At 61.1% G+C, this 56,064-nt stretch carries 49 protein-coding genes; 14 read left to right on the top strand and 35 right to left on the bottom strand.

Translation table 11 applies throughout. The features are described 5' to 3' along the window. From VNN77_03880 to VNN77_03845, 8 genes are all read left to right on the top strand, one after another. A partial coding sequence (locus VNN77_03880; GenBank protein ID HXG50531.1) for a hypothetical protein occupies nt 1-292 on the top strand: 292 nt, incomplete at its 5' end. A gap of 63 nt (nt 293-355) precedes the next feature. Continuing rightward, nucleotides 356-1,582: a sigma-54 dependent transcriptional regulator gene (locus VNN77_03875; protein ID HXG50530.1), complete on the top strand. Its 1,227-nt coding sequence runs from the start codon at nt 356-358 to the stop codon at nt 1,580-1,582. A gap of 304 nt (nt 1,583-1,886) precedes the next feature. After that, nucleotides 1,887-2,927, top strand: coding sequence for a hypothetical protein (locus tag VNN77_03870; GenBank protein HXG50529.1), 1,041 nt, complete (start codon nt 1,887-1,889; stop codon nt 2,925-2,927). 27 nt (nt 2,928-2,954) lie between these two features. Further along, a complete protein-coding gene (locus VNN77_03865; protein ID HXG50528.1) occupies nt 2,955-3,281 on the top strand; it encodes a hypothetical protein in 327 nt (108 codons plus the stop codon). Nucleotides 3,282-3,308: 27 nt separating this feature from the next. After that, a complete protein-coding gene (locus VNN77_03860) occupies nt 3,309-4,103 on the top strand; it encodes a DUF4388 domain-containing protein (GenBank protein ID HXG50527.1) in 795 nt (264 codons plus the stop codon). Nucleotides 4,104-4,154: 51 nt separating this feature from the next. Next, nucleotides 4,155-4,916, top strand: a complete 762-nt coding sequence (locus VNN77_03855; GenBank protein HXG50526.1) for a HAMP domain-containing protein — start codon at nt 4,155-4,157, stop codon at nt 4,914-4,916. A 49-nt stretch (nt 4,917-4,965) separates the two neighbouring features. Further along, the gene (locus VNN77_03850; protein HXG50525.1) at nt 4,966-6,372 is read left to right on the top strand and encodes an ABC transporter substrate-binding protein; all 1,407 of its coding nucleotides are present in this window, start codon (nt 4,966-4,968) and stop codon (nt 6,370-6,372) included. A 210-nt stretch (nt 6,373-6,582) separates the two neighbouring features. Next, nucleotides 6,583-7,821, top strand: coding sequence for a glycosyltransferase family 87 protein (locus VNN77_03845; protein ID HXG50524.1), 1,239 nt, complete (start codon nt 6,583-6,585; stop codon nt 7,819-7,821). A 126-nt stretch (nt 7,822-7,947) separates the two neighbouring features. Here VNN77_03845 and VNN77_03840 read toward each other — a convergent pair whose 3' ends face one another. From VNN77_03840 to VNN77_03775, 14 genes are all read right to left on the bottom strand, one after another. Beyond that, nucleotides 7,948-8,967 carry a thioredoxin domain-containing protein gene (locus VNN77_03840; GenBank protein ID HXG50523.1) on the bottom strand — a complete coding sequence of 340 codons (1,020 nt, stop codon included), beginning with the start codon at nt 8,965-8,967 and terminating at the stop codon, nt 7,948-7,950. A gap of 92 nt (nt 8,968-9,059) precedes the next feature. Further along, nucleotides 9,060-10,082, bottom strand: a complete 1,023-nt coding sequence (locus VNN77_03835) for a pilus assembly protein TadG-related protein (GenBank protein HXG50522.1) — start codon at nt 10,080-10,082, stop codon at nt 9,060-9,062. Between the two features lie 28 nt (nt 10,083-10,110). Then, a complete protein-coding gene (locus VNN77_03830) occupies nt 10,111-10,617 on the bottom strand; it encodes a TadE/TadG family type IV pilus assembly protein (protein ID HXG50521.1) in 507 nt (168 codons plus the stop codon). Between the two features lie 21 nt (nt 10,618-10,638). After that, nucleotides 10,639-11,154 (bottom strand): TadE/TadG family type IV pilus assembly protein, encoded by a 516-nt coding sequence (locus VNN77_03825; GenBank protein HXG50520.1) that lies wholly within the window; start codon nt 11,152-11,154, stop codon nt 10,639-10,641. 71 nt (nt 11,155-11,225) lie between these two features. Then, nucleotides 11,226-11,624, bottom strand: coding sequence for a DUF192 domain-containing protein (locus VNN77_03820; protein HXG50519.1), 399 nt, complete (start codon nt 11,622-11,624; stop codon nt 11,226-11,228). Between the two features lie 14 nt (nt 11,625-11,638). Then, nucleotides 11,639-12,565, bottom strand: coding sequence for a type II secretion system F family protein (locus VNN77_03815; GenBank protein HXG50518.1), 927 nt, complete (start codon nt 12,563-12,565; stop codon nt 11,639-11,641). Nucleotides 12,566-12,580: 15 nt separating this feature from the next. Next, entirely contained in the window at nt 12,581-13,555 is a 975-nt protein-coding gene (locus VNN77_03810) for a type II secretion system F family protein (protein ID HXG50517.1), read from the bottom strand. Next, nucleotides 13,552-14,886 (bottom strand): CpaF family protein, encoded by a 1,335-nt coding sequence (locus VNN77_03805; protein HXG50516.1) that lies wholly within the window; start codon nt 14,884-14,886, stop codon nt 13,552-13,554. Before VNN77_03805 ends, VNN77_03810 begins: the two co-directional genes overlap by 4 nt. An 85-nt stretch (nt 14,887-14,971) precedes the next feature. Then, nucleotides 14,972-16,144 (bottom strand): AAA family ATPase, encoded by a 1,173-nt coding sequence (locus VNN77_03800; protein HXG50515.1) that lies wholly within the window; start codon nt 16,142-16,144, stop codon nt 14,972-14,974. 93 nt (nt 16,145-16,237) lie between these two features. Continuing rightward, nucleotides 16,238-17,761 (bottom strand): pilus assembly protein N-terminal domain-containing protein, encoded by a 1,524-nt coding sequence (locus tag VNN77_03795; GenBank protein ID HXG50514.1) that lies wholly within the window; start codon nt 17,759-17,761, stop codon nt 16,238-16,240. A gap of 16 nt (nt 17,762-17,777) precedes the next feature. Then, on the bottom strand, nt 17,778-18,599 hold the full coding sequence (gene cpaB, locus VNN77_03790) for a Flp pilus assembly protein CpaB (protein HXG50513.1): 822 nt from the start codon (nt 18,597-18,599) through the stop codon (nt 17,778-17,780). An 83-nt stretch (nt 18,600-18,682) separates the two neighbouring features. Next, a complete protein-coding gene (locus VNN77_03785) occupies nt 18,683-19,219 on the bottom strand; it encodes an A24 family peptidase (GenBank protein ID HXG50512.1) in 537 nt (178 codons plus the stop codon). A gap of 195 nt (nt 19,220-19,414) precedes the next feature. Further along, nucleotides 19,415-19,603 carry a Flp family type IVb pilin gene (locus VNN77_03780; protein HXG50511.1) on the bottom strand — a complete coding sequence of 63 codons (189 nt, stop codon included), beginning with the start codon at nt 19,601-19,603 and terminating at the stop codon, nt 19,415-19,417. Between the two features lie 66 nt (nt 19,604-19,669). After that, on the bottom strand, nt 19,670-19,930 hold the full coding sequence (locus VNN77_03775) for a hypothetical protein (protein ID HXG50510.1): 261 nt from the start codon (nt 19,928-19,930) through the stop codon (nt 19,670-19,672). Nucleotides 19,931-20,333: 403 nt separating this feature from the next. Here VNN77_03775 and VNN77_03770 point away from each other — a divergent pair, with 403 nt between their 5' ends. The 5 genes from VNN77_03770 to VNN77_03750 all read left to right on the top strand — a co-directional run bounded on the left by VNN77_03770 (nt 20,334) and on the right by VNN77_03750 (nt 26,226). Further along, entirely contained in the window at nt 20,334-21,290 is a 957-nt protein-coding gene (locus tag VNN77_03770) for a diguanylate cyclase (GenBank protein ID HXG50509.1), read from the top strand. Between the two features lie 3 nt (nt 21,291-21,293). Then, nucleotides 21,294-22,481 (top strand): HAMP domain-containing sensor histidine kinase, encoded by a 1,188-nt coding sequence (locus tag VNN77_03765; protein HXG50508.1) that lies wholly within the window; start codon nt 21,294-21,296, stop codon nt 22,479-22,481. Nucleotides 22,482-22,525: 44 nt separating this feature from the next. Continuing rightward, complete coding sequence (locus VNN77_03760) at nt 22,526-24,079, top strand: hypothetical protein (protein ID HXG50507.1); 1,554 nt, start codon at nt 22,526-22,528, stop codon at nt 24,077-24,079. Nucleotides 24,080-24,463: 384 nt separating this feature from the next. After that, nucleotides 24,464-25,837: a GGDEF domain-containing phosphodiesterase gene (locus VNN77_03755; GenBank protein ID HXG50506.1), complete on the top strand. Its 1,374-nt coding sequence runs from the start codon at nt 24,464-24,466 to the stop codon at nt 25,835-25,837. 47 nt (nt 25,838-25,884) lie between these two features. After that, on the top strand, nt 25,885-26,226 hold the full coding sequence (locus VNN77_03750; GenBank protein ID HXG50505.1) for a hypothetical protein: 342 nt from the start codon (nt 25,885-25,887) through the stop codon (nt 26,224-26,226). 102 nt (nt 26,227-26,328) lie between these two features. On the opposite strand, the gene VNN77_03745 is transcribed toward VNN77_03750, so the two are convergent. After that, entirely contained in the window at nt 26,329-27,846 is a 1,518-nt protein-coding gene (locus tag VNN77_03745) for a sigma-54 dependent transcriptional regulator (GenBank protein ID HXG50504.1), read from the bottom strand. Nucleotides 27,847-28,167: 321 nt separating this feature from the next. Here VNN77_03745 and VNN77_03740 point away from each other — a divergent pair, with 321 nt between their 5' ends. After that, a complete protein-coding gene (locus tag VNN77_03740; GenBank protein ID HXG50503.1) occupies nt 28,168-28,458 on the top strand; it encodes a hypothetical protein in 291 nt (96 codons plus the stop codon). Nucleotides 28,459-28,648: 190 nt separating this feature from the next. Here VNN77_03740 and VNN77_03735 read toward each other — a convergent pair whose 3' ends face one another. From VNN77_03735 to VNN77_03640, 20 genes are all read right to left on the bottom strand, one after another. Beyond that, nucleotides 28,649-29,896, bottom strand: coding sequence for a nucleotide sugar dehydrogenase (locus tag VNN77_03735; GenBank protein ID HXG50502.1), 1,248 nt, complete (start codon nt 29,894-29,896; stop codon nt 28,649-28,651). A gap of 152 nt (nt 29,897-30,048) precedes the next feature. Beyond that, nucleotides 30,049-30,981, bottom strand: coding sequence for an SDR family oxidoreductase (locus VNN77_03730; GenBank protein HXG50501.1), 933 nt, complete (start codon nt 30,979-30,981; stop codon nt 30,049-30,051). A gap of 130 nt (nt 30,982-31,111) precedes the next feature. Then, entirely contained in the window at nt 31,112-31,954 is an 843-nt protein-coding gene (locus tag VNN77_03725; protein HXG50500.1) for a 4'-phosphopantetheinyl transferase superfamily protein, read from the bottom strand. A 14-nt stretch (nt 31,955-31,968) separates the two neighbouring features. Then, nucleotides 31,969-32,190 (bottom strand): MbtH family NRPS accessory protein, encoded by a 222-nt coding sequence (locus VNN77_03720; protein HXG50499.1) that lies wholly within the window; start codon nt 32,188-32,190, stop codon nt 31,969-31,971. Between the two features lie 74 nt (nt 32,191-32,264). After that, the gene (locus VNN77_03715) at nt 32,265-39,545 is read right to left on the bottom strand and encodes an amino acid adenylation domain-containing protein (protein ID HXG50498.1); all 7,281 of its coding nucleotides are present in this window, start codon (nt 39,543-39,545) and stop codon (nt 32,265-32,267) included. Nucleotides 39,546-39,758: 213 nt separating this feature from the next. Continuing rightward, nucleotides 39,759-41,012: a nucleotidyltransferase family protein gene (locus VNN77_03710; protein HXG50497.1), complete on the bottom strand. Its 1,254-nt coding sequence runs from the start codon at nt 41,010-41,012 to the stop codon at nt 39,759-39,761. Between the two features lie 48 nt (nt 41,013-41,060). Then, entirely contained in the window at nt 41,061-42,860 is a 1,800-nt protein-coding gene (locus VNN77_03705) for an ABC transporter ATP-binding protein (protein ID HXG50496.1), read from the bottom strand. Nucleotides 42,861-43,538: 678 nt separating this feature from the next. Next, nucleotides 43,539-43,754: a hypothetical protein gene (locus tag VNN77_03700; protein HXG50495.1), complete on the bottom strand. Its 216-nt coding sequence runs from the start codon at nt 43,752-43,754 to the stop codon at nt 43,539-43,541. A gap of 185 nt (nt 43,755-43,939) precedes the next feature. Continuing rightward, nucleotides 43,940-45,994, bottom strand: a complete 2,055-nt coding sequence (locus tag VNN77_03695; GenBank protein ID HXG50494.1) for an asparagine synthase-related protein — start codon at nt 45,992-45,994, stop codon at nt 43,940-43,942. After that, nucleotides 45,991-46,422 carry a helix-turn-helix domain-containing protein gene (locus VNN77_03690; GenBank protein ID HXG50493.1) on the bottom strand — a complete coding sequence of 144 codons (432 nt, stop codon included), beginning with the start codon at nt 46,420-46,422 and terminating at the stop codon, nt 45,991-45,993. The genes VNN77_03695 and VNN77_03690 overlap by 4 nt, the downstream gene beginning before the upstream one ends. Nucleotides 46,423-46,454: 32 nt before the next feature. Continuing rightward, the gene (locus tag VNN77_03685) at nt 46,455-46,730 is read right to left on the bottom strand and encodes a PqqD family protein (protein ID HXG50492.1); all 276 of its coding nucleotides are present in this window, start codon (nt 46,728-46,730) and stop codon (nt 46,455-46,457) included. Next, nucleotides 46,727-47,725 carry a hypothetical protein gene (locus VNN77_03680; GenBank protein ID HXG50491.1) on the bottom strand — a complete coding sequence of 333 codons (999 nt, stop codon included), beginning with the start codon at nt 47,723-47,725 and terminating at the stop codon, nt 46,727-46,729. Before VNN77_03680 ends, VNN77_03685 begins: the two co-directional genes overlap by 4 nt. Before the next feature lie 387 nt (nt 47,726-48,112). Beyond that, nucleotides 48,113-48,520, bottom strand: a complete 408-nt coding sequence (locus tag VNN77_03675; protein HXG50490.1) for a response regulator — start codon at nt 48,518-48,520, stop codon at nt 48,113-48,115. Between the two features lie 25 nt (nt 48,521-48,545). Further along, nucleotides 48,546-50,507, bottom strand: a complete 1,962-nt coding sequence (locus VNN77_03670; protein HXG50489.1) for a nucleoside-diphosphate sugar epimerase/dehydratase — start codon at nt 50,505-50,507, stop codon at nt 48,546-48,548. A gap of 106 nt (nt 50,508-50,613) precedes the next feature. Continuing rightward, nucleotides 50,614-51,921 (bottom strand): Gfo/Idh/MocA family oxidoreductase, encoded by a 1,308-nt coding sequence (locus tag VNN77_03665; protein HXG50488.1) that lies wholly within the window; start codon nt 51,919-51,921, stop codon nt 50,614-50,616. Further along, nucleotides 51,918-52,475, bottom strand: a complete 558-nt coding sequence (gene rfbC, locus VNN77_03660; protein HXG50487.1) for a dTDP-4-dehydrorhamnose 3,5-epimerase — start codon at nt 52,473-52,475, stop codon at nt 51,918-51,920. Before rfbC ends, VNN77_03665 begins: the two co-directional genes overlap by 4 nt. 38 nt (nt 52,476-52,513) lie before the next feature. Then, nucleotides 52,514-53,575: an SDR family oxidoreductase gene (locus VNN77_03655; GenBank protein ID HXG50486.1), complete on the bottom strand. Its 1,062-nt coding sequence runs from the start codon at nt 53,573-53,575 to the stop codon at nt 52,514-52,516. Beyond that, nucleotides 53,572-54,381: a glucose-1-phosphate cytidylyltransferase gene (gene rfbF, locus VNN77_03650; protein ID HXG50485.1), complete on the bottom strand. Its 810-nt coding sequence runs from the start codon at nt 54,379-54,381 to the stop codon at nt 53,572-53,574. The genes VNN77_03655 and rfbF overlap by 4 nt, the downstream gene beginning before the upstream one ends. 366 nt (nt 54,382-54,747) lie before the next feature. Further along, nucleotides 54,748-55,560 carry an ABC transporter permease gene (locus VNN77_03645; GenBank protein HXG50484.1) on the bottom strand — a complete coding sequence of 271 codons (813 nt, stop codon included), beginning with the start codon at nt 55,558-55,560 and terminating at the stop codon, nt 54,748-54,750. 35 nt (nt 55,561-55,595) lie between these two features. Further along, the coding region (locus VNN77_03640) for a hypothetical protein (GenBank protein HXG50483.1) at nt 55,596-56,064 on the bottom strand (469 nt) is incomplete at its 5' end.

The following is a 56,064-nucleotide window of genomic DNA, read 5'->3' as shown; positions in this document are numbered from 1 at the left end:
CCATTACAAGCTCAAGATCAACCCGCCGAACCAGGAAGAGTTCAAGGAAATTTTCCGGCGAATATGCGAATCTTATGGTCTGGAGTTCTCGGACGACCTGATGGCGCATCTGCTCGAAACCTTCTATCAGAAGCACAAGATCCCCTTCGCCGGGTTTCACCCGAAATTCATCGTGGAGCACGTCATCGCCGCGTGCAACTATCTCGGGGCTCCGCCTGCCATCACGCCTGAGCTGCTGGCCGACTCGCTCGAGAACATGGTTATCCTGCCCACCCCCGTGTCCCAAGACTAGCCGGCCATGACAAGACCGCTCGCCTTACTCATTCAGTCGGCGGAATCTTCTCTACCGAGCCTCATGAAGATGCTCGAGGCGCGCGACTATTCGGTCCACGTCAGCCGTTCGCTGGAGGAGGTGGAGCGGATCTTCAATGTCTTCCCGGCAGATCAGATCAAGCTGGTCTTCGCCGACGTTTTCCTGTGCCGCGGTCCGTCCTGGGACGATCTCTTTGGGCGGCTCAAGCAATCCTCCACCGAGCTCGCCCTCGTCTGCTATCACCCCGACCATATCCAGGCCCTCTACAGCCTTCTCGGCCACCATCCTTCGCAGGCAAGCTCCCAAGCCGAGCCGGTCCAGACCGTAAAGACTCCGTTGATGATCGGCGAGACACCGCAGTTCCGGGAGGTTCTCAATCTTGCAAACCGCTACGCGATGCACGACATCACGGTGCTGGTGACGGGAGAGACCGGCACGGGCAAGGAGGTCATGGCGCAGTATATTCACTCGCTCGGCCCGCGCGCTGACAAGCCCTTCGTCGGCTGCAACATGACTGCGATTCCGGAAACCCTCGTCGAAAGCGAGCTGTTCGGCTACGTCAAAGGCGCGTTCACGGGGGCCGACCGGAACAAGAAAGGGCTGATCGAAGCGGCCGAGGGTGGAACTTTGTTTCTGGATGAGATCGGCGACCTCGCTCCGGCAATCCAGCTCAAGCTGCTCCGCTTTCTCGAGACGCGGCAGTATTACCGGGTAGGAGAGGCCACCCCGAAGACCAGCGACGTGCGCATCATTGCGGCAACGAACAAGGAGCTCGAGGAAGCGATTCAGGGGAGCGGATTCAGGAAGGACCTCTATTTTCGGTTGAACAGCGCCCGCATCATCCTTCCGCCCCTGCGCGAGCGCAAAGAGGACATTATCCTTCTGGTCGCCAATTTCGTCTACCAGGCCTGTAAGCAGTATCGCAAGCCACTGAAAAAGCTGAGCAGCTCGGCAAAGACGCTGTTCCTTGACTATCCGTGGCCTGGAAACATCCGGGAGCTCAAGAGCGTGATCGAAAGCGCCGTCATGGTTTCGGACGGCGACTACATCACGATTACAGACCTGCCCATGAATCTTCAGCACTGGGCGGCCGGGCACCGAGATGAAATCGGCACGAAAGCCATCCGCAACATCGAGGAGGGCGAAAAAAGCATCATTTTGGACGCTCTTCGTCAGACCAACGGCAACAAGGCCAAGGCCGCAGAAGCGCTCGGCATCTCCACCAGGACGCTTTACCGAAAGATCGAAAAGTTCGGGATTCCGGCCTGAAACGCTCTTGCTTGCCCACACGGGCCTTCTGTCAACCCGGATTTCGCTGCGAAGGGAGCTGCCCCGTGCGCCCGGCAACCGCGGAATCCGCGTTCAAAGCTGGGGGATTCTTACGTGTTTTCAGGGAGATATCGGCGTTGCGCCTGGTACAATTTTGTCCGATATGAACAGAATTGTGGTAACTATCTAGGATTTTCTGGCCAAGATCGACGTTAGGTTGCTGAAATTACGAAATTTTTCCTAGCAGCAGCGCTGGCAGTCCTTTTGCAACCATCCGGAGATGGCCTTCCTGCTGGGGTAAGCGATGCTGTCAGCACAAAAAGAGGAAAAGCACCTGCACCTGGTCGCGTCGAACCCGACTGTCCCCCAAGGTGGCTCGTTCGCCAAAATTGTGGGCTCGATTCAAGGATTGCAACAACGCCTCCACCATTTTTCCCTGGATGAGCTCACCCAAGCGGATGACTGCTGCAAGATCCTGAGCGCCCGCATCTCCGCGATCGCCGAGAAGCTCGACAAGGTGGTGCGTATTCATCGGGCCATGGCCGAGGCCGAGGCCGCCCTCCGGCAGCTAACGAACGAAGATCTGGATTTCCGGTTCAGCGGGAGCGAAAAGGAGGTTCAGTCGGGGGCACCGAACAAATTGATCCGCTTCCCGCGACCGACGGCGGCGGATATCTCTCGGACGGATCCGATACCGGAACCCGACCCCCCTCCTGCGGTCGAGAAGCCGGACGAGCCCGCGCCGGAAGTGCGACTGCCCGGCTCTGACGAGACGCCATCTTACTCCGGATTCATCGTCGCCGATACCGCCGAAAGACGCAGCCCGGGCGGGGCAGCGCGCGATTCCATGTCCCAGGCGGAGTTCGATCGCCGTTTATTGGACGAGGTTATCAAGGACTACGGCGAGTTTGTCGCGGTGTCGAGCGTCCCCCCTTCGGTCGAGGATCGCCCCAGGGCGCTTGCGCCCCGGTCACCGGAGGTTTTGGTGGAGACGCTCTCCCCTGCCTCCAGGCACCTTCCCAGTCTGCGAAGAGAGGGTGAGATCAACCGCCAGCTCAAGGAAATCATCAAGGACTACGGGGAATACGACCTTTACTCGCGCCAGAGCTCCTTCAGCCTGAAGATGGGTGTTCTCGGCGCGTTCCTGCTCATGGGAGCCGTATTTTGCGGCTTTTATTTTTTCTCGTCGCCCCCGCTTGCCGGCCCGGTGTCGACCTCTCCTCCGCCCGCCGTAGAGCGCACCGCGCCCAAGGCAGCGGAGCCGCCGGCCGCCCCCGCTCGCGAACCTCAGGAAGGCCGTCCAAACCAGCCGGGGCTTCCAGTCGAGATCCTCCCGTTCAAGTAAGGCGAAGACCAAAAGGGGCAAAAAACGATGAAGAACGAGCTGCAGAACCTGACCGATGACATCTCGCGCCTTTACGAGGAAATCACCCAGAAGGCCGAGTCCCTGGGACAGATCGACACGATCGCGCGGCTGTATGACGAGCTGCAGGCCCAGTTGCAAAACATCTCTCTGGAGGAAGTGGACCTGCTGCAGAGCCAGATCAAGTCGACGCTGGAGCAGATGGTCGGAATCAGCAGGAGCCTGGCGGTCATAAAGACGCTGAAGGTGACGCTGAACGGTCACGATGACGCCGCCGAGCAAGTCAAGCGGACCCACACGCCGACCGGCGGCCGACGCCCGCTGGAGGAGCGTTGATCGCCACGCCGGTCAACGGCTGACGCTATGCAGGGAAACCTATCGCAAATCAGTCTTAACGATATCCTCCTCCTGGCAACGGGAGGGAAGAAGACCGGGGTTCTCAGGCTCTCGCGCGGCAAGGAGACGGTCGAAGTCTACCTCAACGAAGGCAACATCGTTCACGCCACATGCCCGATCGGAGACGGAGAAAAGGCTCTCCTCTATCCGGTAACCTGGGGGGAGGGAACCTTCGCGCTGCTGCCCAATGGCTCGCCTCCGGCCGCGACCATCCAGAAATCCCCCGCCGAGATTCTCGGCGAGGTGCAGGCGATGACCCGCGAATGGGAAACGATTCTCGAGGTCATTCCCAACGGCAAGACGGTCTTCCGGATCGCCGATCTGGGCGAGGATCAGACCGGGCCGATCACCGTGCCTCACGTCGGCTGGCGGGTGCTCAGCAAGATCGACGGTTCGCGCACCGTCCAGGAAATTGCCGATTTGCTCCGGATCCCCTATGCCTATACCGCCAAGGTGATCTTCAATCTTTACAAATCGGGCCTCGTCGAGACCGTGACTCCCGCCGCCCGGTCTTCCGGCAACCTCGTGCCGCCGGCGGTCTTCCAGAAGATCGCGGCCGCGCTCACCGAGGTCATGGGGCCGATGGCGCCGCTCGTGCTACGCGATCAGATCGAAGCGCTGGGCGAGTCGGAAGAGAGCTTCCCCGACGCCAGGCTCGACGAGCTGATCGGGCTGCTTGGACGCGAGATTCCCGACGGAAAGCTTCGCCACGCCTTCGAGGAATCGATGCTCCAGGAGATGTCCAACTTCAAGCGCTTCTAAGACGAACTACTCATCGCACGGGAGGGACCAATGCCCCAGGAGTCTCTATCGTTGGACCACGCCAAACCCAGCAAGCCCGTCGTGATGCCGTGGCACGGCAGGGGTCTCAAATGGAAGATCAGCATGGCCTTCAGCGGTCTGATCCTTTTCCTCGGCGCGCTGGTGATCGCGATCGTCTACCATCTGACCGGTACGGCCCTGAAGAAGCAGGTCGACCTGCGGGCCAACGCGATCGCCACCAACTTGAGCGACGCCGCGGCCGGTTACGTTTCGCGAAGGAGCTTTCTTGAGCTCGACGCGCTGATCGCCAAGTATGGAAGGCTCGAAGGCGTCGCCTACGCCTTTATCGCCGATCCGCGCGGTGACGTCGTGGCTTCAAGCCTGCAACCCTTTCCCGCGGAGCTGAAAGAGCCCGAGGGAACCGAAAAGAGGCTCCCCCACTCGCGCGTCACCAGCGTTCGCGGCAAATCCGTATTCGAAACCCGCGTTCCTCTGCTCGACGGCCAGCTGGGGGCCGTCTACATCGGTCTGTGGGCGGACGCGGTGAACCAGGACGTTCAGGGCACGCTCTTCCCCATCGTCGGCTTGATCGCAGTATGCCTGATGGCGGGCATCGCCATCTCGATCGTCATCGCCAGCCGGACCATCAAGCCGATCCTGGAGCTGAAGGCCACCGCGGACGACATCAGCCGCGGCCATCTGGAATCTCCCGTGTCCGTCCAGTCGGACGACGAGGTAGGGGATCTGGCGCGTTCGCTCGAGCGCATGCGCGCGAGCCTGAAAGCCGCCATGATGCGCCTGAACAAAGCGTAGACCGTCCCGTAATCCCCTGGAGAAGGAGACGAGAATTATGGAGCTATTGATGAAAGCCGCAAGGTGGGCCTGGGTGTCGGCCGCGCTGCTTGCGATCGGCGCGACGGACGGCGGAAGGCCGACGAGCGCCTCGGCTGCCGGCGCCCCCACGCTGCAGAAAGTCAACGTCGCCTACAGCTCGATTTCCGGCAACAACACTCCCCTTTTCGTCACCCACGAAAAGGGATTCTTCCGAAAGCACGGGCTCGACGTCCAGGTCATCCTGATCGAATCGGGCAGCACGACGGCGCAATCCTTGATCTCCGGCGACATCGCCTTCGCACACATGGCCGGGGCCGCGGTTTTGCAGAGCAATCTTCGCGGCTCGGACGCGGTCATGATCGCCGGGGTCATCAATACGCTCAATTTCCAGCTTTTCACCGACAAGAGCATCAGCCGGCCGGACCAGTTCAAAGGCAAATCCGTGGGCGTTACGCGCTACGGCTCCTCGACCGATTTCGCCATGCGGTACGCCCTCGAGAAATACGGCCTCGACGCGGATAAGGACGTGGCGATTCTGCAGCTCGGAAATGTTCCCGCGCTGCTCTCCGCCATGGAAGCCGGCAAGATCCAGGGGGCGATGCTCTCGCCGCCGACAACGCTGCGGGCAAAAAGACTCGGTTTCCCCGTCCTGGCCGACCTGCAGATGCTCGGCCTCGAGTACCAGCACACCGGCATCGCCACGACGCGAGCGCTGATCCGCTCCAAGCCCGACCTGGTCCGCGCTTTCATGCGCGCTTATGTCGAGGGCATCCACTACGCCAAGACCCACCGCAAGGAGACCGTCGAGATCCTCGCCAGGTACATGCGCACCGATGACCGCGACGTGCTCGACGAAACCTACGAGACCACGATCGCCAGTCTGGTGCCCCGCAAGCCCTATCCCACGCTGAAGGGCATCCAGATCATGCTTCGCGAGCTCGCCGCCAAGGAACCCGCCGCCAGAACGGCAAAACCCGAGCAATTCGTGGATTTGACTTTCGTCCAGGAGCTGGACAGCTCCGGCTATATCGACCGCCTGTACAAGACGGCTGCGGTTGCCTCGGCGCCGCGGCCAGAGCCGCCCCAACCCTCCCCGGCGCCGGCGCGCATCGCAACATCCTCGAAATCCGAAAAGGCCAGAGCGGCGGCCGGCGAAGTGAAAGCCGTTCCGGTCGCGCGCCAGAACCAGGAGCACGAAAAACCAGCGACGCAGGTCGCCCGGGCCGTCAAGCCCGCTCCCGCTTCGGAGCGTACGGCCGGTGCCCAGACCTACATCGTCAAGCAAGGAGACACCCTCAGCAAGCTCGCGGAACGCTTCTACAACTCCATGAACAAATGGGAGAAGATCTACGAAGCGAACCGTGACGTCGTGAAGAATCCCAACTACATTTACATCGGCATGAAGCTCGTGATCCCGGCCGACGAGGCGAGTTAGACCGACAGTGCCCCGCAAACGCAAACGGGCCGGACGTTGTTCGACGTCCGGCCCGTCCTTTCGTGCCCTCCAGACTACGCCTTGCGAGCTGCTCGAGCTTCGTGCTAAGTGCGTCCCATGCCGCCCTATCTTCCTACTATTGCGCTAAAAAGCCCTGCCTCGAATCCTCTCGAAGACGGTGCCTCCACACAAGATCCAGGCTGATCTCACATGCAGCCGAATTTCAAATATTTCCGCTTGGTGATGACGGCTTTAGCTCTTCTCTCCCTCCTCTTCAATGCCGCCTTCCTGTGGAGCTCCAGAGACGCTCTTCGTCAAGGTTATGGAGATTTCCTAGCCTTTTATGCAGCTGCGCGGCTATTGAAGGCTCACGGCGGCGGTGACTTGTACAACCTAAAAACCCAAGAAGCCTTCCAGAAACCTTTCGAGGCCTACAAGCAGCGCGGCTGGCCGCTGCCGTATATTCATCCGCCGTTCGAGCTCCTGTGGCTTTTGCCCTTCACGGCCCTCGCTTATCCGCAAGCCCTGGCTGCCTGGCTCACGACGAATGTTATCCTTGTTGTTGCTACATTTGCCCTTCTAACGCGAGAAGTCGATGTCTCGTCACGTCTGATGTTTGCCTCAATGTTCGCGGGTTTTTTCCCCGTGACTTTCACGTTGTTCAATGGTCAGGACTCTATTATCCTGTTGTTCCTCATAGCTGCCGCGTGTGCCCAGCTCGAAAAAAACAAGGACAATATTGCCGGAATACTCCTTGGATTCGCTTTGATCAAGCCTCAACTGATCTTCGCAATCCTGCTTCTTCTGCTCTACAAAAGACGCTGGCGATTCTACCGCGCCTTCGCCGCCACCGCAATCGTGCTCGCCGTGGTTTCCATCGCGCTTGTAGGCCCCGAGGGCGTCCGGCGCTACATCGACTTGCTAATCACTCTCGATGCCACCCAATACACGATTGCGGCCGCAAGAATGTCCAATATCCGCGCCTTTGTCGAATTCGCCCTTTCCGTTCCCCCGCCAGCCGCCAAACTCGGAACTGGGCTACTCACGGTGGGGTTTTTAGCTTTCCTGCTGTACAAATCGAGAGGAAATGCAGATGCCGAAGCGGAAGTTCTTGACTTACAGATAGGCTTGGCCGTGGTAGTCGGTCTCGTGACCTCCTACCACGCGCATCTTCATGACTTGAGCTTACTTCTTGTTCCAATCACGGCGCTCACGCGACGCATACTGCTCGGCGAAAGGCCGCCGGGACCTTCGGATCGATGGTTTCTCTTCCTGACGCTCTGCTTCTGGGTTCCGTTTCCCGGGAGCTTTCTCCCATTAATCGACCGGGGACAGCTACCCTGGCTTTTCTTACCGCTTATTTCGTTCGCCGCTTTTATCACGCACCGTCTCGATCACGAGCGTTGCCGTTCCACTCCCCGTCGTCAGCGGAAACTGGGATCATGCTAGACGACCGAATACCTCGGAAGCACTCAAAAATACCGCTTTTCCCTAGCGGAACAGCAAAGACCTACCGATTGCACTGGCCCAGCGCTTTGCCTTTTTACTCTCGGAGTCAACGAGACCGGTCGATGGTCACTTCTTGCCCGCAAGCTCCTCGTCGATCACGGCCGCGATCGCCTCCACCGGCTGGGCTCCGGCCATTTCGCGGCCATTGATGAAATAAGTCGGGGTACCGGTGATGCCGAGAGCTGCGCCCTCGTTGACATCCTCCTGGACGGCGGCCTTGAACTTCCCGCCGCTGACGCAGCTCTCGAAGGCCTTCTGATCGAGACCCAGCTCCTTCGCATAGGCGTTTAAATCGGCAGAGCTCAGTTTCGCCGAGGTATAGAGCCTGTCGTGATATTCCCAGAATTTCCCCTGCGCGCCGGCGCAGCGCGCCGCTTCCGCCGCCTGACGCGCTTCCGGATGGATGCTGTCCAGGGGCAAATCCTTATGGATGAGCCTGAGCTTCCCATTGTAGCGCGCAAGCAGCTCCCTGTAGACCGGTTGAATCTTCCGGCAGAAAGGACACTGAAAGTCTTCGAATTTCACGATCGTGACGGCGGCCGTCTCGGGCCCCTTGGCGGGAGCGCCCTTGACCAAGACCTTGGCGCGATAGACCGGCGGTGGCTCGAGATAGCTCGTTATTTTGGCCTTCGCCCTCAGCGAGTCGACGTACTGAGCCTTCCGCGCGTTAATCTTTTGATTCTGGAGGTATTCCCGGACCTGCGGACGGATCTTGTCCAGCTCCACCGGCAGGCGGGCTTTGTTCTGCTCGTAGAAAGCCTTGATCTCGTCTTCCGTCGTCGGCAGGACCTTCGAGTTCACTTCCCGCTCGAGGAGAGTCGCCACGGAAATTCCGAGCCTCCTGGCCTCCTGCGTGAGAAGAGTAGCACCGATATACTCGTCGAGTTTTTGCTTCTCTAGCTGATAGAGCTGGCGTCTGAGATTCTGGAGCTGTTTTCCCCCCGCCCGATCCACGTCGGACCGCGTGATGACTGTCCCGTCGACTTCGGCGAGTTTTTCCGAGTCGCCGGCCCGGTCGCACCCCGATTCCAGCAATCCCAAGAAGACACTCAAAAAAACGAGACTGAGCGGGTGAATCAATCTCATTCTAAAACTAAAAAAAACCGGAGGGCCGCTCATCCCATCCGCGGCCTCTCCGGTTGTCTCTACTCCTTCGACACGACCCAGACGCGGTCGGATCAGTACCCTTTCTTCTCTTCCCGCACAAGCTTGTGGGAGAAGCACAGGCTAGTTTTAATGTCTTCACGGTTAAGCTTCTCGCCGCAGACTACATCCGCCCTTATCCATTTGGGGCTCCCTTGATCGTTGAACTCCTTCGGTCGGATTTTCGCCCAATTCACGATCTTCGTCGGGTTCTGTGGATCGCAATTGCCGCCCCCACCGATAACGGGAACGAGCCACCAACGGTTAGGAAAATCTGGTGCCTCCTTGGTAAAGAAGTCCGCGGCTTCCTTCAAAGAACTGTTGACCTGCCCTCTGTTCTGGCAAATGTAGGTACCGATGTCTATTTCACCGTCGATCGGATGCCCCGAACAAGTCCTGGATACTTGGAAGAGGGCCTTGATATCGGAAGCCCCAGAGGAGCAATCCAGAAACGTGGTCCAGCAGGAGTTTTCGCCTTGGCCGCTCTTGGTCGGATGCTGAAACTTTATTTGCCTTTCCTCTATCTTACCATCGGGATTCGGGCAAACGCTGGACCACAGCGCAATCGGAATCGCTGGCTTCGACTGGATGACCGCGACCGCGCTGACGTTGACGTCCGCTGTCCCCGCGGCAGAGATTCCAAAGAGATTCAGCAGTGGCGTGAGGAACACGGGAGTGGTAATCGACGTTCCCCCTTCCAGGGCGACTCTCACTCCATTGGCAGTGGCGATGTTGGAAGAATAGTTTACGATCTGATTGCTATCGAAATCGTACTCGATGTAACTGACATTAGCGCTCCCAATCTTGTTCGTGCCGCTCTCGACGTAGGTGTTGGTCGTATTGAACCCGGCCGCCCGTTTTTCAACCTGAGCCGCGTCCCACGACGGCAAAGCGGACACTGCAGCCAGCGCTGCCGCATCGACCGCCGCCTGGCCCTGGTTTCGAGTATACGTGAGTTGACCTGTGTCCAGACCTAACCCGACCATGATCAGGAGGAAGACGATGACCAGCGTAACGAATACGATCACCGTTCCCCTCTCGTTGCTTACGGTCTGCATAGAACCTCCCCGAAGTCCCGACCGGCGCCTATGTGGCCGGATACGTACCGGTTGCGCTCACTGACGTGCAGGCGGTCAGCGTGGATCCCGCTCCCCCGTTCGTCGTGGGTTGAAATTCGTAGCGCATCCGGGTCGCCCGGGCGATCGTGATTGCGTCGGGAGGCGTAAAGCCCAGCAGCGCAATCAACCGGTAAAGAAAGAAGTTATAAGTTCCTTCCGCGCTGACCTCCACGAATTTCGAGCAGTCCGGCGAACCGTTGCCGTACAAGGTCACCGTGACTTGCCTGTCGGCAGGGTCCAGCAATTCCGGCAGGTTGTCGTAAACCTGAGCCGCCAGAGTTCGTGCCTTGGTGTCGTCGAGCAGGTCAGTAGCGGACGCGACCCGCGCGCCGTCGCGCACGGCGTTCTGAGTAAGATGCCCGGTGAAGATCGCCACGCCGAAGTCGAACGGAACGTACAAGGCTACCAGGATCAGCGGCGTCATCAGCGCGATTTCGATAATGCTCTGCCCTTTGAGGTTAAAGAACCGGCGCATAGCAAACCTCGCCAAGCGGCTTCAGCACCCGTGTTCCCAGCGCATCGACGTCTCGCGCGTGAGCGTTTCGCTGTCAAAATTTCCCGATGCGCCGAAAAAGCGCAGCAACTCGTAAAAGAAGAAATTGTAGTTCCCCTGTACTCTGACGATCACCCTCTGATTGCAGGTACCGCCGCTACTATCCAGCGTCACGCTCACTCGGGCCCGGGAAACAGGCATGCAGCTCGTACCTCCGCTGCCCGGATCGCTCAGGAGCGCCGAAGGCAGCCTCTGACAGGTCACGTTCACGACCTCGCTGGCGTTGAAGGACGGCATGGCCGACCCGATCCTCGCTCCTTCCCGGGCGGCATTCGACATGAGCTGGCCTGTGAAGAACGCCAGGCCGAAGTCCGCCGGAATCCAAGCGATAACTAGCATCAGCATAAAAATGAGCGTGAACTCGACAAGGGCTTGTCCCTTGCTGGCTTTCCTGGCACCGCGGTCCGCATCTCCACGGTTGGAAAGAACAGCAGCGCAACAACACGGATTTCTAGACATGGAGCCAACCGGCAACAGGCGTGATTTCAGCCCTTTTCGCGAGAGTGACGCGATCTTCCTCATCAGAGTGGCTACCCGATATGGCTCAGCCTCGTATCCTTGAGATCGTCGATCGCGGAGGTCTCGACCAGTGATATTTCCAGCTTGTCGCCGACTTCGGTTCGCGATTTTTTCAATGTCCCGCTCGGCAGCTCGAGAACGCTGTAGCTCCTCAGGTACACGCCGCTGATGCGATAAGGCAGCAAGCCGGAGACGACGGCCAGCACCACGTTCGATTTATCCAGAAACACCACATCGATCGGGAACTTCATTCCGATCGTGTGAATCCCCTTGCTGGGCGTCAGCCAGAGAGCCTCTTCCGGCGCCAGATTCGATCGCTTCAGCAGCCCGATCAATCGGGTCAGAAAATTATCGGCTTTTCGCACCTTGGTTGCCAGCCAGGTCTTCTTGGTCAGATTGATTACCGGCACGACCTCCCTCGACTCTACCTCAACGGGTTGGCCAACGTTTTCATGATCTGCAGCCCCGCCGGCCCCAGCACGAGAATAAAAATCGCCGGAAGGATAAAGAACACCAGCGGAAAGATCAGCTTGATCACGGTTTTCCGGGCCGCTTCCTCGGCCGCCTGACTCCGTTTGTCGCGCATCGTTTCCGCGTAAACACGGAGCGAACGCGCGATGCTTCCGCCCAGCTCTTCGGTCTGCGTCAAGAACGTGATCAAGGCCCGAAATTCGTCCACCCCGCACCGTTCCGCCAAACGGGTGAGGGCTTCCTTACGCGGCGCCCCGGCCTGCATCTCCTGCGCGGCCAGCAGCAATTCTTCTCCGATCGCGAGGCCTTGCCCGGTTTGCTCCCGCGCGACGCGGTTGATCGCCGCGTCGACGCCCATACCGGCCTCCACGCAAACCACGAGCAGATCGAGTGTGTCGGGAAGGGTTTCCCGCATTTCTAGCACTCGGGCCTTGGCCTTGCGGCGCACCGTGATGAGCGGCAGGACGTAACCGATCAACGCGCCCATACCACCCAGCATCAGCACTTCCCCGAAAGCAGCGTTCGATAGGACCGCGACCAGTAGCGCGCCGAAACCGAACGCCAGGCAAAGAAATATGCGGAGGCCCCAGAAGATCCGCACGGCACGGCTCCCGCGGTACCCTGCCTGGTGAAGCATTCTCGCGACCGAAGACAGTCGCTCGGGAATTTCCCGGCTCCCGAAGAAAAAGGTCGTGACCCGTTCCCAGAAGGTTTCTTCCTCGCCCGCGTAAAGCTTTACGGGGGCAGGTCTGGCCTGACCCCGGATGTTTTCCAGCCGCTGTTGAATGATTTCATCCGCCACCGGCGCCCGCGATGCCAGGGTTAGATAAACGATCGCGGCGATGAACCCGAAAACGCCCAGGGCGATCAGTACTTCCATTGAAGACCCCGCTTCTTAGATGTGAACCTTGATGAGTTTTCGAAACACCAGGATTCCCAGAACCTCCAGGACCAACGCGGCCGCGAGCATGCCTCTTCCGACCGGGTGAGCCAGCATCTCGTTCATCATCACCGGCTCCCGGACGAACATGAAAACGGCCAGGAACGGCGGTATCGAGCACACCACCCAGGCGCTCATGCGATTTTGCGCGGTTATACTCTTGATCAACCGCTCGATCCGGAAGCGGTCCCGGATAATGTTCGACAGCTTGGTCAGAAGCTCGGCGAGGCTCCCGCCGACCTCTCGCTGTACCAGAAGCGCCGTGTTGAACAGCCGGACCTCGGGAAGGTTTATGCGCTCCTCGAATTTTCTCAGCGCGTCGTTCAAGGGCAGGCCCAGGTTGACCTCTTCGATGAAAACCGAGAATTCCGTGCCGATCGGATCGGGCATTTCCTTCGCGACGTAAACCATTGCCTGGGTCAGCCCCAGACCCGCCTGGAGGCTTTGGCTTATCATGTCCAGCCCGTCGGGCATCTGTTCGAGAAACAATCGCAGTCGTTTCCAGGTAATGTACTGCAGATAAGCGTACGGGACGAAGAACGCGACCACCGCGAAGAGCAAACCTAACAGAAACGGCTTGCCCACGATCGCCATCATCAAAAACGTCACCCCGAACGCTCCCGCCGAGCACATCAGGAAAGTCATGGGGGTCATGTCGACGTTGGCTCTTTCGAGCAGGAGATCGATCCTCCGCATGATCGCGAAGCGCCCGAGCAGTTCGTTGAGCCACGGCGTGTCGCTGTAGACCGAGCTTTTCAAAAGGCTCTGGATCTCGCTTTTCGACGCGTGGGCCATCCGCCCGATCGAGGACAACCTCCGCCTGATCCTGGCCTGCGGAGTATCCTGCACGGCCATGGGCAGCATGAAAAGGATCACGATCAGCGACATGGCCGAGAGGAACGTGAACAGCGCGATCAGAAAGAGACTCATAACGCCCTTTTCTTTCCGGTCAGAGAAACCGGCAGGAAGTGAGTGTTCGGAATCTTGAACCCATGCCGTTCCAGCCGGTCTATGAACGACGGCATTACGCCCGTCGCAACGAACTCACCGATAATCTTCCCGTTTTCCACGCCCCGCTGTTCGAATTTGAATATGGTTTGCGTCGTGATCGTGTTTCCTTCCATTCCGGTCACTTCGGCGAACTCCACGAGCTTGCGGCTGCCGTCGCTCAATCGCGAAAGCTGAATGATGATGTCGAGCGCCGACGCGATCTGCTCCCTCAAGGCCCGCTCCGGCAGAGCGATCCCCGCCATGAGCATCATGGTCTCCAGGCGCGACAGCGCGTCGCGCGCGCTGTTGGCGTGAATGGTGCTGATCGAGCCGTCATGGCCGGTGTTCATGGCCTGCATCATGTCGAGCGCTTCGCCGCCGCGGACCTCGCCGACGACGATTCGGTCGGGACGCATACGGAGCGCGTTCCGGACCAGGTCGCGTTGGGTCACCAGACCCTGCCCTTCGATGTTCGCCGGCCTCGTCTCCAGACGGACCACGTGCTCCTGCTGGAGCTTCAGCTCCGCGGAGTCCTCGATGGTCACGATGCGCTCGTTCTCCGGAATGAAGTTCGAGAGACAGTTCAGCAGGGTCGTCTTGCCTGCGCCGGTCCCGCCCGAAACCAGAATATTGAGCCGCGATTTGACGCAAGCCGCCAGGACCTCGGCGATCTGGGCCGGCAGCGAGTTGAACTGAATCAGGTCGTTGATCGTGAGCCGTTCCGCGCCGAACCGCCGAATCGACAGGATCGGCCCGTCGATCGCAAGCGGCGGAATGATCGCGTTGACGCGCGAACCGTCCGCCAGACGCGCGTCGACCATCGGAGAGCTCTCGTCGACCCGCCGGCCGACTCGAGTAACGATCCGTTCGATGATTTGCAAGAGATGCGCGTCGTCGCGGAAACGAACGTCCGTCTTCTCGAGCTTGCCGTAGCGTTCCACGTAAACCTGACTGTGCGTGTTCACGAGGATGTCGGAAATCTCCGGATCCTTCATCAAGGTTTCCAGCGGACCCAACCCGAACACTTCGTGCTGCACTTCCATCACGAGGCGATCGCGGTCTGCCCGGCTCAGGGGAATCGCCTCGGCCATGACCATGTCTTCCAGGATGCGGCGAATCTCCACGCGCACCCGCTCCATCTCCAGATTCGAAAGCTTCGTGAGATCCAGGGTGTCGATCAGCTTACGGTGAATCCGAAGCCGCAGGTCCTGGAAGATCAATTCCGGATTGGACGGCTGCAGGGATCTCACGGGCGACCTCAGGTTGTCCATCGCGCCGGTCCGATCGCCCTCCCAGCGCTCCTTGTCGGTCTCGAAAATCGGGTTCTTCATAAGTCCACCTGTACTTTCGTCAGAATCACTTCAACAAGCCGCGCACCGGGATCCACCGCTCCAGCAACTTGGGTTTTCTTTCCTCCGCTTCGCGCCGCAACGGTCCGCTGAGCGAGAAGCACTCGATCACCGCGTCCGCCAAACCGGTATAGCTCCTGGCAATGTCCGATTTGGGATCGCATTCCTGAATCGACAGGCCCTGATTCACCGCCGCGATGGCGGTCGGATAATTGTTGGGAAGCGTCCAGAAGACCTTGATTCCAAGGGCCTTCTCGACCGATTCCAGGCTCATGAGCTTGCTTTTCACGTACCGGTTCAGGACCAGGCGGATTTTCTTGTCGTAGATCCCCATCCGCTCGAACAGCTCGAGCGCCCGGTGCGCACTTTTCAGAGAAGGCACGTCCATTTCCGTGGCAAAAAGAATCAGGTTGGCCTTGTCCAGGACCAGAGCCAGCATGTCGTCGAACTCCTTGGGCGTGTCGACGACGACGTATTCGAAAGACTGTGCCAGGACGTCGAGAATTTCGTCGATGTCGGCCGGCGTGATGCGCCTTGCGTCTTCGGCGTAGAAGGGCTCGGCCAGGACACGAATCCCCGACGCGTGCTTCACAAGGGAGCCGTCGAGGAAAAGAGGATCGATCCGTTTGAGATTCTTGACCAGGTCGAGAATCGTGTACGACGCCTCGAGGTTCAGAAAGCTCGTAACGGATCCGAACTGCAGGACCAGGTCGACGAGACAAACCGTCTTCTTGCGCGCAACCAGGCAGGCAGCGAGATTCGTCGCGATGGTCGTGGAACCCACGCCCCCTTTGTTGGAGGAGATCGCGATGATATGTCCGCGATCACCGGTCCTCGCCGTGTGCGCGTCGATCTTCTTGCGGATTGTGTCGAAGGCCTTGAAGACCTCCGGCCAGTTGAACGGCTGCGGCAGGAACTCCTCCGCCCCGGAGCGCATCGCGCGCAGAATCGTTTCCGGGCTTGCCTGCGGAGACGTCAGCACCAGATGAACGTTACTCATGCGGAGCTTGATCTCTTCGGCGATGGCAAATGCCCGCTCCGCGTCGCGGCTCAGGTCCACGACCGCCACAACCGGACCCGCCTTCCTCGCCAGGGCGTCCAGCGCCTCCCCGTAGCCGTAAACCCGGGACTCGAGAAAGAAAGCCGGCTCTTTCTCGAGCTGCTGCTTCAAAGAGGCCAAAGCGAGGCTATCTTCGCCAATGAGACAGATCGGTAGCTTCATTCTCAGTTACGCTTTCGTCAGAGCAGCGAATTCGTCCCTCTCCGTTTCTCCCTACGGAATCGTGGCGCCTCGACCGGCCGGTTTTTTCGGCTCCGGAGAGCCCGGGACCGGCACCTGCCGGATGTCCGGATCGTCGTACTTCTCGATCGACGGGAGCTGAATCCGTTCGCCGGGTTTGGTCGTTCTCACGATTCTCGGCGTGATGACGAACACCAGCTCCGATTCCTGGTTCCGAAAACGCGTACTTCTGAAAAGCGCGCCGAGGATCGGAATGTCTCCCAGAATCGGAAATTTCGAGAGATCTTTCAGGATCCGGCGATCGAGCAATCCAGCGATCACCAGGCTTTCACCCTCCCTCATCTCGACACGGTTTACCGCCCGGCGAACCTTCAGGCCCGGCACTCCCTGCACCGAAACAGTCTGATCGATCTCACTCACCTCCGGAAAAACTCTGAGGTCGATGCGATCGGACCAGGTAATCGTCGGCACGAAGTCGAGCCTGACGCCGAACGGCTTGAATTCGACCTCGAAAGTATCCTCCCCCAGCCCTACCACCGGAAACTCGCCGCCGGCCAGAAATCCGCCGGACCGGCCGTTTTTCATGACGAGCCTGGGTTGCGCCAGGATCTCCGTCACGTTCTTGTTCTGGAGCAGGCGGTAGAGCGCCGTCAAAGAATACGCTCCGTTGGTGTAGGTGAAGATACCGGACGTGGCGGCGCCGAACAGAAGGCGGCCCGCTTCGTCCGTCTCCTCGAACAAATTGCTACCGAAACCCGACTGCGAGCCTAATCGGTTCAGCGAGCTCGTACGGGACGTATTTTGGATGAAGTCAAACCCGATCTCCCTGAGCTTTCCCGTCGCAACCTCGGCCACTACCACATCGAGCTCGATCTGCCGCACCTCGCGGATGGTCAGAAGGTCGATAACGCCGGCAAGACCACGCTTGTTGCCCCAACGCTCGACGTCGTCCAGCGCGCTTTCCTCCTCGAAGGCGATCTGCCCACCGCCGGCAAGGGCGAACCCAGTGACGTTGGGCCGGTTCTGCCGGGTTCCCCCGCGGACATTGATCGTGGTGACGGGGGCGACGGCAGGCGGCGGTTTTGGCGGAAGGTAGGTCGAGACGACCTCCAGAACCTTGTCATAGACCACTTCGTTGGAAACCTCGCCCTTCAGGACGATCGCAGGACCCGAGGTGGAAACCTCGATCTTCTCGTCGGGAAAAACCGCGCGCAACTGATTCCGGAGGGCCGTGATATCGGCGGTCACGATCAGGTCGTAGTTCGCCACGTCCCCGGCCTCGTTAAAAACGACCAGAGACGTGGTCCCGACGGCCTTTCCGTTGATGAGCAGTTGATTCGGCGCCAGCACGACGACGTCGGCGACCTGCGGTTGCGAAACCGAAACCCGTTTCGCTTTGGCCGCAAGGCGAAAGACCATCGATTTGTTGACGGTGACCGTGATGGTCGGCGCAACTTGTTGCTGCGCCCCCGTCGCGGTGGCCACCAGCACGATCACCATCGCGATCGTTGCGGTCGCCCTCCTTACCCACCCCCGAAGGGAATCAAGGTACTCCATGAATCCTCCCCTCAAACTAGAATTCCACGACCTTCCGTTCACTCCCATGGATTACTTCGATCTTGTATTTCTCGGGCGGCACGATTGCGGGTTTCCCCGGGGCGGGCTTCCGTGCGACCGCGATCGCCAGCAGATCGCCCTTACGGCTACCGGTGGTCGTTGCAAGAGCGTCATCACCCAAACCTCGCAACGCGAGCACGATCTGTCCTTCCTGGGACGCGAGCGAGAGCTTTTCCGCCTCCTCCGGCGTCACCTCGAGCGTGATCGAGCGAGCGATCTGCGGCTTGCCGTCTTTCTGCTCCGTGCTCTGAGCCACCGAAAGTACCCGCTTGTTCTGCAGCACGATCTTCGAGACCTTGGTATCCCCACCTCCGATCGGAGTAGTGGTCAAAATCACGTCCACGCGATCGTCCGGAACGATGAAGCCGCTCACGCCCACGATCTCGTCGACCCTGACCGCCATGGCACGTTTTCCGGGCTCAAGTCGAACCGTCAGTCCCGCGCCCTCACCGGCGAGACGGGACTCGAGTATCGGCTCGTTGGCGAGGATTTTCACCCGGTTGACCTTGCCCACCACCTGCTTGGGGTCGGAAAAGGAGCCGACCGGGACGGATGCCTTCGGCCACTTGACCGCCTTGATCGTGTTGTCTTTCAGCATAGCCTCCGTGATCGTGCTCCCCGCCGCGATATCCTTGCCGGCTACAACCACGTCCTGGGTAGCGGTCTTCAAAGCCTCGCTGGCTTCGCGCTGCTGACGGAGGAAGTTATAGATCCCGTACGCGGCGATAAGACCGAAGAAGACGGCCACGACCAGTGCTATCTTGAGCCTGTTTTGCATAAGCGCTCCCCTTCCGTAAGATCTGTGACAAAAATGGCCGGCATAAGATCAGCGACAGGCTTCCCTTAAGCTCCCAAAACGGGCTAAAACCCAGCCCAACTTCCTTTCGAGTCGACGTAATACGCTATAATCGTACCAGCGCCGATAGCCACTCCCCATGGAACCGGATATCCACCCTTTGACACTCGGGCCGCCGTTGATTGTGGAACGGCCCGGCCCAACGTCAAACATGCCACTTTCAGGTCCAACCACAGGTTTCTAAAAGAACCGATCTTCGCGGCACCGACCAGAACCGAAAAGAGAGCCACCACGCCGGCGACGAGGGCGGAGTAGAAAAACACGCGGGGGAGGAATGCTACACCCAAAATGGAGCCGACGGCAGCCAGAAGCTTGACGTCGCCGGCGCCCAGCCAGCCCAACCCGAACGGCACGATCAGGACCACGATGGCAGCACCGAAGCCCAAAAGGCTGTTAGAGAGCCCGACGCCTAGGCCTAGACCGTTAACCATCAGTCCGCCAAGCAGCGCAAAAGCGATCAGCCAGTTCGGTATTCTTCTTTCCTTGAGATCGAAATACGCCCCCAGCCCCAGCACTGAAAGGATTGCAAGATCTACAGCCATGGCTGAGGTAAAACGCTTTTATTAAGTGAGCGCATCGTACCTGCACGGGTCGGCGTTGTCAACGCAAAAACGGGGCTCACGAAGGCTGCCCGAACTGCTTCCATTCCCCCTCACCGGCGCCAAAAAATAAGCCGTGGGGCAAGGCCAACTGCCTTCCCCACGGGTTTAGGCCAATAATCGCGCAGGAGGCGAAATCTAGCTCCCGCAATTCTGCGGGTCCGCGACGCAGCTCGAGATCTTACTCCAGCCGCTCGCCAGCTCGTCACCGATGTTCGTCTGCCTGATTGCCACCCAAAAAACCAGCGCGACCAGCAGAACCATCAAGGTATACTCCACGAGACCTTGACCCTCTTCCTCCAGAATCAAGCGCTTCAGAAGTTCCATTTTTTCACCCCCTTTCCTTTCGCAAACTCGGGCTTCGCTCAACACCGGCCACGCTCGAGCCACCGCTTAAGTTCCGGACCCGGATCCGCAACTAAACGGCGCGGCAGCACAGCTGGTAATCGCTTCCCAACCCTGGGCAAGAAGCTTTCCTATGTCGGTGTCTTTCACTCCCAGCCAGAAAACCAGGACGACGAGAAGAACAATAAAAGTGTATTCCACCATACCTTGTCCGGACTCACCCGTTGTCGGTCTCTCATTTCTTCTCATGTCGGTCTCCAGCGTTTCCTGCTCGAAGTGAAGCTTGCCATCCCCCGCAGCAGTTTCCATGCCATCGCGGGGGCCGCATATATTTCGCGGAGTTAGGCACCGCCACAACCTCTGGCTCCCTGAACCCGTGACAAATCTGACAGCACGGCTACCAGCCGGTGTCACAAAGCGCTCGGTTCTCGGTGCAAAAAAGAACGAACACCGGAATACCCCCATCCGGCTGACTTCCAGGGCAGAGCTCCGAAAGCACGCGATACCTTTGTGAATTCGATGGGTTCGAAGCGCGACGTCGAAGGGTTCTCTTGTCGAATTGGCTCTATTACGGCACTCTTGTTCTTTGGTACGCCTTTTGCTGCCAAGCTTTCGTCAGCCTTAACGAATCACGAGGCAAGCGTCAGAGACTACGGATTGCGAAATTAAGGCGCATTCGACCAGTTTGCTGCCTTCGACTCGAAGGAAAAAAATGCAGGACGCACAAAAAGAGAAAACGCCGTTGACGGTTCTCGTCATCGAAGACCATCCAGATCAACGTGACCTGCTGGCTATCGTTCTCCAGCGCGAAGGTTACAAAGTTATAACCGCGAGCAACGGGCTCGAAGCGTTGGAGCGGCTCGCCAAGGAGCCGGTCCAGATCATTCTCTCCGATATAATGATGCCCAAAATGGACGGCTTCGAGCTGATCCATAAGGTGCGAAGCAACCCGGCTTTCAAGAACATCTATCTGATTTTGATCACCGCCCGGATCCAGGAGGGCGACAGGGTCCGCGGCCTGGACCTCGGCGCCGACGATTACATCACCAAACCGTTTTCCTTTTCCGAGCTGCTCGCGCGTGTACGGGTCGGAACGCGTGTGGTGCAATACCAGCAGCATCTCGAGCATCAGAGCCACGTCGACTCCCTGACGGGTCTTTTCAATCGCCGGGCCTTCGAAAAAAAGATAGAGGAAGAATTCGAGAGGTCGAAACGCTACCAGCATCCGATCTCCCTTCTGATTCTCGACATCGATAACTTCAAGACCATCAACGACACCTACGGCCACCACGGAGGGGATACCGCGCTCGTGAAAATCGCCGAGATCTTGCGCGAACGGACGCGCCAGAGCGATTTCCCTTCGCGCTACGGCGGCGAGGAATTCGTTCTGATCCTGCCCGAGACCGATCAGGAAAGCGCGCTGCAGGCCGCCAGGAAAATCCATGAAGAAATCCGCGCCAGCTCGTACGGCACGGCTAACGCGACCTTTCATCTGACCGTGAGCATCGGCCTGGCCTCCACCTCGACGAAAGAGTACCCGGACTGGCGCAAGATGCTCGACGACGCCGACCAGGCTCTCTACCGGGCGAAGCACAACGGCAAGGACCGTATCGAGCTGAGCGTTCCCGAAAAAAATCAGCTCCGCGGCCGCACCCCCGCCGTCGCCTGAGCCATGGCCTCTCGCATTTCGATCGTCGCCGGCGCGCTCGCGGCGACCGTCGCCCTCGGGGCATGGACTGTCTTTCACCAGGCTCCGTCCGCCGCGCCGGCCCATTTGTCCGGAATCAGGCTGTCGCATTCGATCGCTCCGTCGGTCCAAATTGCAGATCCGTCCCGGGTCGTCGATGCCCTCGGGAGCTATGCGCTCTACTACTTCCGGCTTTTAACCTCCAATACCGAACTGTGGATTTACGGTGCAGTAGCGATCTTCGGCGTCCTCATGATGGGCCTCGCGATCGGGAGCACACGGGCGGCTTCGCCTTCGGCGGCGGAGCGGGCTCTCGAGCTGCTAAAGCAGGAAAAGGAACGAGCCGAGAACCTGGCTCGCTTGAAGTCGGAGTTTTTGAATCAAGTTTCCCACGAGCTGCGCACACCGCTGGCCGTCATCATGGGCTACATCGAGTGCATGACGGACGGCCTTTACGGCAAGCTCGACGGCAAACACCAGGAGATCCTGGAAATCGTCACCAAGCAAGCGAGTCACCTCAAGAACATGATCGATCAGATCCTGATCTATTCCCGCCTCGAAGCGAACAAGCAGCCGCTCCGGGTCGAGGAGTTTTCGGTGCACAAAGTGCTCGGGGACCTGCGGGAGACGTTCGATTTTCTCTGCAAGCAAAAAGGCCTCGAGCTGCAGTGGCAGGTCGCCCGCGACGTTCCCGACCTGAAAAACGACCCGGAACGGTTCAAGGAAATCGTCAGCAATTTGCTGCAAAACGCTCTGAAGTACACGGATCGAGGCACCGTGCAGCTGACGCTTAAACACCTCCCCGGCGTGAACTCGGTCATGCTGCAGGTCCGCGACACGGGGATCGGGATCCCCGAGAACTACCTTGCGACGATCTTCGACCCGTTCACGCAGGCGCACAAGACCTCGACAGAGAACTCCCGCGGCGGCATCGGCCTGGGTCTGAGCATTGTCAAGAAACACGTGGAACAGCTGAACGGCAAGATCGCCGTCGAAAGCAAGGTCGGTGAAGGAAGCACCTTCACGGTGGTTATTCCCCGCGCGATCAAGCTCAAGTCCTCGAAGCGCAGCCGGTTCCTTCGGTTCCTGGAGCGCGTACCGAAAATGCCTCTGCGGCTGAGCAGCGCTGAGAAGAGCCGCGCCGTGGAGCAGTCTGGGCGGGCGGCGGTTTAGTCCACGGCTCCGATCATCCTTTTTTCCCGGTCAGACCCGCATCGATGGGCCGAAACCGAATTCTTCTTCCTTCCGTCGCCGAAACCATTTTCCTCAGCATCTTCGTTTTCCTGAGCCTCGGCTACGGCGCGGGGCTCCTGGGCGACGGCGACACCGGTTATCACATCCGGGCCGGTGAGTTCATTCTCGCGCGCCGAACGGTCCCCAAAGCCGACATCTTTTCATTTTGGGAACCGCCGCTTCCCTGGATGGCCCACGAATGGCTGTCAGAGGTGATCATGGCGATCGTCCATGCCGCCACAGGGCTTACGGGTATGGTCGTTATGTTCTCCTTCGTCCTCGCGCTCACCTTTGCGCTCCTGTACAAAATGCTGCGGGAGCACCGCACGGACGCTCTGCTGGCCCTCGTGGTCACGTACCTTGCGGCGGTTTCCTCCGCCCTCCATTGGCTGGCACGGCCGCACGTCTTCTCTCTATTATTGACGGTCGTCTGGTACCGCCTGTTGAACCGTTTTCAGTACGGCGGGCGCGGAAGGCTCGGGCTTTTGCCCCTTGTCGCACTTTTGTGGGTTAACCTGCACGGCGGGTTTATCCTGGGTCTCGTTTTGCTCGGCATCTACGCGGCGTGCAATGTCGTCGCAGCCGCTACCGACCCCCTGGATTCGCAAAGCCACTGGATACGGGCCGGAAAGCTCAGCGTTTGCCTCCTTGCGTGCATCGCCGTGTCCGTCGTAAATCCTCGCGGCTGGGACATGCTGATTTTCCCGTTCCAACTGACCTCCAATCGATTCATCCTCGATCACATATCCGAGTTCTTGTCCCCCAATTTCCATCGCCCGCTGCCGTTCAAGTACCTGCTGATGCTGTGCGTCGCTTTGCTGGCCTGGACGAAAACCCGGCTCGATTGGATAGAGCTGGCGTTGATTCTCATCTTCACATACATGGCCCTGTTCTCCGCCCGTTACATTCCGCTTTGGGCCATCGTCACTGCGCCGATTTTGTGCCGTCTGGCGAGGCGAACGATCGCCGAGCTTCCACCGCGGCTCGGTGCGTTCTGGCAGACCCGCGCCGGCAACCTCGAGCGAATCGAACAGCGTACCCGATCTTATGTCTGGTCGGGAGCCGGCCTGGCCGTCGTCGCTACGCTCGTGGCCACCGGAGCTTTCAAAGTCGATTTCGACGCGAAGCGATTTCCAGCCGAAGCTGTCGAGTTTTTGAGGCGGGAGCACATCCCAGGGCGTATGTTCAACGATGATGAGTACGGCGACTACCTGATTTATAAAGCATGGCCTCAATACAGAGTTTCCTTTGACGGTCGGTCGGACATGTACGGGGAAAAAATGGGCCGCGAATATCTCAAGATGGTACAGGTTCTTCCGGGATGGGAGAAGACGGCGGAAGACTATGGTATCGGCTGGGTTTTCGTACCGACCCGTTCTTCCCTTGCCGCGGTGCTGGCCGCTCGGGAGGATTGGCGGCCGATCTACTCCGACCGGGTTGCCACCATTTTCGTGCGTAACAACGAGACCTACCGCGCCCTCATCCAGAAATACCCGGCTGTAAAAGTCCAGTTTCCGGAGGCTGAAAATTCGACCTGACGAATGCTTTTTTCCGCGGTTGTCTCGGGCCCATCGGACCCATTTTGTGCACTGTCGATCTAAAACCTCCCCGCAGACCGCCGCGCCCGCTCCGCGTCACGCGATAATCGAACAGCGGCCGCCGCTGCTGGACAGGAGTGTCAAATTGACAAGCGACGGCGCACGAAAACGGTCAATGGCACGGGCTCACGCAAACATTTGCGGCCGGGAAACGGTGCACACCTGCCTTCGATTACCACGCTTTACCGGATATTCCCTGGCACGGGCCTTGCTCCCAAAATGGCCAAAGCGTGCTCCCGAAGGCGCGAAGCTGCGCACGGATTACGTTGTTCGCGGAAAGAACCGCGTGCTGTTATCGATCGGCGCACGACCGGGTAACCTTTGATGATTCACACCGTTAATGATCTTTCCGGGGACGCCGTTTTTCAGCTTCGGGTCAGACAGGCTATTCTGGCCGCACAGCACACCGTCAAGCAAGTAGGGCTGCTCCTCATCGATTTCGACACGGCCGGGGAAGATTCCGGAATTCTCGACTCCCGGCGGGAAGGGCTCGTCGAAGAGGCGTGGATCCGCCTGCGCGGCACCCTGCGCGAATCCGACACGATCGTCCAGATGGACTCCGGCGATCTCGCGGTGCTGCTTCCGTCGGTCGCCGGGCCGGACGATGTCCTCCTCGTCGCGAGAAAGCTTCTCAACCGGCTGGCGGAGCCGTTTGCCGTCGGGGATCTCAGAATCGAGGTCGAGCCTCGGGTCGGAATCGCCCTGTTTCCCGAGCACAGCAGCAATGCCAACATGCTCATCCAGCGGGCCGACGCGGCGCTCTCGGCCGCCAAGCGGACCAAGACCACCTATGTGGTTTATGCGGGCAGCGAGTCCAACGGGCAGCGGCCGCCGCTGCGCATGGCCGAGCTGCGCCATGCCATCGTTGCGGATCAGCTGTTCCTCCTCTACCAGCCCAAGATCGATCTCAAAACCGGCCTGGTTTGCGGCGTGGAAGTGCTGAGCCGATGGCAGCATCCGCAGCTCGGCCTGATTCCTCCCGACGAGTTCATCCCGGTCGCCGAAAGAACCGGCCTCATTATTCCCCTGACGTTGTGGGTCCTGCAGCAGGCGCTCCTGCAATGCCGCGCCTGGAACGAGGCCGGCGTCGATCTCAGCGTCGCGGTCAATCTCTCGATGTGGAATCTCGAGGCCGCGGAACTGCCGGATCAGATCAAGGCGATGCTCGCCGACGTCGGGGTCAAGCCGGAGAGCCTCGAGCTGGAAATCACCGAGAGCGCGATCATGGGCGACCCGCAGCGCGTCATGCGGACTCTGAGCGCGGTGCGCGACCTGGGCGTTCGATTCACCATCGACGACTTCGGCACCGGCTACTCGTCGCTGGCCCACCTGAAAAAGCTGCCGGTCGCCGGAATGAAGATCGACAAATCGTTCGTCCAGAACATGGAAAGCGACCGCGACAACGCGGTGATCGTGAGGTCGATCGTGGACCTGGGCCACAACCTCGGCCTGAGCGTCGTCGCCGAAGGAGTGGAGACCCTGGAGGCCAAGGAAATGCTCGCATCGTTCCGATGCGACGCCGGTCAGGGTTATTACTTCAGCCGGCCCGTCCCCGCTCAGGACGTGGTCAGGTTGATGAAGCTCGGCAAGAAACTAACGGCGGAAAAGCTCGTTCCGCCCTCTCTCAACGGCAAAGCAGCGGGCTCCAGAAAGCCCGCCACCCGGTCTCTTGACATCAAGACCGGAATGGCCGGATAATTGCCCCGTTCCACCCTGGGGACCACGAGGCGATACGAGGAGAGACAATGTTGAAGCGAAACACGATCGCGGCGGTTCTGGCGGCCCTGATACTCATCCTCCCCTTCGCAGGCTCCGGCGCGCTGGGGGCCCAGTCCGAGCTTCAGGAGGACGACGGGGCGTTTTACTTCGGGAGCATCATCCTCTCGATCCTGCACTTCCCGCTCAAGCTCGCAACTTGCGTGGGCACCCAGGCTACCGGCGCCGTAGCCTACGTCGCCACCTACGACGTTCACGGCCACTATGACGGCGGCACCTACGGCAGGGACATCGGCGAAACCGCGCGCCGCTCCTGTACCGGCGCCTGGCTGATTACTCCGACGCAGGTCAAGAGAGATTACGGCGAGTAATCGTCCGGGGTTTCGGCTGCTTGCGGTCGGCGCCGGCGCTCGCTGATCGACGAGCGCCGGCGTGACAAAGGCGGGAAATCCCGAGGGAGACAGGTAGGCGGGCTAATCCGACCCGGGTGCCTTGCCGCGAGCTTGCCCGCGGGCGGCGGCGGGCTTGAAGGCGTTTTTTTCGATCCCGTGGAACCGCATTTTACGGTAAAGCGATTTCACATCGATGCCGCAGCTCTTGGCGGTCAGGTTGATTCTCCCCCTCATCGCCCTCAGTCGCGAGATCAGGTAAAGCTTCTCCTGCTCCCTGAGCCAACGGTTTAGAGGTGCGTCCTCGGCGATCTCGAGCGGCCGGCTCCCGCGCGGCGCAGGATCGCCGTAGATCTCGACCTCGTCGATGGTCGTTCCGCGCGCCATCACCACGGACCGCTCCAGCACGTTGCGCAGCTCCTGGAGGTTGCCCGGCCAATGGTACTCCATCAAGACCTTCAGCGCGGCGGCCGAGATCCCGGCGATACCCTTGCGCCTCGCCTCCGGATGGCGGCAGATGAAATCGCTCACGATCAGCGGAATGTCTTCGACTCGATTCCGCAGGGGCGCCAGGGAGATCGAGACGACGTTCACCTGGTAGTAGAAATCCCGCCTCATGCGCCCTTTCTCGACCAGCTCGAGAAGAGGCGTACGGCTCGCCACGACCAGTCTGAAGTCGGTTGAAATGTCCCCCTTTGCGGCCAGTCGCTGAACCTTGCGGTTCTGCAACGCTACCAGGAGCTTTGCCTGGACCGAGAGAGGGACGGCGTCGATCTCGTTCAGGAAAAGCGTGCCCCCGGAAGCCAGCTCGATCTTCCCCGGGCGGGCGTGATCGGCTCCGGGAAAAGCGCCATCCTCGTAACCGAACAGCTCCCTTTCGAGAAGCGCGTCAGGGAACCCCGCGCAGTTGACGACGACGAAGGGACCGTCGCGCCGCTCACCCCGACAGTGAAGCGCGGTTGCCAGGAGCTCTTCCCCGGCCCCGCTTTCGCCGTTCAGGACGACGGTCATATCCGTTGCGGCCACCCGGCGCAACGTGTCGAAGGCCTGACGCATCTCGACGCTCTTGCTCAGCAGCCCCCCGAGTTCCCACGGATTCTTGAGCTCCCGCCGCAGGCGGCGGATTTCCATGAAGACCCGCGTGCTCTCGAGCACGCTGTCCAGGGACTCCCGGATCGCGGCAGCACTGAACGGTTTGACGATGAAATCGCTCGCTCCGAGCCGCAAAGCCTCGGCACTCTTCGCCACGCCCGCGGAACTGCTGATGATCACCACCGGCACGTCGGCATAAGACTCGCGGACGCGCCGCATGAGATCCAACCCGCCGAGTCCGGGGAGATCCAGATCCACGAGGAGCAGATCGACGTCCCAGGTCTTCAAAGCCTCCAGCGTCGCTTCGCCGCTGGCGACGCACGTCACCCGGAAACCTCCCTGGGCGAAAAGTCGCTCCAGCTGCCGCGCCGACGAAGCTTCCGCGTCGGCAATGAGGATATGCGCTCCCCGATCCTCGCCCCCGCCAAATCGCCCGGGCGACCGTGCTTCCCGCAGACCGAAACCCGTCGGATCTCGGCTAAGACCTTCGGAGCTTTCCAGCGAAGCCATGCGACAACCCTCGACCGAGAAAATTTCCAATTGACATCACTCGCGCCGTTGTGCAGAATCGCGTCACACAACGCGCCCGGACCCCTCGCGATCGGCTCGGCAAAACGAGCGTCGATGGGCCCCATCAATCCCGATCATGCCCGCCTCCTCAGGACTTTGGGCCAGCAGCTCGAACGTCGTGAGTTCCGGTCCATCACGGTGGAAAAAGCCGGCGACCGCTTTTCCGTGACCCTCGACCCGGCGCCGAAGCGCCGGCAACGGGACGCCCTCCCGTTTCGTCTCCCGCAGAGGAGGCCGCGAACGCCAACCGCGGGCGCCCTCTTGGAATTCAGCACGGGGGAGCTGGAGCTGCTTGATGCGGCGGGTTATTCACGTCGCGGGACGAAGAACCTCATGCCGGACGCGTACGATTTTTCTCAACGACTGCGCGTCATCGGAGATTTTCTCGACCGCAGGCGCGCCGGCGATTTTCGCATTTCCTGGACCGCAGCGGGCGCCGAAATAACCTATGCCACCCCGGCCGGCGCTCGACTGAAAGAAACTTTCCAGTCGGACACGCTTTACGACCTCTGGATTCACATGTACCTGCGCCGGCGCCGGCGGCCCGGGTAAACGCGCCCTCTCGGGCGGTTTCCAGTTTCCGGTTTCCGACCGTGAACTGCTCTCCGCATTGGCACGCGCCTCTGCGGCCCGTTCCAAGGCCGCATCCTGCGTCTGGAGTCCGACTCTTGCGTTTCCTGTCGCCCTTCTGGCGGGACGGAGCGAAGCGGTTGAATGGTTTGAACGACCGCCTAAGACGGTCTCACACCGGAACGATATTCGGCCCGGAGAAATTCTTGGTTGCGTTCCGGCTGTCTACGAGAATCGGGCTGCACTCGACCAGCAACCGGTAGTCGAAGCAGCTGTGGTCCGTCAGGATCACGACGCAATCCATGGCCCTCAGGAACTCGGGCTCGATCGGGCTCGATTGCAACGTCTCTCCGTGGAACTTCAGGCTCGGCACGTACGGGTCGGAGTAATGGATCACCGCGCCTTTCTGGCGAAGCTTCTCCAGGACGTCCAGCGCCGGTGACTCGCGAACATCGTTCGTGTCCCGTTTGTACGCGACGCCGACGCCGAGAATTTTCGAACCCTTCAAGCTCTTCCGCTGTTCGTTGAGCGCGTCGGCGATGCGTCCCACGACGAAGCTCGGCATCTCGCTGTTGATCATCCCCGCCAGCTCGATCAACCGAGCCTCGAACCCGTTCATCCTGGATTTCCAGGTGAGATAGTACGGGTCCACCGGGATGCAGTGACCGCCGAGGCCCGGCCCGGGATAGAAGGCCATGAATCCGAAGGGCTTGGTCTTCGCTGCCTCGATGACTTCCCACACGTTGATGTCGAGGCGGCGACAGAGCATCGCCATCTCGTTGGCCATGGCGATGTTGACGCTGCGAAAGGTATTTTCCAGCAGTTTTACCATCTCGGCGACTTCCGGTGACGAGACGGGAACGATCGTTTCGATGAACTGGGAGTAATACGCGCGGGCCAGCCGCGTGCACGCCTCCGTCACCCCGCCGACCACTTTGGGGATGTTGCGCGTCGTGAACTTCTTGTTCCCCGGATCGACCCGTTCCGGCGAAAACGCCAGAAAGAAGTCGCGGCCGACCCGAAGGCCGGACTTCTCCAGAATCGGCAGAACCAGGTCGCGCGTCGTGCCCGGGTAGGTCGTGCTCTCGAGGATGATCAGCTGCCCGCGCTTCAGATGATTGCGCACGGCTTCGGCCGCCGCGGTGACGAACGAAAGATCCGGCTCTTTGGATTTTCTCAACGGCGTCGGAACGCAGATGCTGAGCGCGTCCAGGCGCTCCACCACCGCCAGCGATTGCGTCGCGCGGATCCTCCCGCCGGCCGCCAGCGGGAGGAGCTCCTCGCTGGGAACGTCAGGCACGTAGGAGATGCCGGCGTTGACCGACTCCACCTTGACGCCGTCGATGTCGATCCCGACCGCGTCGAAGCCGCACTTCGCCATCTCGACCGCCAGAGGCAGACCGACGTAGCCGAGCCCCATGACGCCGACCCTGGCAGTGCGGTTCACGATCTTCTCGAGCAGCCTTTGTTCGCTGTCTTCGGTTGCGCCCGGCCCGTGCCAGCTCTTCGCCGGTTCGATGCCCCGCGCCTCTGCCGCCGCTTCCGCCGCATCGATCCCGTCGCCGATCCTGTTCATAGACCATGCCTCCTCAAGTAGTCGACCGTTTTCACCAGCCCGGTTTCGAAATCCGTGCCGGGCTCGTAGCCCAGGTATCGCCTGGCGCGCGAGATGTCGGCGAGGGTCCGCCGCACATCGCCGGGTCGGCTGGCCGTGTGAACGACTTTCAACCGTTTTCCCAGAAGCCGCTCGAGAATCGCGATCAGATCGAGCAGCGAATGCGCCTTTCCCTGAGCGATGTTGAACACGCCTTCGCCGCAGTCGGATGCCCGCGCCGCGAGAAGATTCGCTTCGACGACATCGTCGATGTAGGTGAAATCCCGGCTCTGGAGGCCGTCGCCGTGCACCTGCAGGGGCTCGTCGCGAAAGGCCCACGTGATGAAGCGCGGAATCACGGCCGCGTACTGCGACTCCGGGTCCTGGCGCGGCCCGAAGACGTTGAAGTAACGCAGCGAGACGGTTTGCAGGCCGTAGATCTTCGTGAAAACCACACAGTAGTTCTCGCCGGCGAGCTTGGAGACCGCATAGGGCGATACGGGCTTGCACGCCTGACTTTCTTCCTTGGGCAAAACGGGCGAGTCCCCGTAAACCGACGAGGAAGACGCGTAGACGACGCGCTCCACGCCGGCATCGCGGGCGGCCACCAGGACGTTGAGGGTGCCGCGGACGTTCGCCTCGTTGGAGGCGAGCGGATTGTCGACGGAAAACGGAACGGACCGAAGCGCGGCCTGATGGTAAACGACCCGCACGCCTTTCATGGCCTTGCGCAGCGTGTCGAGATCGCAGATGTCGCCTTCTATCAGCTCGAGATGACCCGAAAGACCGTTCAGATACTCTCTCTTGCCCGTCACGAAATTGTCGAGCACCCGGACGCGCTCTCCCCGGCGCACCAGCCGCTCGGCCACGTGCGAGCCGATAAAGCCGGCGCCGCCAGTCACAAGATTCATCGATGGGACTTCCTTTCAGTGGTGACAGTGATCAATTGCGGATTGCGAATGGCATTCGTTCAAAGCTCGAGGTTCGAAGAAAGACCGGAGACCGAAGACCGGGGACCGGCACGAACATTTAACCGCCTCCTTATAGCATAGCGCTCGACGTCTTGAACGGAGCGAAGCGGTTGAACGGTTTGAACGTTTTGAACGGGAGCGAAGCGACCTCTCCCCAATCGAAGCACCGGAGCCGCCAGTCCTGTCCCTCCGCCGCCACGGCGGCCGCGTAGCCGGCTCCTGCATCCAGCTCCACCAGCCGCCAGCGCGAGGCGCCGCCGGGTTCGCAACGCGCGTCGATCAGCCTCGCCGCCTCTCCGGGTTTCAACGACACGTCGAACTGATCGAGAGGAATGGCAAGGCCGAGGCCACGCGCCTTGATGTAGGCTTCCTTCCGCGTCCAGCAGTTGAAAAATCCCGCCGTCCGCAGCTCCTGCGGCAGCTCCCGCAGCGACTTGATTTCCGCAGCTGAGAAGAAACGGTCCGCGATCTCCATCGTTCCCTTCGCCGGGTCGATCCGCTCCACGTCGATTCCGACAGCCCGACCGCGAGCGATCGCGTAGAGCGCAAGGTCGCCGCTGTGAGAAAGGTTGAACTCGACGTCCGTCCCGTCCGGTTGCGGGACAAGAGCGGGCTTCCCGTAAGGGTTGTACGCAAACCGGAGCTGCCGCGGCTCCACGTTCAGATACATCCCCAGGAGAACCCTGAGCAGCCCCCGCGCGGCGACGAAACGATCGCGGTCTCGCGCAAAACGATACCGCGCCGCCCGCTGCCCCTCGTCACCCGAGAGAACCGCGGCCAGCCCTTCGAGTGGTTTTTCGGAGCGATGAAGACTCACCCTCCACACATGAATCTCGTCGCGCCCCAAAGCCGGCAGGCGCTGTGTTTCAAGCAGCGCCGCGGCCCGCCCGTCAGCTTTCTCCAAGGCAGCCATTTCGTTGCTCGTGCCTAGGATTCCTTTCCTGTCCGTCCGTCCATCTTTCTTCTGAGGCTGAGCGGTCTCATGTCCGTCCAGACTTCTTTTATATACGCCAGACACTCGGCTTTCGACCCGCTCTTCCCGACCTCTCTCCAGCCCGCCGGCGGCTCCCGATCGGCGAACCAGATGGAGTACTGCTCTTCCTCGTTGACGACGACCTTGTAGATCCTACCATCATCTGTTTCCGCCATAGTTCCCGACTCCGAACACACACTTCTATCCTATAGCCCGCCGCCCTGAATAACGCGACGGTCGAATTTCCGTGTCAGCTCACACGCCTCCCGGCCGCTTGGATCGGACGCTCAGGGCCTTCATTACCTTGTTGCGCCTCGTTCAAGCGGGCTCCGAGCCTTTCAGCCCAAGTCGTCACCTGTGGCTCCTGAGCGATTGTGGTGTGATCGGCCTGGATGGAATAGACTTCCAAATCGCCCTCGATCAGCGTGCGCCAAATCGAAATATAATCGTGTGGATTATCCTCTGCCCTGAAAAAGACCACCGATCCTCGATATTTCCCGGGTCTGTAGGCGCGTCGCGCCCGGACGTGGAGATCCGTAATATACGTCGATCTGCAAAAATGGGGAATATCGCGTCCGGTCAGCACGCAAAAACGATAAGCGGTCCTTCTGGCAGCAAGCCTGATTTCTTTGACCTTCAACCGCCGGGCGAGTTCTCGACCGATGGCGCCGACCGCCTGAACTACCAGCTCCTTTCCCCGGATGCCCTGCAGCCGCTGGAGCTTGTCACAGATCCGCCGCCAGCCCGCCAGATTGCCGCATGAAGCGCGGATCGCGCTGATTCCAAGTGTCGAGCTGTTTCCCGAAAGTGCGGGCGCTATCCCGTCGAGAAGAGCCAACAACGAAACTTCCTCTCCACGATTCCGGAGTTGCCGAGCCATCTCGAACGCAAGCATCCCGCCGAAGGAATAGCCGCCGAGAAAATAAGGCCCTCTTGGCTGGATGGAACGTATCTCTTCGAGGTATTGCAATGCGATCTCTTCGACGCTCGTGTAGCGAGCGGCTTTCCCGTCCAGAGCCTGAGGAATCAGGGCATAAACCGGTTGGTCCGGGCCGAGGCAACGAGCCAGGCTGCTGTTCGTCGCGTGCCCGTGAACCCAAAAAAAAGGCGGCTTTGAGCCGTTCGGCTGAATCGGAACAAGGAACGACCACTGCGGCTCGTAGCCGCCTTGCCGCGCCAGCTCTGCAAGGTGGGCCACGGTCGGACATGTAAGGAAGTCGGGGAGACGGATTCGCGGCCCCAGCTCGGTCTGAATCGTGGCGAGGAGGCGCGCCGCCTCCAGTGAATTTCCTCCCAGCTCAAAGAAATTCTCGTGCGCCCCTAACGCATCGATTTTGAGAAGACGCTTCCATACATTTGCAATCTCGAACTCGAGCCGGTCTTTGGGGGCCGACTTGACGGTGCGGGGCCCCGAATCCGGTTCCGGGAGGGCCTGACGGTCGATCTTGCCGTTGGGCGTAAGCGGCAGCCGGTCCAGAAACACGAAAGCTCCCGGCACCATGTACCCCGGTAGCTTCCCCCTCGCGTACTCCCGAAGCTCTCCGGCTTCCAGCGATCGCCCCGCCTGCGCAACGACGTACGCCACCAGCCGGTCCCCGCCTCTCACCGCCGCCACCACTTCCTTCACCCCTTCGTGCCCCGACAAAACCGCTTCGATCTCTCCCAGCTCGACGCGAAAACCGCGGATCTTGACCTGACTGTCGGTCCGTCCGATGAATTCGATGTTCCCGTCCGCCAGATGCCGGCCCAAATCTCCCGTACGGTAAAGCCGCGACGAAGCCGGCCCGAACGGGTTGGGAACAAACCTCTCCGCCGTGAGCTCCGGCCGGTTCAGATATCCCAGCGCCACTCCGTCCCCGCCGATATAAATCTCTCCCACCACTCCGACGGGAACGGGAAGAAAATTGCCGTCCAGGATATGAATTTCCGTATTGTGGATCGGGCGTCCCAGCGTGACCCTTTCGCAACCCGGCTCGACTTTCCAGACCGTGGACCAGACCGTTGTCTCCGTCGGCCCATAGAGGTTCCAGACCGAGCCGCTTCGAGCCAGAAGCTCGCGGGCCAGATCCCCCCGCAGACTCTCTCCGCCGCACAGGACCTTCAGGGTCCGGCTTCCCTCCCATCCTGCTTCCACCATCATGCGCCACGTGGTCGGCGTCGCCTGCATGATCGTTGCGCCGCAGGCGGAAATCTTCTCGCCAAGAGCCCTGCCGTCGACCACGGTTTCGCGCCCGGCGATTACGACGCGGGCACCGGTGATCAGCGGCAAGAAAAGCTCGAGCACGGCGATGTCGAAGGAAATCGTCGTTACGGACAGCATTACGTCCGCCCCCGAGATGCCGGGTCGCTCCTTCATCGAATAGAGAAAGTTCACGACCGCCCGGTGCGGAACCCGGACGCCTTTTGGCTGCCCGGTCGACCCCGACGTGTAAATCACGTACGCCGTCTCGTCGGGCTCCGACGCTCGCGGAAGATTTCCCGCCGCGGTGAGAGGCTCTTCCTCCGCGAAAACCTCGTTCAGGCACACAAACGGTATCCCGGTAGCCGTCAGTTGCTCTCGCAGGATCCTTTGCGTGACCAGGGCGGCGACGCCGCTGTCTTCCAGGATGAAACCGATGCGTTCGTTCGGATATGCCGGGTCGATCGGCACATAGGCTCCGCCGGCTTTCAGGATCCCCAGAAGGCCCGCTACCAGCTCGGCCGAACGCTCGGCGCAGATCCCGACCAGCGCCCCCGGCCCCACTCCGATCTGCCGGAGCCGACGCGCCAGGCGGTTCGCGCGTTCGTTCAGCTCTCTGTAGCTAAGCACTTGATTCTCAAAGACCAAAGCGACCGCCTCGGGAGTCCGCTCCACCTGCTCTTCGAACAGCTCGTGCAGGCAGGCCCGGGGATAGCGCAGCTCGAGCCCCCGCGCGCCTTGCCCTGCGTCCCCGGCGAGGCGCACCGCAAACGAAGCAAGCCTTTGCTCTGCGTCCGTAGCGATCGCCTCCAGGACTCCGACGTATTCCCGCAGAATTCGCTCCGCAGTGGCGCCTTCGTAAAGATCGGTGTTGTAGGACAAAAAGATCTTGCGCGTGATTGCCGGATCGACGGTGACGCCCAGGTCGAACTGCGCCGCCCACTGCTCGATCTCGAAGGGCGACCAGGAGATGTCGTCGAAATCGACCCCGTGGAGCGGGGCGTTTTGAAAGTTGAACAGGACCTGCACCAGGGGCGAACGACTTGCGTCCCGCCCCGGCGCCAGCTCCTTGACGAGCCTCTGAAACGGCAGCTCCTGATGCGCGAACGCATCGAGAACGACCTCGCGGACGCGGCGGACGACCTCGCGCAGCGACGGATTTCCGGAAAGGTCGGTGCGCAGCACCAGAACGTTGATGAACGTCCCGATGACGCTTTCCCATTCGGCCCGCGTCCGGTTGGCGACCGGAGAGCCCAGCGCCACGTCGTCCCGAGCGCAGTAACGGGAGAGGAGAACCTTGAAAGCCGCGAGGAAAACCATGTAGAGCGTGGCGTTTTCCTCGAGAGCGATCTTTCGCAGCCGCTCGATCAGCTCCGCGCTCATGGCCAGAGATCGGTGCGTTCCCCGGAAGGTTTGCACCGCCGGACGCGGCCGATCCGTCGGCACCGACGCCGGCTGCATTCCGGAAAGGCGACGCTTCCAATAAGCGAGATCTTGCCGCAACTGTTCCTCGGTCACCCGTTCGTTTTGCCAGAGCGCGAAGTCGCCGTACTGGACGGCGGCAGCGGCTGCCGGCGGCGGAACACCGTTGCGGTGCGCGTTATAGGACGCGCTGATCTCGCGCGCGATCACGCCGAGCGACCACTGATCCGAGATCAGGTGATGCATGACGAGCGACAGCAGGTGATCGCGGTCGCCGAGTCGAACGAGGAGCAGCCGGGTAAGCGGCCCGCGAGCGATATCGAACGGCCGCCGCGCCTCTTCTCTGAGGATTTGCCTTGCCAGGTCGATTCTTTTCTCCTCCGGGGCATCTCCGAGGTCGATCTCGGGCAGGTCGAGCTGGAGCGCCGGAGCGATGACCTGCACCAGACGGCCGTCGCTGCTTTGAAAGGTGGTGCGCAGCGCTTCGTGCCTCTCGACGAGCCGGTCGACGGCCCGGCGCAGCGCCTCGCGATCCATCGTTCCCGTGAAGCGAATCGCGGCAGTAACGTTGTAGGCGCCGCTCTCTGGGGCGAACTGCTCCATGTACCAGATCCGCGTCTGCGAATCCGACGCGGGGGCCCACCCTCGATAACGACCCAGCGGAACCGCCGCTTCATCTCCCGTATCCGGGCGGCGGGAAAGCGCCTGCTCGACCCGTTCCGCGAGCGCGGCGAGCGTGGGCGCCTCGAACAGTGCCCGTAGCGGCAGCTCGATCCCGAGCTCGCGCCGGATGCGGGAGACCGCCTGTGCGGCGAGGAGCGAGTGGCCGCCCAGCTCGAAGAAGTGCTGGTCTCTTCCTACGGCTTCGAGCCCGAGCAGGTCCCGCCATAGAGCTGCGATGCGTTTTTCCACTGGAGTTCGCGGCGGGGCCAGGCTCCCGAGGTTCTCGGGCCTCCGGTTGCGCGCCAGGCGCAGCGCCCGGCGGTCGAGCTTGCCGCGCGGCGTCAGCGGCAGGGATTCGAGCACCACCGCCGCCGACGGCACCATGTACTCCGGGAGCATGCTTCGCAAGAAACCCTGCACCTCGTCCGGGTTGAGCATCGCCGCCTCTTCAGGGACCACGTAGGCGACAAGCCGCCCCGAGCTTCCTTCTTCTTCGAACAGGACCGCGGCATCCCGGATCAGCGGGTGTTTTCTCAGGGCCGCGGCCACTCCTTCCGGCTCGACGCGAAAACCACGGATCTTGACCTGGTCGTCGGCGCGGCCGAGAAACTCCAGGCTGCCATCCTCCCGGCAGCGCACGATATCGCCGGTACGGTAGAGTCGGGAACCAGGGCTACCGAAGGGGTTCGGTATGAAGCTTTCCGACGTGAGGTCGGGCCGCCCGGCGTAGCCGCGCGCAAGCCCGATCCCGCCGATGTAGAGCTGCCCCGGAACTCCGTCCGGCACCGGCTTGAGGTTTCGGTCAAGGACCAGGGCCTGGACGTTGGCGATCGGCCGGCCTATGGGAACCACCGCCGACACGCCGCATTCCACCGGCTCGTTCGTGAGATCGGCGACCGTAGCCGCCACCGCTGTCTCGGTCGGACCATAGGTGTTGAGCAGGCGGACCTTCGGGCCGACGAACGCCTGCCACAGAGCCACTCGCTCGGGAATTGCTCTTTCTCCTCCGATGATCACCAGGCGGACACAATCGGGAACCTTCAGCCGCTCCGCCGCTGCACAGGCGGTCAGCCCGTGCCAGTAAGCGGTCGGCAGATCGAGCACCGTGATTCCCCGCGCCCGGCACTGCTCCAGAAACTCCGCCGGCGGAATGCACTCCGGCCGGCGGCAAAAGACGAGCGCCGCGCCCCCGGTCAGGCAGGGAAAGATCTCCTCCGCCGAGGTATCGAAGCTGATCGAGGCGAACTGCAGCACCCGATCGGAGGGGGCTATCTCGAAGATGCGGGCGGCTTCGGAGACGAAGTTCGCCAGCGCCCGATGCGGGATCTCGACGCCTTTCGGCACCCCCGCCGAGCCCGAAGTGTAGATGACGTAGGCAAGGTCCTCTCCCGAGACCTCGACGCGCTCTCCATCGGGTGCGGGTGTTCTCCACGAGCCGGGATCGTCGAGACAAATCACTTCCGCCGCGCCTTTGGCGGCCGCGCCGGCCAGCTTCCGCTCCGTCAGGACCGCCCGAGCGCCCGTATCCCGAACGATGTACTCCAGCCACCCGCTCGAGTACCTTGGATCGATCGGGACATAAGCCGCGCCCGCTTTGAGCACCCCCAGCATGGCCGCGATCGTCGCGGGCGATTGCGGCAAGTAAAGAGAAACACGTTCCCCCCTCCCGATTCCCCGCGCTCGCAGCAGCCGCGCGACCACGCCGGCCCGGCGATTCAGTTCGCCGTAGGTCAGATTTCCCGCGTCGCTCAGGACCGCCGTGCGATCCGGCGCTTCGGCCGCGCGCCGCTCCAAAGTCACGTGAACCGGCGGAGGCTCGGGGTCTGTCTCTGGCGGGTTGCATCGGGCCGTCAGGCGCCGGGCTTTCTCCTCCGACGCCAGGCTCAACCGGCGAAGGGGCATATCAGGCTCCCGAAGAAGATTGTCCAGCACCCGCTGAAAATGCGCCGTGACACGCCGGCCGTCTCGCTCGCCGAAAGCCGATTCGTGCAGGTCGAAATCGATCGAGAGGCTCTCTGCCGAGCCGAAATCGTGGATTTGAACGGCGAGGCTCTCGTCGCCGTGCCCGTTGTGCACCCACTCCGGCCTGGCCGGAATCCCCGCGAACTCGGAGAACGAACGGGTGTGATAGTTGAGCGCCACCTCGTAGACCCGCCTGAACAGCGGATTGGTCACCGCATACTGCCCGTAGCGCAGCGTCCGGCGCACCTCGCCGGTGAATTTCCTGGCCAGCGAAGCGAAAGTCTCGTCGTCGGCGAGCACCGTCCTGACCGGCAGAACTTCGGAGAACAACCCGATGGTGTCCTTGAAGATCGCCGTCCGCCGGTTGTGAGACGGCACGCCGATCGTGTAGCTGTCGTGGCCGTTGAGACAGTGGAGATATCCGATCAAGGCGGCTGCGAAAACGCCGAACAATCCCACCTGCTGCGAGCCATCGTTCAGCGCGGCCGCGATGCTCTTGGCCTTCTTCGTGCGCTCGCGCCCGAGATCGACGGACACCCGGCGAACCCGGGTACTTGTCACGGTGGGGACCCGCCCGTAGAAATCGAGCCTATCACCCACGTCCGCGACGAACGCCTTCCAGTAATCCTCCGTTTTCCGATACCGGGCGGAGCGCCGGCAGGAGCGCTCGTAAGCGACGTAATCGGCAAACGGCGGAAGGTCGACGGTTCGCGCCAGCCTCCCTTCCCTCGCGAGGCAATAGAGCTCCGCCGTCCTCCGGTAGATCACCTCGAAAGACCAGCCGTCGCAAACGAGATGGTGCACGTTGAGGTACCAGACGAAGCGGTCCTCCGCCAGCCGGATCAGGGCGCTCTCGAAAAGCCGGCCGCGCCAATCGAGCGCCTTCCCGCAGCGCTCCTGCATCCACCGCTTCGCCGCCGCTCGAGGATCGTCGGAGCCGGAAAGGTCCACGTTTTCCACTTCGGACGGCACGGAGGGCAGCACCGTTTGCAGCGGAATGCCTTCGTCTTCCTCGAAGCGCGTGCGCAGCGCGTCGCTCGAAGCGACGAGAACCGAGAACGCCTGCCGGAAAAGCGCTACGTCAATTTGCCCGTCGAGGTAAAGCGCGCACGCCAGATTGAAGACCGGTGCCTCCGGCAGCAGATTTTGCGCGAGCCAGATCTGGAGCTGGCTCGGCGTGAGGTTCGACCGGTCGTACGGATTCGCTGCCGCGGGAGCGCCCGCCCCCGGCGAGCCGGCCGCGGCGGTCCCGCCTTGCCGCTCGCCCGCACCTCTGGCGAGGAGTTCTGGTTGATCGAAGCTCACGGACATTTATGACTGTGCAGACTGTTCAAGCCGTTCAACCGCTTCGCTCGGTTCAAGCCGTGCGGGCTCACGGCGGTTCAGGTTCACGGTTCAAGGCCGCGCGAAGCGCAGCATGGAACGGACCGCGGAATCACAGAGCACGTGGAGACAAGACGGACCGAGAGTCTGAACGAACGAAAGACCCTTGACCCTGGACGCCCGACGTTGCTCCGCTCACTGCTCTCCGGTCTCAGCGCCTGGTGTTCTCGACGATCCGGAGGTTCGTGCCGGTTTCCGGTCTTCGGTCTCCGGTCGATAGACCGTCAGCGGCGCCAGTATCCGCCCCACTGCCGCATACGTGAGCCTCATCACGCGCAGCGGGTAATAGAGAAAGTAGAGAATTTCCGGGAGTGACAGCAGGTTCCTGTCGAGCTCGTTGGGAGCCAAGGCTTGCCGAACCGTATAAGCCAGGTGGGGAAGCTTGTCGCGCAACCGCTCCCGCGCCATAAAGAAAAGCGCCGCGCGTTCGAGCGGCCCCATTCCATGCGAACGCGCAAACAGTCTGCGCTGAAACAGAAACGAAACCCGGCGGACGCGGCGGTCTCGATCGATCGCGGCCCGGACCCGCTCCGTCAACGGCGCCCCGAGCAGATTTCCCGCGAGATCCAGCCCTAGCAAGACTGCCCGCAGCGCGTGCCAGCTTTCCGCACGAGCGAGCACAGCATCCCAGTTCATTTCCGGATTCGTCCGCACCACTTCGGCCACGTCGCATATCCACCCGAGCCGCTGCCAGCAGTGCTTCGTCCCGTGAATGCAGAGAACCATGACCAGGTCTTCAGCGCAAAGCGTCGGTATTTCTTTTCCCCCAAGGGATACGCGCCCCGCCCGGCGCCACAGGCTGTCCAGATCCAGGCCGAACGAATACCTTTGCTGAGCAATCTTCCAATGCAAGTCGACCTTGGCCGGGCTGTCCGTCCGCACGAACGTATAAGCGTGAGCTGATCGCAGATGCTCCGATTCTTCAGCGTCCGTGAGGTCCCGCCACGGACGATAGCCGCCGGCCAAGAGCAGTTTCCTGACGCGCTCGAAATCTTTTTTGCGAATCAAAATATCCAGGTCGCCGAATTGCCTGAGTGTCAGGTGACCGTAGGCAGCCGCCGCAAGCGTCGGTCCCTTGAATGGAATCGCTTTGATGTGCTCGGCCTCCAGCCACCCCAAGATCTTCAACATTTCGCTCGTGAACGACAGCGACATGGCGGCATTGGCGAGATAATTCCGCCGCAACTGATCGAGAATCTCGGCGGGAACGGTGGCGTCAGGAAGACGTTTCAAGGCTCGATAAACCAAAGGCAGGACCCCGTGCATCGACGCTGTAAGAACGACCTTTTCCCAAGCCAGGGGGCTGCTCGCGATGCGTTGAATTGCGGCCGCTGCGGCTGAATCGATAGCGTTACGGGCGCTGTATAGGATCAGCCCCCTTTCCAGCACTCTTCTCTCGCCTCCGCTCCCGAAGCTCACCGAAGACCTCGTGTGTCGCTACCGGTAGTACTGCGCCTGGATCTCGAAGAGACGCGCGTACTTGCCGCCGCGATCGAGCAGCTCATCGTGCGTTCCCCGTTCGACGATCCTTCCGCCCTCGAGGAAGTAGATTCGATCGGCCATGCGGACCGTGGACAGCCTGTGGCTGATCAGGATGACCGTCCGCCCCCGGGCGAGTTCGTGAAACTTCTCGAAAACCTCGTACTCGGCCCTGGCGTCCATTGAGCTCGTCGGCTCGTCCATGATCATGATCTGAGCCCGGCGCAGGAACGCCCGCGCGAGAGCGATCTTCTGCCATTCTCCGACGCTGAGTTCTTCGCCCTTCTCGAACCATTTGCCGAGGATCGTGTCGTAACCGTTTTTGAGGCCCGCGATCGCGTCATGGGCGCCCGCTTCCCGGGCTGCTTCTACGACCCGCCCGTCCCCGGGTTCCAGATCTGTATTTCCCAGCCAGATGTTGTCGCGGGCCGTCAGGTGGTAGCGCGCGTAGTCCTGCAGGATGACGCTGATGTTTCGGCGGAGGTCCTGAATGGCGAGATCTCGAAGATCGATCCCGTCGAGGGAGATCCTGCCCTCGGTCGGATCGTATAACCGGCACAGGAGCTTGACGAGCGTGGTTTTTCCCGCGCCGTTCTCCCCCACCAGCGCGATATGTTCTCCGGGACGGATGGTGAGGCTTATATCTTCAAGCACCTTACGATCCCCCAGCGGATACTGAAACCCGACGTGGTCGAACACGATGCCCTTCTCGCGCAACGGCCGAACCGATTTCGGCGTTCGCGACTCCACGATTTTCGGGCGGAGGTTCAGAAACTCGTACATATTGGAAAGAAAAAGATTGTCTTCGTACAGCCGCGCGATGCTGCCGAGGAACTGCCGCAGATAGCTCTGGCCGCGCTGGACGCCCTGGTAGAACATGACGAGCTCTCCGAGGGTCACCAGGCCGTGGGCGGCCCGCGCCGCCAAAAAGGCGTACAACCCGAAGGCGGCCACCACGGCGCTCGACTGCGTTATTAGCTCGTCCACCGAGCGTCTCGTCGTAAGCCCCAGCCGTTCCCGCCGCAGCCCGGCCCGCAGATCGCGAAAACGGTCAGCGAACAGCCGGCCCAGGTTGAACAACCGAATCTCCTTGGCATGGGTGTCCCTCGTGAGCAACCAGTTGAAGTACGACGCCTGTCTCTCGAGGCGCGTGTTCTCGCGCTCCCAAGCGTAGATTTTGCGCGCGTGCCGAAAGCGAACGAGCAGCCCGGGAATTGCCGCGGCCGCGAGAAGGACCGGCACGAGCCAGTGAAACGACACCAGCACCGCTACGATTGCCACCAGGGACACGGCGCTCTGGCCGAGCTGGAGGAGGCCGTGGAGAATCCGGTTGGGCCGAAACGGGGCCTCTTGTTGGGCCCTATGGAGCGTGTCGTAGTATTGCGGGTTCTCGTAGTATTCCAGGTCCACCTCGATGGACTTGGCGTGGAGCAGGTCCTGCATCCGATCGGTAACGAGTTGAGAATGCGCCGTGCCGACGACGCCGGATACCGTGGTGCACAGCAGTTCCAGGAGCGCGACCCCGCCGGAAAGCAGGACGAGCCAGACCACCTGTTCGAGCGCTCCGGCCTTGTCCGCGGCCACGGTCGCCGCGCTCACCGCGTCGACCACGAGCTTGATCAGATACAAACCGGCCAGGGGCAAGAGCCCCAACACAAACACCAGGACAACGCTCGCAGCCGTCAGAACGGGCGAGCTTTGCCAGACGAAGACCAGGGCTCGCTTCAGGTTGGGCAGGAGCGTTTGCACGAAGGACACTCGCAGTTCCCCCTGCCCCGACAAAGAATGGCTATCGGTCACGGCGCCCGCGACTCCGGAAAGGAGAAGGTGATATCGTAAAGATCGGCGGGATTGCCCCGTTCGAAGAGGGATCTTCCCTCATGGCTCAACCAGGCGTGCCCTTCCAGAGCGCGATCTCCCCTACGTACGCCGCAGTGAAAAACCACGGGGAACCCGCACCGAGTCGCAAAAAAGTACAGCGCCAGGGCCCGGGGCAGACATTTTCCCGGAGCAGGAAACGACATGCGCCTTAAGAGCGCGTCCGTGTATCGCCGGGCGCGCTGCAACTCGACCGGGTCGCCTGTCGGGGCAATTCGCCCGGGCGTCAGCCAGCGGAGCAGTCGTCCCACGGCTATCCTTCTGAGCGCCAACCGAAGGAAGACAAGGAGACCGAGAACTCGAAGAAAAAGCACTACCCTTCGCGCGACCATTGCCGCGGTGCGAAAACACGGCCCGTCCGGCCCGCCGATAAGGTTGTCAGCGGCCCTGTCGCAAATAGTCCGCCGAGTGGAAACCTGCGATCACAACCAACCGCATGCTACCACAAATGACCGGACGGGAAAGGATGAGAATACGCGACGAAATTTCGAGGAAGGATCGATGGCGATGCCGCCCCCTTTTCAGGCGCCGCATCGCCGTTGTGAGGGCGGACGCCTTTTACGAGGAGCCGCAGGGCCACCAGGCTTCTGGCCCGTTGGCCTTCTTCCCCGGCCCATCCCCGCCCGAGCACTCGGGCGTTCGGATCAAGGTTGTCCCGTCGAACCAGCCCTGCGGGTACGGAGGCGGGACGCCGTCGTTTCCGCTGGCGACGATCTCGCTCAGACGTCCGTACTCGATCAGCCGGGGCGCAGCAAATTGCTTCTTGTCGCCCATGAGGGAACCCTCCTTTTCGGCACACTACTTTTAACGCCGAACGTATAACTGATCAACACATCGTCGAAAATAATTCCAACTTAGAATTTTCCGGAAGCAATCGTTTACCACGAAACGCGCCTGCCGTTCAAGACACGACCGGAGCGCCCGTGCGGAGCTCCGGTCGGTCGAGAGGCCGTTTCCAGCTAACCGCGGCCGTTGCCTGCCGGCCGGAACGCCTCGCGACGCGCCCTCTCCTCAACCCCGGGAAGGGACGACCCGGAGAGGGAAAGCCGTTTCTGCCGGCTCGCAACGGCTCGAAGCCAGATCTCGAGCTGAGCGACCTGATCGATCCAACGATGGAGGATCGCCGGCACTCCTTGGGGGCTTTCGCTGAGTCTGAGCGCGTCTGACAACACGCCCCCGAACCTTGTCGCGTCGATATAGCCCAGCTTTCCGGCAATCGGCTCTGCCCGAGACGCGAAGAGCTTGAGGTAGTCGGACCCGAAGTCGCGAAATCTCCGGCGATACACGTCGGTGTAATTGATCTTGATCTCGCACTGCCGAATCGCTTCCGGAAGAATTCCCTCGAGGCCGTGCCGCTGAAGCACTCGTCCCCGGATGTTCCTCCTCCTGGTGTGCGCCAAGTGCTCGTATTTCGCCTCCGGCGGGACGGCCAGGCAGAACTCCACCAGACGCCTGTCGTGATACGGAAATCTCCGCTCGACTGGGAGGGGGTAAGGCATTTGAATCACCCACCGCCCCGGGTTGAGAAACTCGTACTCCAGCTGCCTCCCCCATTCCTTGAACTTCGGAAACCCGCCGAGGCATTTTTTCTGCTCCACGACCCGACTGAGAATCCTGTCGCGGAAGGACGGGGTGAACCAGTCCGGTATCACGGGCCGCTCCAGCTCCGTGTGCATCCAGCGATAGTAGTAAGAACGGCTGACGCCGTGCGGCAACAACGGGACCAGCCCGAATCTGACCAGGCGGCCGAGGCTGCTGCGCACACCGCTTTGCAGGCACTCCGCCCCGAGGCGGGCGAGAAGCTCCCCCCACTCCCAGCTCCGAACGAGGGAATCCCAGACGAACGACGTCCCGATGACGTGGTTTTCCGCTCCGTCGCCGCTCAACATGATTCGCGTGCCGCTTTCGTGCGCGAGCCGATAGAGAGCCCTTCCCGCTTCGTGGATGACGAGCCGGTTCGGGTAATCGATCTTCGACCGGGCCGGCTCGTCCCCGCGCGGATCCAGCAGGCCGCAAAGCCCGTCGGCGACCACGAAACGCGACGCCACGCTGTACTTGTCCAGAACCGATGTGATCAAAGGCCGCTCGTCACACCCCAGCTCGTCGAAAACCAGCGAGAACGCCGTGAATCCCTTGTTCGCCGCAGCGGCCGAGCTGTAGAGCTCGTGTGCGGTGCACACGATCGACGAAGAATCGAACCCCCCGCTCAGCTCCGCCCCGACCGGGCCGGCGCTTCGCAGCCGGCAGCGAACGGACTCCTTGAAAAGCTCCCGGAAATGCTCTGCGTATTGCCCCCTGTCTCGATAGCGAATCTCTTTGCCCGGATCGATCTCCCAATACTTGTGTAGGCGAGCGCCGGCCCGTGTCACGATCAGATAATGAGCGAAAGGAAGCTCCGAGATTCCCTTGAAATACGACCGGCTGAGATCGCGGTAGGTGTGGCATTGGATACCGCACCACGTGAACCACTCGGCTACTTTGTCATCATCGACTTCTACGGAAATCTCGGGATCCTCGAACAACTGGGCGCACTCCGACGCGAAAACGAAACGTTTTTCGTCGAAACGATAATAAAAGGGCCGAATGCCGTACGTATCGCGAGCACAAAACAGACGCCGAACCTTGTCATCCCACAGGGCGAACGCAAAGTCGCCGACGACCCACTTGAGGCAATCGACCCCCCAAACGTCGTAAGCATCGAGCACGAGGGCAACGTCGGTCGGGTTTTCGAGTTTTCCAATCTCCGGCCGGAGCCTGTCGATCAACTCCTCCCGATTGTCCACACGACCATCAAACACGAGCCGGCAGGTTCGGTCGCGGTTAACAGCCGGTTGAACCTCGTGCAGCGATTCTTCGGTCGTACGGAGCTGCCGGCACCCCAACCCGACGGAGCCCGCAGCCCATGTCCGCGCGCCGTCCGGCCCGAGATGCGGAACGCAGTCGAGCATCCTCTGGAGCAGGCCCCGGTCCACCGGCCTGCCGTCGAGGCAATAGATGCCCGCTATACCGCTCACCCGATTCTCCTTTGAGCTCCTTGTATATCGGCACCGCTCGGGACGGTCCTCGCCCCCTCGAAGAGCCGCCCCCTCGATGTAATTGTCGCCGCTGCGGGCTCGATTTCCAGCCGGTGCTTCACCAGCACCTGCCGCACGGCTTCCGGGCTCACGTTGAGCTTCAGCCGGTCTCGAATCCAGCGCGCCGACCGATGCGGGCGTTCGGCTTTGCAGTTGATGATCCTTTGCTTCATTTCCGGGGTCAGCTTGTAACAGCGCCCGCGCCGGTGATCGATCAGGCCGGCCTTTCCGTTCTTCAGATATTTTTTGACGTAGTTATGAATCGTCCGCGCGCTGACTTCCAAAAGTTCGGCCGCTTCGGCATAGGCGAGCTTCTTCTCAATCGCAAGCTCGACTACTCGCGCGGCAATCTCCTTGCTTCTTACCACCGCGAATCCTCCGGATCCTTTGTGGCGAGAAGCTACGCGATCTCGACGAGGCCCTTGTCGCGCAGCTTCTCGATAAATTCCATCACCCGAGACCGCAATTCTGCTTCCTCGATGTCATATTCCTCCAGCATTGCACTGACGACCTTGGCCGGCAGCCGGTGCTCCGACAGCAGCTGCCAGATACGGGTGCCTACTGCATCGAGGCCAAAATAAATCTCGGTCCGCGTGTTCAAAAGGACCGCCTCTCCGTCGAGCGCCTGGAAGATCACGTCCCGTGGAACGGTGACGATCGAATCGTCTCGGATCATCGGCGCGCCTCCTTTCTACAGTTCGCGCGATTCGCGATGCCGAGGTCGCACGCCACCGTCTCGTAGACGGCGGGCAAGAACTCGAAGCCCCGCGGATAGATCAGGCGGCGGACCGCCAGGGTGGCGAGAAACTCACTGTAAGTCTCCAGGAGCCTTTGCTGTGCCGGAAGTCCGATCATGGTGCTCGCCCGGGTGTACGCGAGCAGCTCGATCAACGCCCGAGCCCGTGGAAGCGCAACGCTCTCCGCCGGTTGGTCCATCGTCCCGACCGGCTGCAGGAGATAAACCGCCGCGAGGGGAGCGGGAGAAACAGCGAAGGGCGCCTGCAGCTCCACTGCGGAATAGCGGCGCTTCATTTGCCGGTCCCCGCCGGCGGCCCTGCCGCTCTCGACTAACTCCTCCAACGTACGCGGCCAGAGATTCATGGACGGGGCTCCGGGCACCGCGAACGGCCTCCCCTCTCTGCCCACGATCGGCAAGACGTCGTCCGTGACCAGAGCATGCCCCCTTTGGACGAAATACAGAGCCAGCGTCGACTTCCCGTAGCCGTTGCTTCCCAGGAAGGCCACGGCTCTCCCGCCGCAAATCACAGCCGCCGCGTGGAGGCTGTAGACGTTTCGCTGCTGCAAAACGAACGACATCACCAGGCCGAACAGCCATACTTCCACGTCTTCCAGCCCGGCTCCCGGGTGGGGGTAGCATTCGATCCAGCTCGTATCGCTCCCGACGACGAACTCCACGCGCCGGGCGGTGTTGTGGCAATCCAGCACGTACCCGCCCTCGACGTCATAAACCGCGATCGAAGGATGGCCGGCGCCGTTCTTGATTTGCCCAAGAAACGAACGCTCAGGAAACATCTGGCCCGTGCCTCCTTCGTTGGCTTTCAGCGTGAACCTAATGTCCGGAGCGCCGCTGGCTTCCCCGGGCGAGAGCGAGAACGCCGTGTCGCTCTCGATCGAGAGCCCGCACACGTCGTAGCGGTAACGGTTATTCATTATAGATTGTTCGAGGTTCGAAGTTCGAGGTTCGAAGTTCGAAAGCCGAGAAACCTCATCGCGCCGAGAAGGCCAAGAACGCGAAGGAATAGCGGGTTTTTATTTGCAAGTCTTGCGTTTTTGGGAGGCAAAGGACAGTTCAAAGTTAGTTCGAGGTTCGAAGTCGGGAACTCATCGCGCCAAGAACGCCAAGATGGGATTCTTGTCATTCACGCGCGCAGGCGCGAACGAAATACCGGTCTTTTCCTGGCGAGCTTTGCATTTTTGCTGGGACAATGATGATTCGAAGTTCGAGGTTCGAGGTAATGACCGGGAACCGGAGACCGAGGACCGACACGAGCTTAAAGATTGACCGACTTTCCCTCGCAGGCGCACCGGGCGCAAGGGTTATAATAATTTCCTTCCCCCTTGCGTGCTTCGTTTCCCGTCGGGGAAAAGCACCGCCAGCCTCCGTTGCAGCTGCTCCGTGGTGAACGGCTTCGCCAGATAGTCGTCGCAACCGGCCGCCAGGCAGCGCGCCCGGTCGGCGGAGGCCGCGAGGCTCGTGGCGGCCACGATCGGGATGCTTCGGAAATCCGGATCGCTCTTTAGCAGCCGCGCCACCTCGAAGCCGTCCATTTCCGGCATGACCATGTCGAGGATGATCGCGTGCGGCCTGTTTGAACGGACGCTTTCCAGGGCGTCTCTGCCGCAGGTCGCCGTCGCCACGTCCCATCCTCCCGCCCGCAGCGTGGCACACAGCCGCGAAAGGTTTTCCGCTTCGTCGTCGACGATGAGTATTCTTGGAGCCGTCATAGGAGTCGAGGCCGTCCGTTCGGCGCTACCGAAGCTGAGCCTTCGATCTTTTTGCCTTTGCCGCGGCGCCCAGCGACACCACAGACGCCACGCCGGAGGTTTCTGGAACGAGCCCGGCTCCGGGCCGCCCGGCCTTCTCGCCCCCGTTGAGGCCGACCGGCTGGAAATTCGGCACGATCTCGCGAAGAATCTCGAGCAGCGCCTTCGAAGCTCCCTGGATGGCGAGCTTTTCCATTTCCACGATCCGGTCCATCAGAGCCGCCGAGTCCACGTGAAGGCTCGGACGGATCTTCAAGATCTTGTTCGCGCCGGTGGTCTGGACCGTCTCCCCTGGCCCGATCAGCTCCTCGTGCAGCTTTTCGCCCGGCCGAAGCCCGATGAACTTGATCTCGATATCCTTACCTGGAATCAAACCCGACCCGCGGATCAGGTTGCGTGCGATGTCGACCAGCTTGATCGGCTCGCCCATGTCGAGAACGAAGATCTCCCCGCCTTCGGCCAGCGAGACGGCTCGCAGGACGAGCTGTACCGCTTCCGGAATCGTCATGAAGTAGCGCGTGACCTCCGGATGGGTCACGGTCACGGGGCCGCCGCTCTCGATCTGCTTGCGAAACAGCGGCAGCACGCTGCCGCTGCTGCCGAGCACGTTGCCGAAGCGCACCGCCGAGAAGATCGTGTCCGCGTTGCGGACGTTGCACTCCAGGGCGTCGATGTACATCTCGGCGACCCGTTTGGTCGCGCCCATCACGTTGGTCGGGTTCACCGCCTTGTCCGTCGAGATCAGCATGAACTTCTCCACCTTGTGCTCGATCGCGACGTGGGTGAGGCGCGAGGTCCCCACGATATTGTTCAGCACCGCCTCCTCCGGATGGAATTCCATCATCGGCACGTGCTTGTAGGCCGCCGCGTGAATTACGATCTGGGGGGCGTACTGGCTGAATACCTCCCTCAGAGGGTTGGTGTGCTTGATGTCCACGAGCACGGCGGACCGGGTCACCGCCGGGAATTTCTGAGCGATCTCGGTATCGATCGCGAACAGCCCCCCCTCGCTCTTGTCCAGGAGGACGAGCACCTCCGGCTCGTAGGACGCGATCTGCCGGCAGAGCTCCGAACCGATGGATCCACCGGCCCCGGTCACCAGGATCCGGCGTCCCTTGATCAACCGTCGGATCGGCTCCTGGTCGAGCCCCAGGGGTACCCGCTCGAGAAGGTCCTCCGAGGAAAGGCTTCGGATCTGGGCGAGACTCACCTTCCCGTCCCTGATCTCTCTCAGGTTGGGCAGCGTCTTGATGCCGACGCTGAACGCTTCCAGCGACTTGACGACGTCACGTAGCAGCTCCCGCTCGGCCGACGGGATCGCGACGATGACCTCCTGGGGCCGCTTGTCCTCGATGATCGCGCGCAGCTGCTCGCGCGTGCCGAGCACCGGGACCCCGTGGATCCGCTGCCCGGCCTTCTTGACGTCGTCATCGACAAAGCCGACCGGCTTGTACCTGTAAACCGCCGCGTTGTTCTTCATGTCGCGCACGATCATCTCGCCGGCGTCGCCCGCGCCGTAAATCAAGACGCGCTTGCGCTCCGTGAACCCCGGGAACGCTTGATAGAACCGCCGCGCCATCCGGATCCCGCCCATCAGGAAAATCAAGATTAGAGAATCGATGATAAAGATCGACCGCGGATAGCCGCGCAGCTCCAACGCCCAGTGGACGAAGCCATAGAAAAGAACCGTGCTGCACAGGACGGCTGCAAAGATGTTGCGCAGGTCCCAAATCCCCGTGTAGCGCCACAGCCCGGCGTAGAGCCGGAACGGAACGAACGTAACTCCGCGGATCAGGAGCAGCCAGGGCAGCATGCTCAGCATCAGCCCCAACTGGTCGGCGGGAACCTGGCCGTCGAACCTGAGCCAGAACGCGAGGTAATTCGAGAGCACCACCAGGACCGCGTGAACGGCGATCACGATCACGCGGCGGTACCTTTGTGGGATCATCTTTTCACCTTGCTTTCATTGCCGTTTTGCGTGAGTCTGCCTCGGGCGATCGGGGAAGGCCTGGCCCGAAAGTGGAACGAACGTGTTGTTGGGGTAAAAGGGCCGATTAGGATACCTGACCGCTGCCGAAGTGGGCGTTTTGCTCCGCCCACAGCCGGTCACACAGTCTACCCTCTGGAAATACAATGTCGTCGAGCGTCAAGACGCTATCCCTGGCGACGTTGCGCCGGAGCCGGCAGCCCTCCGCCAACCCGATCGGCAGCAACCCTTCGGCCCGAGCGACTTCCGAGTTCTCACAGAGCCCGTAGGTCATGTAATGACCCATGCCATCGAGCGTCTGTCCGGCCTTCAACGGAATCTTCGCCGCCGCCACGACCTCGACCACCGGCCCGCCGAGCGGCGCGATCGCCGCATCGCCGAACAAGACGGCTCTGGCCACGGTGTTCGGGACCTCGAAATGGCAGAGGTGGTACGGGGTGTAGAAGCAGTACAGCGGTCCCTCGCCTAACTTGTATAGATTCAAGTAATGCTTTTGCGCCGGATGATCGTGGGTCCCCAGGACAAAAACTCCCGGACTCGGCGCCGCACCGACTACGTAGTCCACGATGCCGGCCCCCTCCAGTAGCTCGTCCACCGAAAACCGGCGAGCTGCTTCCTGGATCGGTGTTCCCGCCTCAACCGTGGGGCCGTGCATTCCCCTCCTGGCGACCCTCATGCCGGTAGCGTTTGCCACGATCGCCTGCTCGAACGAGATCTTGGTCCCGTCAGCGAACGATGTCACCATGTGGGCTTTTTGCTTCCACTGCCGTGCAAAGCCTTCCTGAGTCGTAGGGTTGCGGTAAGGATCGTGCAGTCCCTTGATGTTTCCGCACAAGACGGGCCGCACACCGATCCCTTTGACGAAACGGTATAGGTTCATCGTCACGCCCGGCTGATCGCCGTCGCAGTTCGTGAGCACGACGCCGGCCCGGTCCGCTCGGACCTTGAGGATGGGACCCACCGTCCCGTCCAGCTCGGCGTTCATCATGATCACGTGCTTGCGGTTCTCGATGGCCCTCAGGACCACGTGGGAGCCGTACTCCACGGTCCCCGTCACTTCGATCATGGCGTCGACGTTCCCGGCCTCGCAGAGGAGGAAGGGGTCGGTTGTGACCGCGTACTCTCCACGGCCGACGACGTCCTCCAGCTCCTTCAGCTCGTGCACTTCGCCGACGGCCGCGATTCCCGCTTCCGCGTAAGCGCGGCGGGCCTCTTCGATGTGCCGGTTCGCGATCGCCACCAGCCGCATGCCACGCACAGCAGTAGCGATCTGGAGCGCGATCCCGCGCCCCATGAAGCCGGCCCCCACCATCGCTACGCGGATCGGGTTGCCTTCGCGTTCCCGCTTCTGCAGGGCCGTATCGACGATGATCACGTTCCGCCCCTTTCAGCCTGCGGTGGCAGTCGATAATCGGGCCAGGCCATGTCTTTTCGGGATATGACCCGGACCTCCTCCGGCCACCGGATCCCGAATGCTGGGTCGTCGTAGCGGATCCCGCCTTCGCTCGACGGGTTGTAGAACTCGGAGACCTGGTAAGTCACTTCCGTCGAATCCTCGAGCGTCTCGAAGCCATGGGCGAAGCCTTCCGGCACGTATACCATCCGATAGTTGTCCGCCGTCAGCTCGAAGCCCATCCACTTTCCGAAGCTTTCCGATTCCGGCCGAAGGTCGATGATGACATCGTAGATCGCTCCCCGCGTGCACCGGACGAGCTTGACCTCGGCGTAAGGTGCCGCCTGATAATGCATCCCCCGCAGCGTCCCTCGCTGCTTGTTGAACGAGACGTTCGCCTGCACGAATCGCCCCTCTAGCCCTTGCGCTTCGAACTCTCTCCGACACCAGGAGCGAGCGAAAAAGCCCCGGTCGTCCCGGAACGGCTCCAGCTCGATCAGATAAGCGCCCTTCAGACCGACTTCCTTGAACAACACGCGTGCCTCTCCTTCGAATGCGAGACGAGGACCCCCGGCTAGCCGCGCGCCTCTCGCGCGACCTCCGCACTTTCTGCCGACGGCCGCCAGTAGAGCTGCCCGTCGATCTGGCCGGTCCCAAGCAGGTGCTGCAATTGCTTCAGCCGTGTAAACGCACGGAACTGGAACATTTCCGGCGTCAGGTCGATTCTCTGGAAGACCGCTAACAGCTCGCGCGCGCCCTCGGCGAGAGTGCAGCGACACCGGAAGCCGGGAAGTCTGGAGTGGATCTTGTCGAAGTTGACTCGATAGCTCCGGTTGTCGCCGTCACTGTTTCCAAAGGTCAGCTCGCACCCCGGGAACGTGTCCGAGACCGCCTTGGCGATCTCCCTCACCTGGTAATTTTCCGACGTCATGCCCACGTTGAACACCTCGTTGTGGATGACTTCGCGCGGAGCTTCCAGAGCGCACGCGATCGCGTGGGCGATGTCGCGCACGTGAACGAGCGGCCGCCACGGCGTGCCGTCGCTCGTCATGGCGATCCGCCTGGTCGTGTACGCGAGGCCCGCCAGATTGTTGAGCACCAGGTCGAAGCGCATCCGAGGAGAGGGACCGTAGGCCGTCGCGTTGCGAAGGAAAACCGGGGAAAAGTCGTCCGACGCCATCGCCGATACGTCGCGCTCCACCAGGACCTTGCATTTCGCGTAAGCCGTTTGAGGATTGGTCTCCGATTCTTCCGTCTTGAATTCCCCCGAACCCGCACCGTAGACGCTGCAGGACGAGGTGTAGACGAAGCGCGGCACCCTCGCTTCGACACACTTCGCGGCAAGCGCTACGGTGCCCCGATGGTTGATGGCGAAGGTGAGCTCCGGATCGTGCTGCCCGAGGGGGTCGTTGGAGAGTTCTGCGAGGTGAACGACGGCGTCAAAACCACGGAGGTCGTCCACTGTAACGTGACGCAGGTCCTTGTCGAGGCAGGCGATTGTTTGCTCCGGCTGGTAGAGACAGCCGTCCCGATAAAATCCCGTATCCAGCCCCCTCACCGAATGGCCCCGCTGCGTCAGGTACGGTGCCAGAACCGAGCCGATATATCCGTCCACTCCGGTGATCAATATTTTCATAGGGCCCTCAACGCCGGCTTCGAGACACGCCCCTTCGCATCGACTTTCCACGGCGCGTCTCCACGCGCCCACAGATCTTCCAGGATATTTTTCTCTTTAAGGGTGTCCATGCACGACCAGAAGCCGTTATGCCGGTAGCCCATGAGCTGCCCTTCCCTGGCGAGCCGTTCCACCGGCTCGCGTTCCCAGACGGTGTCGTCGCCGTCGATGTAATCCAGCGCTTTCCGGTTGAGCACGAAATAGCCCCCGTTGATCCACCCTTCGCTGTGCTCCGGCTTCTCGTAAAAGTCCACGACCCGGTCGCCGGCGAACCTGATCCGCCCGAAGCGCGCCGGCGAGCGAACTGTCGTGACCGTGGCAAGCTTGCCGTGAGATTCGTGGAACTGGAGAAGCGCGGTAATGTCGAGGTCGGCGACCCCGTCGCCGTAAGTCAGCATGAACGTCTCATCCTTCTCCAGCCAGCTCCGCAAGCGCTTCACCCTGCCGCCGGTTTGGGTGTGCAGCCCGGTGTCGACCAGATGGACCCTCCAGTCCGGGTGGCTGCCGTTGTGGAACTGCGTTCTGCCGGTCGCCAGATCGACCGTCACGTCGTTGTTCAGCGCGTAGAAATTGAGAAAGTAATCCTTCACGACCTCTTGCTTGTAGCCGAGCGCAATCACGAATTCGTTGACCGCGTGCGCTGAGAAGATGTTCATGATGTGCCAGAGGATCGGCTTGCCGCCGATTTCCACCATCGGCTTCGGCTTGAGCGTCGTTTCCTCGGACAATCTCGACCCGAGGCCTCCCGCCAGAATGACAGCTTTCATTACCTACCCCCTTCAGATTGCGGATTGCCAAATGGCGGACTGTTTCGCGGTTCGAGGTTCGAAGTTCGAGGTGCCGACCGAAGACCGCAGACCGGGGACCGGAGACCGGCACGAACGCGCTGCAGGGCACGAGCGAAACCGGTTTTTCTTTGCGATCTTTGCGTCTTTGGGCGATGAATTCAATTCCCTTCTCGTGCCAAGAGCGCCAAGCACGCAAAGAAAAGACTTTCGCTCCTGCGCCTGTCGGCGCAGAAGGACACTGCTTTTTTCTTGGCAGCCTTTGCGTCTTTGCGCGAGGAATTGCTCTTCTCTACCACCCGTGTTCGGTCCTCACCTTGAATTTCGAACCCGGACCCGGAACTGTCGTCAAGCTATGTCCGCGAAGGTCCTCTCCATGCGGCGGAAGTAAAAGAGCCCGCCGACGAAGATGGCTGCTGCGACCAGGACGGAAACTCCGACCATCAGTCCGGGCTGCGTCTCGGTACCGAGCAAAGCCCAGCGGAAACCGTCCACGACCCCGGCCATGGGGTTGAGGCCGTAAAGGGGACGCCACTGCTCGGGGACCAGGCTGCTCGGATAGGCGATCGGCGTGGAAAACAGCCAGATCTGCGTCAGAAACGGCAGCGTGTAGCGCACGTCGCGGTACTGCACGTTGAGCGCCGAGAGCCACAGCCCCACCCCCAGCGACGTCACCAGGGCCAGGAGCAGGAATGCCGGTAGCCATACGATGTTCGCGGTCGGAGCGATGCCGTAATAAGCCATCATTCCCAGCAGCACGGCGAAGGCGATCACGAAGTCCACCACGCCGGAAAGAGCGGTCGACAGGGGGATCGCGAGCCGGGGAAAATAGACCTTCTTGATCAGATTGGCGCTCGCAACGAGACTGTTCGACGAGTTCATCAAAGAATGGGCAAAGAAGTTCCAGGGCACCAGCGCCGCGTAGCTGAAAATGGGGTACGGAAGCCCATCCGACGGCACTTTCGCCAGGCGGCCGAAAAACAGGCTGAAGACGACCATGGTGAAGAAAGGCTGGATGATCGCCCACGCCGCGCCCAGGACGGTCTGCTTGTAGCGGACCTTGATGTCACGCCAGGTGAGGAAATAGAGCAGCTCCCGGTATTCCCAGAGCTCGTGCAAATTGACCGCGACCCAGCCCCGGGAAGGTTCGATTCTTATCACCGGCGTCCTGGGCGAAGATTCTGCAGATGTTCTACTCACGAAGGCTCCCAATTGAATTTGCGAATCACAAAAATGGTTCCAAGTTCGGGGTTCGAGGTTCCAGGTGCAGACCGGAGACCGGGGACCGGGGACCGAAGACCGGCACGAACGTGCCGCAGGCACGAGTGAAATACCGGGTCTTTCTTGGCGATCTTCGCGTCTTTGCGCGATGAATTCAATTCCGTTCTCGCGCCAAGCCCGCCAAGGGCGCAAAGAAAAGATTTTCTCTTCCGGCCGACGGCGCGGAAAACACTCGTTCTTTCTTGGCGATCTTCGCGTCTTTGCGCGGAAATACTGGTTCCAAGTTCGGGGTTCGAGGTTCCACGTGCCGACCGCAGACCGGGGACCGAAGACCGGCACGAACGCGCCGCAGGCACGAGTGAAACCGGTTTTTCTTTGCGATCTTCGCGTCTTTGCGCGATGAATTCAATTCCCTTCTCGCGCCAAGAGCGCCAAGCACGCAAA

Source organism: Candidatus Zixiibacteriota bacterium (assembly GCA_035574315.1).
Taxonomy (GTDB): Bacteria; Desulfobacterota; Binatia; order UBA9968; family UBA9968; genus DATLYW01.
The sequence above is the reverse complement of the archived record's forward strand: the minus strand, read 5'-3'. Positions and strand labels throughout refer to the sequence as shown.

Excerpts from the sequence above, each read along its gene's own strand:
- VNN77_03875 (HXG50530.1), top strand. The coding sequence starts at position 356 with ATGAAGATGCTCGAGGCGCGCGACTATTCGGTCCACGTCAGCCGTTCG.
- VNN77_03870 (HXG50529.1), top strand. The coding sequence starts at position 1,887 with ATGCTGTCAGCACAAAAAGAGGAAAAGCACCTGCACCTGGTCGCGTCG.
- VNN77_03865 (HXG50528.1), top strand. The coding sequence starts at position 2,955 with ATGAAGAACGAGCTGCAGAACCTGACCGATGACATCTCGCGCCTTTAC.
- VNN77_03860 (HXG50527.1), top strand. The coding sequence starts at position 3,309 with ATGCAGGGAAACCTATCGCAAATCAGTCTTAACGATATCCTCCTCCTG.
- VNN77_03850 (HXG50525.1), top strand. The coding sequence starts at position 4,966 with ATGAAAGCCGCAAGGTGGGCCTGGGTGTCGGCCGCGCTGCTTGCGATC.
- VNN77_03845 (HXG50524.1), top strand. The coding sequence starts at position 6,583 with ATGCAGCCGAATTTCAAATATTTCCGCTTGGTGATGACGGCTTTAGCT.
- VNN77_03840 (HXG50523.1), bottom strand. The coding sequence starts at position 8,967 with ATGAGATTGATTCACCCGCTCAGTCTCGTTTTTTTGAGTGTCTTCTTG.
- VNN77_03835 (HXG50522.1), bottom strand. The coding sequence starts at position 10,082 with ATGCAGACCGTAAGCAACGAGAGGGGAACGGTGATCGTATTCGTTACG.
- VNN77_03830 (HXG50521.1), bottom strand. The coding sequence starts at position 10,617 with ATGCGCCGGTTCTTTAACCTCAAAGGGCAGAGCATTATCGAAATCGCG.
- VNN77_03825 (HXG50520.1), bottom strand. The coding sequence starts at position 11,154 with ATGTCTAGAAATCCGTGTTGTTGCGCTGCTGTTCTTTCCAACCGTGGA.
- VNN77_03815 (HXG50518.1), bottom strand. The coding sequence starts at position 12,565 with ATGGAAGTACTGATCGCCCTGGGCGTTTTCGGGTTCATCGCCGCGATC.
- VNN77_03810 (HXG50517.1), bottom strand. The coding sequence starts at position 13,555 with ATGAGTCTCTTTCTGATCGCGCTGTTCACGTTCCTCTCGGCCATGTCG.
- VNN77_03805 (HXG50516.1), bottom strand. The coding sequence starts at position 14,886 with ATGGACAACCTGAGGTCGCCCGTGAGATCCCTGCAGCCGTCCAATCCG.
- VNN77_03795 (HXG50514.1), bottom strand. The coding sequence starts at position 17,761 with ATGGAGTACCTTGATTCCCTTCGGGGGTGGGTAAGGAGGGCGACCGCA.
- cpaB (HXG50513.1), bottom strand. The coding sequence starts at position 18,599 with ATGCAAAACAGGCTCAAGATAGCACTGGTCGTGGCCGTCTTCTTCGGT.
- VNN77_03785 (HXG50512.1), bottom strand. The coding sequence starts at position 19,219 with ATGGCTGTAGATCTTGCAATCCTTTCAGTGCTGGGGCTGGGGGCGTAT.
- VNN77_03780 (HXG50511.1), bottom strand. The coding sequence starts at position 19,603 with ATGGAACTTCTGAAGCGCTTGATTCTGGAGGAAGAGGGTCAAGGTCTC.
- VNN77_03775 (HXG50510.1), bottom strand. The coding sequence starts at position 19,930 with ATGGAAACTGCTGCGGGGGATGGCAAGCTTCACTTCGAGCAGGAAACG.
- VNN77_03770 (HXG50509.1), top strand. The coding sequence starts at position 20,334 with ATGCAGGACGCACAAAAAGAGAAAACGCCGTTGACGGTTCTCGTCATC.
- VNN77_03765 (HXG50508.1), top strand. The coding sequence starts at position 21,294 with ATGGCCTCTCGCATTTCGATCGTCGCCGGCGCGCTCGCGGCGACCGTC.
- VNN77_03760 (HXG50507.1), top strand. The coding sequence starts at position 22,526 with ATGGGCCGAAACCGAATTCTTCTTCCTTCCGTCGCCGAAACCATTTTC.
- VNN77_03755 (HXG50506.1), top strand. The coding sequence starts at position 24,464 with ATGATTCACACCGTTAATGATCTTTCCGGGGACGCCGTTTTTCAGCTT.
- VNN77_03750 (HXG50505.1), top strand. The coding sequence starts at position 25,885 with ATGTTGAAGCGAAACACGATCGCGGCGGTTCTGGCGGCCCTGATACTC.
- VNN77_03745 (HXG50504.1), bottom strand. The coding sequence starts at position 27,846 with ATGGCTTCGCTGGAAAGCTCCGAAGGTCTTAGCCGAGATCCGACGGGT.
- VNN77_03735 (HXG50502.1), bottom strand. The coding sequence starts at position 29,896 with ATGGGGCTCGGCTACGTCGGTCTGCCTCTGGCGGTCGAGATGGCGAAG.
- VNN77_03730 (HXG50501.1), bottom strand. The coding sequence starts at position 30,981 with ATGAATCTTGTGACTGGCGGCGCCGGCTTTATCGGCTCGCACGTGGCC.
- VNN77_03725 (HXG50500.1), bottom strand. The coding sequence starts at position 31,954 with ATGGCTGCCTTGGAGAAAGCTGACGGGCGGGCCGCGGCGCTGCTTGAA.
- VNN77_03720 (HXG50499.1), bottom strand. The coding sequence starts at position 32,190 with ATGGCGGAAACAGATGATGGTAGGATCTACAAGGTCGTCGTCAACGAG.
- VNN77_03700 (HXG50495.1), bottom strand. The coding sequence starts at position 43,754 with ATGGGCGACAAGAAGCAATTTGCTGCGCCCCGGCTGATCGAGTACGGA.
- VNN77_03685 (HXG50492.1), bottom strand. The coding sequence starts at position 46,730 with ATGATCCGAGACGATTCGATCGTCACCGTTCCACGGGACGTGATCTTC.
- VNN77_03680 (HXG50491.1), bottom strand. The coding sequence starts at position 47,725 with ATGAATAACCGTTACCGCTACGACGTGTGCGGGCTCTCGATCGAGAGC.
- VNN77_03675 (HXG50490.1), bottom strand. The coding sequence starts at position 48,520 with ATGACGGCTCCAAGAATACTCATCGTCGACGACGAAGCGGAAAACCTT.
- VNN77_03670 (HXG50489.1), bottom strand. The coding sequence starts at position 50,507 with ATGATCCCACAAAGGTACCGCCGCGTGATCGTGATCGCCGTTCACGCG.
- VNN77_03655 (HXG50486.1), bottom strand. The coding sequence starts at position 53,575 with ATGAAAATATTGATCACCGGAGTGGACGGATATATCGGCTCGGTTCTG.
- rfbF (HXG50485.1), bottom strand. The coding sequence starts at position 54,381 with ATGAAAGCTGTCATTCTGGCGGGAGGCCTCGGGTCGAGATTGTCCGAG.